This window comes from Bacillus sp. ISL-47 (assembly GCF_018613175.1).
In the GTDB taxonomy this organism is placed as follows: Bacteria; Bacillota; Bacilli; order Bacillales; family Cytobacillaceae; genus Cytobacillus.
The window spans coordinates 1-57,671 of the sequence record NZ_JAGGQS010000023.1; the positions used below are offsets into that span (position 1 = coordinate 1).

Below are 57,671 nucleotides of genomic sequence, written 5' to 3' on the forward strand. Positions count from 1 at the left end.
TATCCATTTTGTAAAATATATAGTTAAGCTGCTTGTCAGGAATGGAATTCTGACATAACCATTATTAAGACTTAGATATTCAAGAATAAGTTCTTCAAAGAAATAACATAGAGTTACTTTCATTACTGCCTAAGAATAAATTTCATATATATTTAACAAGAAGATCTGAAAAAAATACAAATTTTTCAAATAGTACTTTATAACATTTTGTTTTTAGTGTAAAATTACACTTGTGTACTATAGTGAATTTGTTTATTGATTTAGGATATCTAAATATAAAAAAACGATGGTGGCATGATGAATGGAACTAATGTTAATGATCAACTAAATAATTTAATAAATACATACAGTGATGATCTAAAAAGGGTGGCTTGGAGATATGTTAGGGATCAGCATTTGGCAGAGGATATAGTGCAAGAAGTTTTTCTTAAATGCGTTATGCATAAGGAGCAGCTTAAAGATATGCGCTCTATAAAGTCTTGGTTGATTACAGTCACGAAAAACCAATGTAAAGATTATATTAGTTCAAAGTACCATCAAAACGTGATTCCCTCGTCTGAACTCTTTTCTTCATATCAAATTACACCCGAATTAGAATTAATGACTAAACATACACGAGAAGAAATTTATCATAATATTACTAAACTTCCAGGTATTTATCAGGAGGTCCTGTATCTTTTTTATGTTAAAGATCTAAAGCTGCTAGAAATCCAGCAGCATTTAAATATTAATATCTCCACCGTGAAAACCAGGCTTCTTCGAGCAAGACGGTTATTAAAGTCTTCAATATTAGTGGATCATATCTATTCTTAACTATCTTTGAAAATCAATGAATTTGAAAACAGTAAACTGGCAATACTAGTTTGTATCCCCCCTTATACAAGCATCTGCACTCTGGCAGATGTTCTTTGTTATGTCATTTTCATCCGGCGTAACTCCTGCTCGCAATATGATTCGGCTGAAGATGTACTCCAGTATTTTACACCGGCAACGATTAAATCGGGAACGGGAATTTTTCCGCGATCATAGTAGTTCTTCACTTTGGCCCGATCGTATTTCAATCCTCTTTCAGTTAAAAACGCCGCAAACTGGCTTTGGCTCAGATAATTGTCACTTTCTTTCACAATAGCAAGAGTAGGATGCTGAATCAGGAATGTATCTTCTTTAAAGAACTGGGCTGTATATTCGAGAGCTAATTCAAGCCAGCCATCTTTTAAATGCCGATAAAGAAGCATTAAATCAAAACTCTCTCTAGTCGGATTCTCAAAAAAACGAGCTAATTGTAAAAAGGTACTTTCAATGTCATTAAATTGATCTGCAGAAGCTGCACTATCCTGGTCTTGTTCCAATATGGGATTTTTCAAATGGGGAAACAGCATAACAATTTGGCTCGTAGCTTTTTTCATTTAAATCCCCTCATGTAAACATTGTTTACTTTAGTTTATCACTAATTCTCGCTCTGTAAACCTGTTAAACAGTGAATATATATTTAATTCAATAGACGTTTCCACATCTTGGTTTTAAATGGTTAGCCTTAACCCCTTAAGAGCCCGTTTCATTACTTAATTTTTACACTTACTAATTTTACACCGGCTTTCTCGGCCTTTTTCGAAGCCTTCTGAATCTTCTTAAGCATTCCCTTATCATTGCGTTTTTTATTTAACATGATCTACACCCTCTCCTAAAGTCTCTCTAGTCGCAGTATTGACGGGTTAATCTAAAAATATACAAAATATAGGTTCTAAACCTCGTCCTCCCTTGCTATATATCTATAAAAAAGCGGAAAAGTGGAAAAATGACCTTATGGTAAATACTAAATTTGGTGAAAGTGGGGGAGAGGATGGATTACATCAATCCGTTATTTGACAAACCAGCAATAACAAATTCTAAGAAGCCGATAGCGAAAAGGCCTCAGAAATCACATAAGCAAAGATCTGTTCGAAAAGATAAGACACATAATATTAAGTTCCCCGTTTCACCCTTAATCCAGATGAAACTAAAGAGCTTTTGCAAACAAGCAGCAAGGATTGAAAGACAGCGGGGGAGGGAATCCATAAGTCAAACAAAATTTAACACCATACTGCTTCGCTTTGCTCTGCAGCATGAAGAAATAATCAATTGGACACATGAATACTCCGATACTAAGGTGTATATGCACACCAATATATTGGAAACCGAATATACAGAGGTTGGCGGCCCTCATGGGTTGGCTATAAGAAAGAACCTCTCAGAACGAAAAGTCGTTTACCACATGATACATTCTGTTTTGACATGGATGGAAGGAGAGGGGTCACTTGAAAAAATCTTATAGCAGTTTAAACATCCTTCAAAAGCGCTTATCAGGCGCTATGGATTCTAATGGATTACTTGGTACATTACTGTATGGGCGGAAATATATAACCATAACCATGCCTTATTATGATTACATAAGGGGAAAGGTGTTTATCCAAGATCTTCGCGATAATTATGAAGACGAAGTGCCTTATCATTTTGATATTGCTGTACTTCTCTATATGCTATATGACGATTTCCTTACTCAAGTAAAAAAGGGAGCAAAAAACGAGCAAATTGCCAATTACCTATTTGCCGGCAAGAAAAGATATTTTCAGAAGAAGACCAAAGCAAGACGGATTATGAAGCCACTTACACAACATATATTTCAATTTGAAACAATCGAAGAGGAAGAGGGGGATGTTAAGGTCCCAGAAGAAAAAACAGCTTATATTGAGCTTAGAATGCGTGAATCAGAAGTCTTGCGTGGGGAAGTTTTAATTCATGATGTTTTACCTTATACAAAGGATATTGAGATTTCGGTAGAAGAAATGATTACAATTGTTTATTTAGATTTTATTCAAAATGTAAAGAGTGATGGGAATTCTCTGAAAGTGCAGAAATCAATTTTGGCTCATTTAAAGAAAATTTAATCTTGAAAATGCTGTGTTATGGCTAGAAAATCATATAGAGTATAATAATAGATATTTCGTTTTTTTGGATAAGCTGAGGCAGAGTTAATCTCTTGGTGACTTACAGGTTTTTACCTGGAGATTGAAAAAGTAACCTGGAATGAGAAAAATGACATTACTGAGGACGTTAAAGAGATACAACCTGCTATAGCTATAAAGGATGATTTACCTTTTTAAAGTTCACAGAAAATACACAGACCAGCTAAGAAAAATAAGGTAGAATTTGGGTAGTGATACCGCCAGACACACATGGGTGAATGATAGTTATGTGGTATAGCTTTCATGTTGCTTCTCCTTATTAGAAACCAACCAGTTTCCCGATGGTTGGTTTTTTAATTGTAAAAAATTTTCCCCTCTCGAATGAGAAGGCTTTTCATTTTTTATTGAACGAAGGGGGCAGGTTTCTTTAATAAGAATCTATGCTGTTATGTCACATTAGACACAAATAGCGACATAAAAAAGAGAGATTTCTTCCTCTCTAAGATAAAATCAATTATCAAAGATAAAACGATCTTGAAATTTCCGTTCATTTTGCCCTTTGTTGTCTATGGTCCAAGTAACTATTACTTTCAACTTGGCTCCATTTAATAAGGGGAAGTTATGGTGATGAAAAGAGGGAGTTATGGATTCAATGTTCTCAATTGTGAATAGCTCTATATCTGATTCTACATCCGGGTCATCCCGATAGGCTTCTATCCTAACTAATTTGATGTTTTTATCTCCGATATTCTTTAAGTCCATACTGAAAAAATTAAAAATATTAGGATTTTTTGATCTGTTAAGTTCAGGATTCATATTATCTGGTCTTCCTATCTGCAAACTCCATTGTTTAGATGACATTTTTACAGGCAACTTCTCTGGTGATACAGCAAAGGAGTTCACGGGTACCAAAGTTAGGGATAAAACAATAATTAGTATTGATGTTTTCAATTTTTTCATGGTTCAACATCCTTTTTTTCTTAGGATGAATCTCATTTAAAATAATATACAATTTATTTAAGTAATGCTTTAATGCACATTTCGAAGAAAATATGCACTAAAGGAGAAGGTGGTTTTTCAACTAAAGGATGCTTTAAAACAATAAACGTTATAACAAAATAAGGACGATACAGTCACAACTACATTTTTTAAATGCCAAATACAAAGCAAATTTGACTGTTTTTTGTTTAAATGACTGCTGTAGATCTCTTTAACCAAACTTTACTTAAAACTGAACAGGTAAATTATTTTTAATTGGAGTGCTAGGTTGCTAATTGCTTGAAAATTAATGAATATATATTAATGAAAATGCACAAGTTAATAACATTATTAACATATACATGTATGATAGTTCTAAAAAAGTCCTCTAAACCGTTCGGTTTGTTAGAGGACTTTTTTACTTTCTTTAAGCCAATTAAGCATTTTTTCGTCATTATTTTTATTTTGCCGTTTATTCTCTTTCCGAATATACCGAGAGAGAGTAGTATGAGCAATCCCGATTTCAGCAGCAGCCTGACGAATGCTCATATTTAGTGAATCAATCATTTCTTTCATTGCTTCTGGAGATAAAGTGACTTTCTGTTCTTCTTCATAATGGAAAGATTGCTGCTCAAAGTTTGCCTTTATATTTGTATCCTTCATAGTATTTGCAGCTTCCATTGAGGCAGCAACTTCTTTTTGTGACGGTTCAAAGGTTCTAGGTAAGAGAGACTGTTCAAATCCAGCAGATGCATTTTCCTGTGTTATTTGATTCATCTGATCAATTATCCTCTTGTCAATCTGATGATTCGTCTGTATTAAAAAGTTCTTTTTATTTTCCTCTACCACCATTTCGGTTGGCAATATAATTACACTGAGCTTTGACCAATAGTCTTTAAACCATCCCTTTTTTCCAACCTTGTCCTCGTTTATTTCTTCGGTATACGCCCAGCTTCTGATTACATCATCCTTTTGAAGTTCATCTAATATGTTTTCAAATTTATCCCTTACCTGTACGCCATTATATCGAGCTGAGATATCTATGACCTTAAGCAGAGTCGAAACCTTAAACGGCTGCTGGAGTGTGCGTTTAATGGTTCTGATTTTCCACTGGAGATTTAAATACCTCGTTAATCGTTTTTGCTCCCTCTGGGTGTAATGGCTGTACTGGAATACCTTAAGGTCCAACATGCCAATGGATCGATTGGGACCAACCAGATAAGGGGTAAGAATATTAGTGGGCTTAACCTGAACGGCATATATTCCTTTGGCTTCACCTGTTTTCTTATCGTATGCCACCCTGACTTTCCCAATTTCAAACATTTTTTGAAAGTCTTTGAACTTATAAAGTTCGTTATCGTGCATTTCTTGCGTATTTATGACTTTAACTTTATGTTCGCCCAAAGAAATCCAAATGCTTGAGAGAGCAGCCACGCGCTTCATGATATTAAACCGGTCTTCTTCACGGAAATCTAGTTCTCGTCCATTCGCAGACCGTTTTTTTAAATTCCTAAGACGCAGGGCATCATTGCTGTGAAATTCAATAAAACCATCACTGCTTTTGGGTGTAACCATCCAAAGGTATGTAATTAAATCAAATAGGTCGGCAGTCATTTCATCCAAGGAGTTTAATGTGGATTCAATTAACTCCAGCCACATGGCCTGCTGGTCAGAGGCTAGCTCAGTCAATTGCGATTCATAAGGCCTCAATTCCGCCAAACCTCTGACTTTTCCCCGGTTATCGATGATTTCACTGGCCAAGTAACCAGGTTCCACTTCTTTAAAGTCCTTTTTCTTTGTAACGATGTCTCTCATAAGGTGGTAGTCGATATCCATACTGCCATAGATGTAATCACGCTCCAAAGCCTCGTCAATCTTTTCCTCATTTATACTCCGTTTTATTTCGTAATGAGGAAACTCATTCAGCAAATGGCCAGCTAATAATATTTTTATGGTGTCTTTGTATCTGTTTACTGCATCCCTTATCATATGCTTGGTTATCTGCTTTTCAGAGTAAAGTGTTTGTGTGAAGAGGAAAAATAACGCACGGAAACTAGGTTTCATGGATTCGTCAGGTGCCTGTCTTTTCAGTTCTTCTTCCGTCAGCACATAAGCGATTTTTTCCCACTCATCTAAGATGTAAGAACGATCTTGGAATAAGGATTTTACTTCTTCAAAGATTGAGATTTTCAAAAATTCATAGTTAAGAATCAGATGGTCTGGTAAATCATTGTATTTCATTGCAGAGCATCCTTTCTGATCATAAATATTAAAAGAGTGTAGCAAAGAAATAGGAAAATGCACCACTTGATAGTATTATACCAATAACTTATTGATTATTGGGAAGGAAATGCACCAAATACTACACAGGTTCCGCTATAGTTTCTTAAAAATGCACCACCAGGTAGTAAGCTTTTAGAAATAAAAAACAGTTATGCTGGTGATGATGTAGCTCTTCATTTTATAAATGAAACAATGTCTCTAGTTCCGGTAGCTCAATACCCTATGCCATGGCGTGCTTCGTTAAAAATAGTAATGGGGGAATTGTTAAACCAAGATTAAAACATTTTAACTAGTAATGAGGTGGCCTTATTAAGCTAACTTGTAGCTTATGTTGTTAATTTGGGGAGAGTTTTCTATAGAGGCTTCACTGATGATTGAAATTTCTCACCTCAAAACATCAGACCTGGTATTATAGCATCAATATCGTTTTTTATTATCCCTTTTTAAAATACGTATTTTAAACATAAGAATTTTATATTCATTAAAAAAGGATAAGTAAGGGGGTTCATATATTGAATAAGGTTTTAATTTTGACTCTTATATTGGTGTAATACTTATTGTCTTTACCTTATTTCGAGACACAAACAACAGGCTAGGGTATTTACACTAAAGAGTTTTATGAATGCTCATCATTTGGATGAAAATGAGAGTCAGAAAAAAAGCTTATTAGATATCAAAAATGATTGTTTTAAGGATATTGATAATGGTGATGGTACAACCAACGATTGTTTTGATATCGGAGACAGCGATGAAGATGGTGAAGATTAAAATCAATACCCTAATATTTACAAATGAAGATCCGGTTGTTGTACTCATGGGAGCTTGTGTCTTATAAAGGGCTGCTTGGCTTCAAACGCAATAATGTAAGGTGTTAGGATAATTTGTAGTGTAACTACGCTAACTGAACGAGGGCTCGAAGGGTACTGACTAGTAAGGAATCATTGGCTTCAGCAATCGGGCGCTTTGATGGAATAGAAAAAAACTAAGATATAAAGCTGATAGAGGATGATTAACATTACAGAAATTAATTTCCACAAACGACAAATGTTGGAATATTAAGTGTGTACAGTCTGCACCAAATCTGCACCAATTTTCTTGAACGAGCGGAACCTGTATAGAAAAAAGAATGAAAATGCACCAAAAATCTTCTTTGTGTACCAAGGTTAAGCGGAACCTGTGTACTAAAAAAACCCTTTCAAATCAGCAATTTTACGGACTACCTGCAAAATTTTGAGCTAAAACATCAAATAATCTGGAACAAATCTTGGAAACAGAGCGAAACCTGTATGCCAAAAATGCACCAACAACCTTAAAAGTGAGCGAAATCTGTGTGGTATATCTGGAGCCAATTTTCATTAAAAACGTTGATAATACAGCATTCTTTAACTTGTTATCCAAACATGCACCATTTACTAGTGGTACATTTCCGGATAATTTGGTGCAAATAGCGAGCGAAACTTGCATAATAAAAAATTTTTAACTTTTTTTTCATCCCTTGAGACTCTAGGTCTCAGGGGATGTTTTTTTTTGGTGCATTTCTCTTAGAGAACGCATATTTCCAAAAAACGATTTCGTTATACTTGTTTCAACAAAATATTCCAATGATTTTAGATCGTTTACAAGGCAGGTGTTGGGGATGGGATTACAGGCAGAAGAGAATAAAAGATACATAGTTTCACCAGTTGAAATTATGCAATTCATGACCCATAATAGCCTTCATCTTTATAAAAAAAAGGGATCCCGCGCACCTATCCATAAAGTTGCAGAATACGAGAAACATGATAGGCACAACCCGTACCAGAAAGGTGCGGTTTTTGTCTCACCTTCAAAAGCTGACCTTCTGGAAGGCAGAGGCTATGTGGTCACTTCTTATGAAACATTGCAGGACAAGCATCAGCAGCTGACCCACTGGACCCCGAATACATACCGGGGAGGAACCTACTATGACTTTAAAAACCGAGTCATTAAAGGGCATACCCGTGAAAATCTGAAACAGATTAATGTGATTGGTTTTGACATCGATACGAAAAATATCGACCTATATGCCATTTATTTGGGATGCGAGGAATTAGGGCTGCCGCGTCCAAATTTACTTTTGGAAACACCTAGGGGATTTCAGGTGTTTTTTGTCTTAAGCACTCCTTTTTACATACATAAAAAACAAGATTATAAGTCTTTAAGAATTGCAGAGCGATTATCTGAAAATATTCGGAAAGCCTTAACCTCATACATGCCAATTGATATGGGCTGTGTTCCATTTGGTTTTTACCGCATTCCCAAAAAAGATAATATCCTTGATTTTTACGATGAACCAGCTCAAACAAAACAGCTACTGTCCTGGTCAATGGAATTTGAAGAACAGGAACAAAAAAAGTTCCTCCATGTTGTCTATGATCATAATGCTTCACCATTCGATCAAACGTCTTCAGACTGGTACCGAGCTCTCATCTGTGCAACCGGCATAGAGGCTGGCCACCAATGCTCAAGCCGCAATAATGCCCTTTTGACGCTGGCACTTGCCAATTACTCCAGCGGGAAATCAATGGAAGAAGCATACGATGTACTTGATCAATTTAACAGTAATTTAAAGCAGCCTTTATCCAAAAGTGAGTTTGAGCGCATCCTCAAAAGTGCTTATTCCGGAAAATATAAGGGCGCAAAGCGTTCATATGTTGAACCGATGCTAGAGCTTTGGACGGATGGGACCGCTCAATTTCAGGGAAGGGAAGGGTGGTATAAATTTAAAAAGCCACGAGAAGAGCGTGTACGGTCCCATTATGACGAAAGAGAAGAAGATATCATTGCTTATTTGGATGCTCACACAAGCCCTGAAACACCGTTTCTGGAGGGTTCTTTAAACATGCTTGCTGAAACCTTTGGAATGGCTGTCTCTTCACTAAAAGAAGTCTTAAAACGTACCGGAAGGCTCATGAAAAAAACAATTGGGCGCGGACGTGGGGCTGTGACGAAAATAATGAGCAGAAATATGCTATTCAAAAGTTTATTGCATATGAGAAGAAAACAAATTCAGCATGCCCAATTAGCATTTGCAGAACTGCTGCCAGCTCTGCATTCTAACCGACTTGGAAAACCTCTTGAGATACCAGAGTTAGAATCCCAATTATTAATCCATGAAATAGACATCCTTTACCGATTCGGATCACCTCCGCCGGCTAAAATAACTAGCTGAAAATAAATGAGCCAGTCTGCCATTACATATCTATAGTATCCTATCCCTTTGGATTTACAGGAAGTTTTATATACTGGCTTTTGATTGCATTTTTTAAGTTCTGATTAACTATTTGCAGTTCTCATCTAGCATATGCTTATTTGGGACACGCATATCTGCAAATTTTATTATGAGTATGTTTATTGTTTTTCTATGTATTTAAAGGGGAAGCCTTAAATTTTATTAGACTTTAAATATACAAATTACATGCATTTCAATGCTGCTTGGAGGAGGCTTATAGGAAGTTATCAAATTGAAGTGAAGTTTATTTTTTAAAGACAAGGAGATAATTAATTTAATCCTGAAAAGTTAGAATGCGTTTCAAGGGGAAGAGTGTGGTCACTTTATTATTTAGTGTTCCAGGTTATTTTTATACTTTTTATAGGTGTTTTTACTTATTTGAATAATCAGATAATAGATATTTGGAATCATTTCCCTTTACAATCATTGCCAAACATGTGTACGTGTAGTACAGTGTAAGCAAGTTGAATAGACTGTAAATCTTATAGATTTATATGAGTAAATAACAAAATACTCAATGTCTTTTTGATTTATGGTTTTTTAATACTGAAACTCTTTATCACACAAGGGCGGATGGCCTCCTGTTTAGCCTCGTTGCCAGCAGAAGACCTCGCCTATACTACGTAAACATAGACGAGGTCTTCTGCTACTCGTCTAAAGGCGGAGGCCATCCAATATGTGATAGGGGAGATTAAGTAATTTTTGGTGTTGCCTGGAAGGAGGAGTGCTCATAAACTTAAGTGATAAATTCAGGAATAGTCAGTTCAAGTATAAGGTCAGGATCTAAAAATGTGAGTTCAATTTCTGTAAAAGTTTCAAGATAAAAGATAAAAGTTATGCTTAGCCGTAGATGAATATAAAAAGTTAATTAAAAGGAATAAAAACTAAATGAGATTTTGTCTTTGAGTGGTTCCTTGGTTTGCTATTCAGATTTACGTATAAAAATACGTTGATTCAAGATCTTTTAAAGGTTAATTTTGTGCATTAAAATTTTTAAACACAATCTGTCTTTCTACAGGCCAGCGTAAATATTTTTAATAGTTAGACATGATGTTTACGATAATGTTTACAATTTTGTAAACTGTTATAAGGGAGAGTGATTCCTAGATTTGTAGAAGAGGATGATTTTAATGATTCTGAAGTATACTTCGCTTAAAAAGAAAGATTTAGATTACCTTTCATTTATTCTGAGGAATGGAATGGTAACTGCGAAACAGATAATGCTGAAATTCAGGGAGCCAAATATACATCGGGTTTATCGCAGACTGCGAAAGTTAGAGAATCAAAAATATTTGAAACATGAACGGATTGCCCATAAAGTCGGGGTATATATTGGGACAATTGAGGCGAGGAAAATCACTGATATGCACGTAACAGTTCCTAATAAAGCAACGATCTATACGATGCAGCACAATCTTTTAATAACGGATTTAATTCTTTTTTATGAGATACAGTCTGAAAAGCAGGGCGTTGAATTTCAATATAGGACTGAACGGGAAATTCGCTTCTCTATGATTGGAGGGGGGGATAACCAGAGCAAATTGAAAGCTTATAATGATAAGCGGGACCGGATACCTGATGCTGTTTTCTTTTTTAAATCAGGTGACGGCAAGGTAACGACTACCTGGGTTGAACTGGAACTCAATAAGAAGGATCGAAAGCGGTATGATGATAAATTTAAACTGTTCGACGGAATGCTTTCAGGTGGTCAGCAGAATGATTATCTATACGCGTACGATCAAGTGATTTACTTTTCGAATGACCTTAAAATTCATAATGCCATTAATGAGGCAAAACAAAGATTGATTAATTCCAGTAAGATTACCGTGAGAAATGTCCCTTCTGTTATTCTGGAAGAACGCTGGGAAGAGGTGCTGCCTATTGGAACCCTTAATGGGGAATAAAGAGGAACCGAGACAGACGGAAACTGATCGGCTGATTGGAGATGCAGTGCTGTATGGCCTAATCGGGATACTAGGAATCCTATTTTTTCTTCCTGCTCTCTTTGGGATGCTGATCTTTGGTCTTATACACATTTTTAAGCGGGATTGGCTTCCATATGTGTCGCTTGGAATCGGGATTATCCTCTTGGTTTGGGAAGTTCAAACAGGACAGATTTTGAGCTATTTTGGGTTAATATCGGAAATGAATGTTCCATACATGTCCGCCGGTGTTGAAAAATTAATAAACCAAGGTAATATGATTGCCGTTACCGGTCATTCCTATGTTGTTTTACTGGGTTTGTCGCTTCTATTCTCGTTTGGCTATTTCATTTTTGCCAAGTATTTTTGGAAAAGGCGTGTGACGACAAAATCCGGGATGGTGAAGCATCGAAAAGAAGAACAGAAATACAAGGCTTTTCGAAGAAAACGGGTAATGTTTCTTGGGAAAAAACAGCTGCAGTACCGAAGAAAACGCTCTAACGAGGTTTTTGTGGGCTACACTGACTTTAAAGAACGAGTGCAGCTCGATTCAAAAGAGCTTAATTATCATATGCTGGCAACTGGAGGAACGGGTACGGGAAAGACCACTTTAATTGCTTCGTTAATGGAAGCAGCCCTCAAGCAGGGGAAACCGGTTATTTTTATGGACGGAAAAGGCGAAAGAAAGTCTATGCTTGAATTTAAAGCCCTATGTGAAGCATATGGCCGGAAAGTGTACTTGTTCTCTGAAATGGACGATCTCACATATAACCCGATCAAGAATGGAACACCAACTGAAACACGGGATAAACTCATGTCACTTTTCAGTTTTTCCAATGAGGGGGATGGAGCTTATTATACGGATATTGCCTCCCGTTATCTGCAGCTGGTCGTCAAGTTAATTGATGAAGCGGGTGTTCCCAGAGAGATTCGGACTATCGCAAAGCTAACTGATTTTAAATACATGAGTGAGTTTTTCAAAGATCACAGCATCCAGGAAGAAATTGAAGAGGAATTTCAGATTGAAACAGAAGAAGAAGTATTGATCGAACAGACAGGGAAAGCATCTGATGACGATTTAAGCGATTTTTTTGTTCCCTCAGAACCTAAAACAGAAACGGTCAAAAAAACGGTTACTCAAAAGCGAAAACGTTATGTTACGAAACTTCAGGAAGGTTTGCAGCAAATAAAGGAGACTCTGGATCATGAATTTCCAGAGGATATAGTCGAAGGCTGCCTTACCCGTTTGAAAATGCAGCTGGGTGAGCTGCTAGAGTCCGATTTAGGGCATTTATTTACGGAAAGCGAGAATGGGATTAACCTTCAAACTATTACGGATCAGAATGATGTGGTGATTTTCAGCATTTCTGGAAGCCGTTATGCTGATTACATTAAAAAGATCGGGAAAATGATCATCCTTGATGTGAATAGTCTCGTTGCCTATAGACAAGCCCAGGGACGGAAATCGATTTTTGGAGTCTATGATGAGTTTTCTGCTTATGGGGATCGGCGGATCGTTGATATCGTCAATAAGTCACGTTCAGCAGGCTTTGAATGTATTATTTCCACTCAAACGCTATCTGACATTGATGCCATAGATCCTATTATGACAGAACAAATCATCTCTAACTGTAATATTATTGCCACTGGCCGGGTTAACTCGTCAAAAGATGCGGAGCGGATTGCACAAGTATTCGGCACTTTTTCTGACCAGGAGATCACTCAGCAGATCGAAAAGAAGTATCCTCATATCCGTTATGAAGCAGCCATGGGAACCGTTCGCAATGTTGAACGATTTAAGGCAAATCCAAGTGAGATTAAAAATTTGCAGATTGGTGAAATATTCATCAATCGCAAAATGGTTGAGGAAGATACAGGTGATACTTATTTCCGACGGGTATATGTGCGAAATGCTCTAGAATTAGGAGGGATTCCATCCAATGAAGCCTCTTGAAAACCTAAAGCAGGGGTTTAAGCATCATACAGATCAAGGGCGCAAAAAGATATGGAAAGATGATAGACGGTTAAAATCATCTCGTTTGAATGGAAGACTTTTGTTTAGTATTGCCTTTTGGGCCGTGTTCGCCGGGGCGATTTTCTTTACTTTCCAGTCATGGGCCCGGACAGGTTTTTTAAATGAAAAGGTAAATGGCTATCAGGACAAAGCATCAGCCCAGATTGCGAGGCTCAATGAAGCGGGATTTGCCAATTCACCTGCTGGAGAAGATTATGCCGCCCAATTTATTGCCGCGTATATTAATGTGCCCTATAACGAGAAAGAGAGAGAAGAACGATCCAATACGCTTCAAAGCTATTTAGCAGAAGGGTTAACTGCTGGACAATTAGAAGACCTTTCAGCATTTGGGGGAAAACGAGTTTTGAAGAGTGCTAGCTTATATGATGTGAAGAATGTTTCCAATACAGCCGCGAGCTATGTGTATCGTATAGAATATGAACTTTTCAAGATTGTGGAGAAAGAACAGGAAGCAGAAAAAAAGGAAGGCAGTGAAGAAATAGCGGGTGAGGAGAAAATCACGGCTTATGAAGAAGCCCTCGGCAAAAAGGAGCAAATGATTGTCGTCCGTCTAGGTACTGACGGAAATTCCTTCAATGTCATTGAACAGCCTTACTATGAAGCTCTTCCGGCTGTAACCCGGCTAGTATCGGTTCAGGATAGTACGGATCAGGCGAATAGGAATACAAAGGCTGAAAGTGCTCTTAAGCAGTTTGCCTCCCAGTTTTTTACCTCCTATACGACTAATTCTATCGAGGAAATGTCCTATCTCATGGAGGAACCGGAAACGCTTCAAGGCCTTTATGAGTATAGAGGATTAGAAGACTTTGTGGTTTATGATGGAGAGCAAAAGGGGCAATACATTGTGAAAACACTGGTGCTTTTACAAGAGGGGGATGCCGATTTGCAGACGAAACACCCATTCACCCTTATCGTGACGAAAGAGAACAATAAATTTTATGTTCAGGACTTCAAACACACTATAGGAGGATGATTCCAAATGCCAGATATAACTGGTCTAACGGATTACGTGTCAGGACAGGTTGCAGCTGTTTTATTTATTGTTATGGTTGTCATGATCGTACGAGCTTTTATTTCGCAAAGATGGGGCATGTTCTTTTCCAGTTTTATTTTTGCGGTTGTCTGCTATGTAATTGTGTCTAATCCAGGAGAATTCGAAAGCTTGGCCAATGCCCTTTGGAGTCAAGTAAAAAGCGGTGGGCTCAATTGAGATCAGCCGCGTACAGTTACCGAAAGTTCTTTAAGCACCCTTTAAAAATTTGGAAAATTGGGAAAGGTGAAAAATCACTTGTTTTTTCCAAGGGGATTGAAATTAGGCAAATCATAGTGGCCCTGCTACTTTTCGGCTTTCTCTTTCTTTTTAGAGGGAGCATTAATCAGGTATTGCCTGCAACCTTGCAGCTAGCTTTTTATGCAATGCTTCCGTGGATCATCGCCGGAGCGGTCTGCCGAAGCAAATTGGACGGAAAACGTCTTGACCGTTTTTTTATCGGGTATTTCCGATACTTATATAACAGGCGTTTTAGCTACAGCAGCCATAAGCCTGTTTACCAGCCACAGATGAAGAAGGCACAGTCATATGAGCGATTCCAATAAGGTGGTGGTATCTTGCTGCAATTTCCGATTCACTCCTATAAAGACAATGTAGTTTATACACATGATTCAGAGGCCTGGTCTTACTACCGTCTGCATGAAAACACGGTAGGAATCAATGAACAGGAAGCTGAAGACAATTTGGTTAACCGGCTTCAAAGGCTTGCTTGGCAATTAGCATCCTTTGAAGAAATCGACTATAAAATACTACCTATTCCAGTGGATATCGATAAACGAATGGACAGCCTGAAGGAACAATATGAAGGCAAATATGCTGACATTGGGCACTATTATGCCGAGCGGGCAGCAGAGATCCTGCGTGAAGAGGCAAAACATGTCGTCGAATACAAATTTTTTGTAGGCATTAAGCTGAAAAAAAGAGAGACTGAGGAAAATCTCATCGATGCTTTCTCCTCTTCTTTTAAGAGCATGAACCGATATCTGCAAAAACTTGCGGGTTTTAGAGAAAGTGAAGTAGACGATTTAACATCCAGACTGTTTGAAGAATCTGAAGAGGATGCTTATACAACCCTTAATAATTATCTTGGGGCTTACCGGCTGAAAGAAAAAGAATTGCGCTATCTGATACGTCATCAATTTGTCAGGGGACAGGAACAGACTGGCAATGAAGAAAGCCTGTATAGCCTTACAGAAGGCATTCTTGACCCAGGGAAAGCCGGATATCTTCATATCAAGCAGCTGGAGAACGAATCGTGGTGCGCGTTTCTTCCAGTATCGGATTTTCCGATTGATCTTCGATATAAAGAGTGGGCATATTTTTTTCAGTCTTATCACTTTCCAGTAGAAGTCAATATGCGTACGGTCTACAAGAAGAGAAAAGAGGATGAAAATCAAACCAATACCATTAAAAAGCGCTTCCGTGATCAGGATGCCCAGCTGATCGAAGCAAATGAAGATGATGACAGCCTGATTAATACAGGGCGGGAACTGCTTCATCAGCTTGAAAATGAAATCAGAAACCAAGGAAAACCACTTCTAAGAACTCACATTCATTTTGTTGTTTACGGCCAGACAAAAGAAGAAGTCCGAAAAAGAGCCAGAAGGCTTAAATCGGATTTTAAAGATCAGCAAATTGAAATTGAACAGCCACTGGCCGACCAACTTCTTCTATTCCATCAATCTTTACCTGCAGCTAAAATCACTGCTGAGGATTGGGAGCAGATCCTGACTCCTGAATCATTTGCCGAATCTCTTTTCTCTCTTACTCGAAAAATCGGAAATACTGTTGGTTTCTATCTCGGGAAAAATATATCGCATACCGGCGAAAGCATTGAAAGCTCACAATCTCTTGTTTTTTATCATCCCTTTTTAGCTCATCTGGGTCTAAAAGGCTCCAAGTATTCTTCGCCGCATGTCACAATCTCAGGACCTACAGGGATGGGGAAATCGTATCTTCTAAAAGACATTTTACTGAATGCTGTCTTTTTTGGAGCGAAGGTTCTTATGACTGACCCGAAAAACGAAGTAGAAAAGAAATTCAAGCAGGCCCTTACACCTGAAATGGAGCAATCAGCTCCATTCTTTAAAGAGCTGATTGAAAGCTTTAACTATATCACACTATCTAGCGAGAAAAAGGATGCTGGAAAGCTTGATCCCCTCACTTTCCTTGAAGGGGAAGAGGCACAGGATGCAGCTGTGGGTGTTCTGGAATATTTATCTGAACTCCAATCGAATGAGCGGAATGTGAAAACAGCCATTTACAAAGGTGTTCGTCACGTTCTTCAGCAGGATGAGAAACCAGGGCTGTTAAAAGTGGTTCGCTATTTGCAGGATTCGGATGATCCGGAAGTACAGAATGTGGGGGATTTGCTTTATGAAATCGGAACAAACGGAGTTGCCAAACTAATGTTTTCAGAAGGCGATGCGGCAGGGATCAGCCTTCATGAACAAGTAAACATCCTGCAGATTCAAAACTTGAACCTTCCGGCAGAGGGGGAAAAAGCAGCAACAAGGGATGAGCATATAGCCGTTGCCCTGATGCAGCCTTTGGCCAAATTCGCCACCAAATTCGCACGGGATGATTCCGTTATTAAGATGACCATTTTTGAAGAAGCATGGATGCTTATGAATACGGGGGCCGGCGACCGGCTGATCAATGAGCTGCTGCGCACTGGCCGTTCCTTAAGATCAGCTGTTTATATCATTACGCAGTCCACTTATGAATATAACAAGCCGCAGATCAAAGAAAACATTGGCACCAAGTTTGCTTTTAAAGCTAAAACAACTGAAGAAGCAGCCAGCATCATAGAGTTCCTGGGCATGGAAGATAACAAAGCAAACAGGGATATGCTTAAGAACCTTTCAGAAGGCCAATGTATTGTAGAGGATATGTATGGGCGTACTGCCAAGATACAGATCGATGTGCTGTTTGATGAGTGGATCAGCGCCTTCAACACTAAAGAAAACGATCGTGGAAGAGCAGAAACAGAGGAGGCGTTTATGTAATGAGAAAACTAGTATTCTCTTTATTTGCCCTGATTCTACTAGTAGCTGGGTGTAATCAAGGCCCAGCTTCAGAAGATATTGCGAAACTGGCTTATGAATGGGAGAAGGCAAATTTTGATCGTGATTATGAAAGAGAGCAAGAGCTTATTTATGGAAAAGGTTCATATGAAATTCACAAAACTACAATAAAAAAAGAGTCAGGATTAAAATATGAGGATATTCGTTATGAAATTTTTTTTGATGAAGAACTTGAACGCTATTATGTTTTTGCAGATTTCAAAAACCCTAATGGTGAAAATTCAGTAGAAGATAATATTGTCTTTCGAAAAAAAGATGATGAATGGAAAGTAGATGTGAAAGAAAGTGTGGATGTAGTACGGGAAGATATAACAGACCAGCTTGACCGAGAAGCTTGCATTAACTGCGAATAAGGAGGGGTTGGATGAACACCCTTAAACAAGGCTTGGGCTTTTGTTTATTGATGTTATTTCTTCTAATGCCAACGGGTTCACTAGCCGAAGATCCCGCTCCCACTGTTCAGAAAAGAGAAGAAATGGTTGGCCGGGTAACACTGGAAAGCAAAGAGTATCCTCTCGATCACTACAGAATGGAAGCAGATATCGGGGATGGCATCAAGGAAGCTGGCGATCATGCCTTGCATTCTATAAATCAAGGGATGTGGGGGTTTAACAAGACAATTGCAAGTTTTACCCTTTATTCCGTTAACCAGCTGATGAGTTTTGATTTAATTAGCACCATTGTGAATGAAGCAGGCATCATGAGCGATCGCATCTATGAGATTATGTCGGGAACATTCTTATCCTTGTTTGTCGTTATTGCTGGTGGAATAGCTGCCTGGAGGTATTTTGTAAACCAGCAAATGGGGTATGCGGTTAAAGCGATTATTGGCGCTTTGGCCATCATGACTCTTATGTTTTGGTTTTACTCTAATGCGACGGGAAACATTAAATGGCTCAATGATCGGGGAGCGGAACTGGAAGGGATTGCGAGCTCTGCCAATGTGCTGGTCAGTTCTGACGGGTTTGACAGTAACGCAGCCTATGATTCGAAGGAAGGAATTGCCGTACTGGAAAATCAACTCTTTAACCTTATGGTCAAACGGCCATATCTACTCTTAAACTACGGATCTACAAAGGAAACGGAAGTTGTAAGCGAGGATCCAAATCGAGTAGATAAACTTTTAGAAATCAGACCTTACAATGAAGAAGGTAAAGAAAATAGGAAAATTATTGTTGATGATGAGGCTTCGAACTTTGGCAACAAACAAATGACACCTGATTTTAGCGGTGAACGCTTTGGTTATCTTATTGTAACAATCATCTCTACCATTGCACTTTCCATTCCAATCTTGATATTAGGGATCTTTAAGTTTTTGCTTCAAGTCTGGTTCCTGGCTCTGGTTATTTTCACTGCGATTCCCTTAGTACTTTCCCTAATTCCGTCCTACAGTGAAACAGCATTAAATCATGGGAAAAAGCTTGTTGGCGTGCTCTTGATGAAAGCTGGATTAGTTCTCTTGATTGCTGTTATTACAGGCCTTGTGACCTTGCTCTATGAATCAATTAAAATAACCAGCGGGGTAGAAGGATATGCTTTTGTTGTCTTCTTAATCTGCATTACCATTTGGGGACTGTTTAAATACCGTTCTGAAATCTTCGAGGTTGCATCAGCCGGCATGATTCAAGGCCAGCAAGTGGCTGAGCGAATGGCGTATGCAACAACCAGTTCAATTGGCGAGGCAGGAGAAAAAGGGTATCAAGGTGTAAAACGGATGACAAAAGGTTCCTATTTAGCTGGCGGGATTACAAGAGGAATTCTTAATCGACAAAGTGCTGAAAATGATACCTCTTTTGCAGCTCCTTCTAAAGACGTAATAGGGCAGTCGCAGGTTTCAGGATCCAAATCAGCTAAACGAGGTCCCAGCCGACAAGAGGAACTAAGTAAAAGCACGGCTGAAATAGCTAAAGGAGGATCAGCTGCAGGGTTTGCGGCAGCCACAAATGCATCCAGACGATCGGCATCACGAAATGCTGGGTCGGCCATTGTAAATTTAGCTGATTACAAAAAGGAAAAAGATGAGGGTCCTGCTAATAATGCTTTCTCTGGACCCAAAACCGGTAATACAAACCGCAAGATTTCGGAAGCTCGGAACCACAGTTCGGAAGGTCATAAGGAGACTGCTAAGTCTAACGGCCATCAAACAGCAAGATCAACTTCCGGCGACCGGAAAACTTCCTCTCATCGGAAGCCTTCATCCAGAATGGAAGGTCCAAAAGGAGCAGCTGCAACAAGGGAATCTGGTAAACATCTAACACAGTGGGAAGCCCAGCAGCAGATCAATGCCCGAAAAGCTGACTCATCTTCCGAAACGACGAAAAGATCAGTAAGCATGAAACCAAAAGCCGAGGAGTCAGATCAGGAACGCTGAAGAAGCGGAGAATATTGCTGATCATTCGGAACCGGCTATGAAAGGAGTCCATATGCAAGGAGTCTTGAAGAAAGGTGCAAAAGCTGCTGGAACCCTAGCTGTTCTTAAAAACCCTCTTACTTGGATACTTGCAGGCATCCTTCTTCTTACAACTATTTTCGGAATCACCTTATTTCTTTCTATTAGCCTGGGCGGTGAAAAGCAATTTGAATTGGGCTTGTCTGGAGAAGGAGCAGAAGGTACGGCCCAAGTATCGGCTGAAGTTTTGCGATATGAACCTCTTATTCGAAAATATGCAGAAAAATATGGGATTGGTGAATATGTGGGCCTTATTATGGCGGTCATCCAGCAAGAATCAGGAGGAAGACATTTAGATGTCATGCAATCTTCGGAGTCCATTGGACTTTCTCCTGGAGCTATAACCGACCCTGAATATTCTATACAAATTGGTGTCAGATATTTTGCAGAAGTGATGAAGCAAGCCAAAGGCGATATTCATCTGGCTTTGCAGGCCTATAATTTTGGAAATGGATTCATTGAATATGCATTAGAGCGCGGAGGCTATTCCAAGGAAGCAGCCATTGAGTTCAGCAATTTGATGGCTGCTAAAACAGGATGGCCCCGATATGGTGATGTAAATTATGTTAACAATGTGCTTCGCTATTACTATTCTGAAGACGGAAGCGCTGCAGTTATCAGCGACGGTGCCCAGCGTTTTGATGTGGAGGAAGTCCATGCACTCATGAAAGAGTTCCTTGGCTTGCCTTATGTATGGGGCGGCAGAACACCAGCAGCTGGGGGATTTGACTGTTCGGGACTGCTGGAATATGCATTCGCACAAGTGGGAATTGATTTATATGGAACAGCACAATCACAATATAACAAAACAGTACCTGTTCCTGAAAATCAAATTAAGCCTGGCGATTTAGTCTTTTTCTCCACCTACAAGCCTGGAGCATCGCATGTTGGTATGTATGTCGGCGATGGGAAATTCATAAATGCCAATGGCAGCAGCGGCACTTCATATTCTTCAGTTGAAGAATGGAAAAAGTTATATCCCTTCTTAGGCTTCAGGCGGATTCAGTAAAGAGGTGAAGGTTTGTGGAACCAAATCAAAAGAAAAACTACATCTTACTCATGATTGGGTTTATCGTTGCGGTTATCGTCATTCTATATGTCTTCAGTTTACGTACGCAGCTGCAGGAAGTCAGGGCAAACCAAAGCAACTATGAAGAGAAAATCGATTCTTTATCATCCATTCAGAACACGGACGCATTAAAGGCAAACCAGGAGTTTCTAAAAAAATTCTTCAACTATCAAACGACTGCAGAACGATATCAAAACATTAAGTCTTTCATGACTGATCACGGATATAAATCCACACATCCCTCAGGCACCGAGCTGCCAGATTCAGAACAATCGGTGAAATCCTCTATAACTGGGTTAAAGCCATTTGAATATCAGTCGTCGAAGACAGAGGCTGAATTCTTTAATGAATTTAAGCTAAGCACAGAATATAATGATATTGCTAATACGGAAACGGTCATTGTCAAAACCTCTTTGATCTATGTTATAGATCAAGGATGGAAGGTTGATGATGTTGAGTTTATTGGACAGTTTACGGGCAGAGATTAATAAACTTTAATAAACGATTATATATTATTTTATGGAAAACATAGGAACTTATTGAGTTAATATTGGGAGTTTAGGGTATCTTGCCCTGAACCGTATCATAAATAACGGTAAACCTTAAGTGAGTGGACAAAATGAGTTTGTCCACTCGAGTAATTAACCAACATTATGTACACCTTGTAATACATTTAAAGTGCGTTTTACATACGTAAGTAATTCTGTATGATCTAGTTGTTCGGAATCGGCATACGGATTTTTGTCGTGGTGGAATTTTTTACTGTAATCATTAATATCCTCAAGTTCCGTAAGTTGATTTTTCATTCTCTTTAAGGGCTCAGTCTCTTCCTGCCTAACTTTATCAATAAAATTACCTAGCCACTCATTACTTTTAAAGTCAGCTGGAAAACGAATCCGTAAGTTTCCCTCAAGTAGCGGGCGAATACATCTTGCAACTGATCTAGGATCGACTTCAGTTTTTCCTTCCAGAAAATCAGCTAAAGTAAAATAACTTTGGTAATAATCGGATTTAGTTTCAGATTCAATGTCCCAGTTTCCTATTGTACTATCTGTGGTACCATCTCTTTTGACACACAATTGAGTTAATAAAGTTTTTTTATCAGCATACTTACTCCAGAGCGCTCTCGCGAAGTAAGTGTCATGTGTTAATACTAATACTTGTCTTGCAAGATTAGAGTATCTAACCACTTGATCTGCTGTATAACCTTTCCTATGGTTATCCATACTTGAAATCGGATCATCAAAGATGAGTATTTTTCGTTCAATGTCAGGATCAGTTTCTAATTTTGCCAAGAAGAATGCAAAAGCCAAACTACTTTTGTCTCCTTCACTCAATGTATTTTTAAAAGAAGCAGTGGTTAATGGTGATTTTTCATTTCCAAGTTGGACAGGTATATTATTAATTGATAATGAGAAATTACTACTAGGTTTTCCTCCTAAGAAACTTGATTTATAATCAGAAATTTTAAAGCTAGCTCCACATCTTTCTAAATGCCAATTAATTCGTGTTTCGTATTTTTGAAATATCTCTTCAGTATATTGATTTAATTCGTTTTTGACTTGTGTTTTTAATTTACTTAACTTTTTTATTTTGCCTAATAATTCTTTATAGCTATTAATCAATTCAGATTTTTCACTTGAATAACGTAGTTGAATGTTTTTTAATCGTTCTAAAGAGACTTTTTGATTTTGTAAAGATAATTTGTCTAAAGATAATTTTCTTTCCTCAATTTTTTGATTAATAGATTCAACTTGTTCATTGTATCTAGATAGATTATCTAAAATGGCTTGGTATTGCTTATGCAATTTAACTATCTCTTTTGAGATTGTTACCTCTTCTAATGGAGAACGCTTTTTAATATCTAATACTTCTGTAATAGCAGAAGTGAATAACTCCCAAGTGTTGTTTATACTTTCAATAGTTAAGTTTAGGTTATTGTCTAAAACAATATGGTTTTGCCAGAATGATAATAAATTCAGGTTTTTGTTTAAACTTGTATTCAAGGAAGAAAGTGTATTAAACCCAAATTTTTCTTTGAAAGAAGTACTGAGAGTATTTATAAATTTAAGGGATTCTTGATATTCTGAACTAAAATATGTTTTAAATGCAGCAACGATTTCGATTCCACTAATATCCTGTTTACAGAATGGACATTGGTCACTTTCCAATTTAGTGACACCATATTCAAGCCAATTTTCTCCTTTCTCATCGAGCAATTCCTTTATATGTTGTTTTGTTAATACCTCTGCTTTATTACTTATTAAATTGAGTGAAACTCCCGACAAACTAGCTTCAAATTTATTAAGATCAAAAGATGGTAGGCTGAGTTTAGTAAGCTTCTGTTTAGTTTTTATTTCTGATTCTTGTCCAAGTGAATACAAAGATTTCTCAATCTTTTCGATTTCCTCTTCAAGGTTTTCTTTTTCTGGTAGTTTAATAAAATCTTTTACTGATAGCAGACCTTGGATACCAAGATTAATAGATTTTTCTAAATCCTTTTTATTTACATTTTCTATTTTAAGTTGAGATTCAAGGTCATCAAGCTTTTTTGCTTTCTCAACGCCAATTTTCCCAATCGTTAATAGGTATAACTGTTTCTTTTGATCATGTTCTATAATATTTTTTGAATAGATGTTATCTGTGATATAAGTAGAATCGAATATTTCAAATTCATATTTGGGTTTATTATCCCAATTACCTCCTTTAAATTTATAGCTCTTTGTATCGCATAATATATTTATTGACTGTTCTCCAGAACTGCCAAGAGTTTTTCTACCAATGATAAGTTCAGGATTTTGGTCATTTAATGAACGTAAGATATGTGATAGTGTAGTTTTTCCACGTCCATTTTCGGAATATATAATATTCATCCGATTAAAGTTGTTAGTACCTTGTGCAGATAATGCACGGAATTTCCCAGTGTTTTTTATACTAATAATTTTTTGGATCAACTCATAATCTCTCCTTTCTAAAATCTTGCTAATACTTTTATACATAATTGTAAAATTCTACATAATTTGATATAATACCTTCTTTTTCTACATAAAGTTAGATTGTTAAGTTATTAATGATTATGTTGGCTTGTTTAAATATAGGATATTTATAAAACACATTAATTAATTGACCTTACACTATTGTAAGGTTTTCTCTATTTTTCGTTTGTTAATGTGCTATAATAAAATTGTCTTTTTTTTACATAGCTAAGGAGGACTTTGTATGATTATAAGCTATGATAAATTGTGGAAACTCTTGATTGATAATAAGATGAATAAAACGGAATTGAAGGAGCAGGCTGGAATTACATACAATATATTAGCTCGCCTTGGAAAATGCCAACCTGTAAATCTAGAAAGCTTATATAAAATTTGCAAGTGCCTCGACTGCAACATTGGAGACATTATGGAATTTGAAAAAGAATAAGCAATTTTGTGGAAATAAGGTGAAGGGGTTGAGCTAATGGGAAAGAGAAATTTATCTGAAGAAGATATCAAAGCTAGATATATCACACCGTCAATCATTGATGCGGGCTGGGACATAAATAAGCAGGTTCGACTTGAATACGCCTTTACGGCTGGTAGAATCATACTTCGTGGTAATGTAACTGCCAGAGGAAAAAAGAAAAGAGCGGACTATGTCCTTTTTTACAAAAATAACTTTCCTTTAGCAGTCATAGAAGCGAAAGATAATAATCATCCAGTTGGAGCGGGTTTGCAGCAAGCAATTGACTATGCTAAAGCACTAGACATATCCTATGTTTATGCTTCTAATGGGGATGCCTTCGTCGAGCAGAACTTGATTACTGGTGAGGTAAGGGAACTAAGACTTGAAGAGTTTCCATCGCCAGAAGAATTATATCAAAAATATTTAATTGATAAAAATATAAATGAGGCTGAAGAAAAGGTTATCTTAGAGCCTTACTATTATGTGCCTAATTATAAAACTCCTAGATATTATCAAAGGGTCGCAATCAATAGAACAGTCGATGCCGTTGCAAAAGGACAAGACCGTGTGCTTTTAGTTAGTGCTACAGGTACCGGTAAAACTTTTATGACCTTCCAAATTATTTATAGGTTGTGGAAATCCGGTTTAAAGAAAAGGATCCTTTTCTTAGCAGACCGGAATGTACTAGTTGACCAGACTATTTCAGGAGACTTCAAGCCCTTTAGTGGGAAGATGACGAAGGTGAAGAATAAAGATCTTGATAGTTCCTACGAGATTTATTTAGCTCTTTATCAGCAGCTTACTGGTGACGATGGAGAAGAGACGTTTCGTCAGTTCCAACCGAACTTTTTTGATTTGGTTGTGATAGATGAGTGTCACAGAGGTAGTGCAAAAGAAGAATCAGCATGGAGAAAGGTTCTTGATTATTTTTCATCGGCTACTCACGTTGGTTGTACAGCAACACCAATAGAAACAAAAGAAGCGTCAAGCCAGACTTACTTTGGTGAGCCCATTTATGAGTATTCTTTAAAACAAGGAATTAATGATGGCTTCTTGGCGCCATATAAAGTCATCAGAATTGGATTGGATCGAGATCTTGAAGGCTATCGACCGGAAGCAGGGAAGGTTGATAAATACGGCTATGAAATTGAGGATCGAGAGTACAATGTAAAAGATTTTGAACGTTCTCTTGTGATTGATGATCGCACACGAGTCATAGCTTCTAAAATCACAGAGTTCTTAAAGAAAACGGATCGCTTTAGTAAAACGATTGTTTTCTGTGTAGACATTGAACACGCCGAACGAATGAGGCAAGCTCTTATTAATGAAAATAAAGACTTGTATGCGCAAAATGATAAATACATCATGCGTATTACGGGGGATAATGATGAAGGAAAAGCGCAACTAGAATACTTTATTGATGAAGAAAGTGATTACCCAGTTATCGCAGTAACCAGTAAGCTTATGACTACCGGTGTAGATGCAAAGATGTGTAAGTTGATAGTTTTAGAAAATAACATCAATAGTATGACCGAATTCAAGCAGATTATTGGTCGTGGAACAAGACTTCTTGAAGAATACGGAAAGACCTACTTTACCATAATGGACTTCCGTAATTCTAGCCGACTTTTCGCTGATCCTGCATTTGACGGTAAACCTGAAGTGGTAATTGAACTTGGAGGAAACGACCCGGTCGATGAGCCAGAACCACCGATAGATGGTGATGGAGAAGGCACGGGAGAAGATACTGGTAATGATGGTGTCAGAGAAGATGAAGGTGAGTATGGAAATGGAGACACACCACCTTTTAATGACGAGGGTGAAGATAAGCCCCGTAAATATTATATAGGGGATGTTACTGTTAAGGTTCTTTCAGAGAGAGTCCAATATGTCGATAAGGATGGAAGGCTAATCACAGAAAGTCTGACTGACTATACAAAGAAAAATATCTTGAAGCAATATGCAATATTAGATGATTTCTTGAAATCGTGGACAAAAGCCGAGAAAAAACAAGCAATAATTGATGAATTACAAGACAGTGGTATTTTGCTAGATGCGATCAGAGAAGAACTAGGCCAATCTGAACTAGATGATTTTGATCTTATCTGTCACTTGGCATACGATAAACCACCCCTAACAAAAAAAGAGAGAGCAGAGAATGTGAAAAAACGTCACTATCTCTACAAGTATTCTGATATTGCACAGCAGGTAATTGAAGCATTGCTTGATAAGTATGCTAATGACGGGATTAAGGAGATTGAAGATACCAAGGTACTTCAACTAAAGGAATTTGCTAAGATTGGTAGTCCAATGAAAATAGTCAAAGCCTTTGGTGGAAAAGATGCATATTTAAAGGCAGTAAAGGAATTAGAGAATGAGATTTATTACGCATAATTAAAATAACAACAGTAGACAAGGCAGGTATAAGTTATGGCGATAAATAATTTAGTTAAGAGAATTCAAGATGTTATGCGAAATGATTCGGGTGTTAATGGAGATGCTCAGAGAATTGAGCAAATCGTGTGGATTCTTTTCTTAAAGATATATGATGCAAAGGAAGAAGCATGGGAGCTTTATGATGACAACTATAAGTCCATCATTCCCAAAGGATTAAAATGGAGAGATTGGGCAGTTGATTTAAAAGACGGTGAGTCACTTACAGGAGATGCTTTACTTGATTTTGTAAACAACACGCTATTTCCTACTCTGAAAAATCTAGAAATTGATGAAGAAACACCGATGAGTCAAATTATTGTTAAATCCGCTTTTGAAGATGCCAACAACTATCAAAAAGATGGAGTACTGCTTCGTCAAGTAGTTAATATCATTGATGAAATCGATTTTACAGAATATAAAGAGCGCCATGAATTTGGAGCAATCTATGAATCGTTCCTTAAGGACTTACAAAGTGCAGGGAATGCTGGTGAGTTTTATACGCCAAGAGCTGTCACAGACTTTATGGTAGAAGTGGTGAAACCGGAATTAGGGGAAAAGATTGGAGACTTTGCATGTGGTACTGGGGGCTTTTTGACCTCTGCTTTATCTGCACTTGATAAACAAGTTGGTAACTCTCTTGAAAATAGAGAATTCTATAACAAGTCTGTATTTGGAATTGAAAAGAAAGCACTACCGCATATGCTATGTGTGACCAATATGCTGATTCATGATATAGATGATCCAAACATTCTTCATGGGAATGCATTAGAAACAGATTATAAAGAGCTTCGGAAAATGGAGCCTTTTGATGTGATTTTGATGAATCCACCATATGGAGGAAGTGAGAAAGAAAGCGTAAAAGTCAATTTTCCAATGGAGCTAAGAAGTTCTGAAACAGCAGATTTATTTATGAATGTAATCATGTATCGATTAAAGAAAAATGGCCGAGCAGCAGTTATTATTCCTGATGGATTTCTGTTTGGAACTGATAATGCCAAATTCAATATTAAGAAGAAATTATTCAATGAATTCAATGTCCACACAGTAATAAGGATGCCTCATAGCGTTTTTGCGCCTTATACATCTATTCGAACTAATATCTTGTTCTTTGATAACACCAAATCTACGGAGGAAACTTGGTTCTATCGTGTTGATATGCCAGAGGGGTATAAGAACTTCTCTAAGACTAGACCGATGAAGCTGGAACACTTCAATGAAGCTTTAGCATGGTGGGATTATAGAAAAGAAATCGAAGTTGATGGTTTCCCTAAATCGAAGAAATATACAGTCAGTGAGATTGTAGAAAAAAGCTACAACATTGACTTATGTGGCTTTCCTCACGAAGAAGAAGTTATTTTGGAACCGATGGATTTGATTCATCAGTATCAAGAAAAGCGAGCTTCTCTTAATGCTGAAATTGACCATATTTTAGAGCAGATTACTTCTATGCTTGGAGGTAATTAAAATGGATGCACAAGACTTAAAAAATAGTGTCCTTCAACTTGCTGTCTCAGGGAAGTTGGTGGAACAGCGAGAAGAAGAAGGTTCTGCTAAAGAACTGCTAGAGCAGATAAAAGTAGAGAAAGAAAAGCTGATTAAACAAGGAAAAATAAAAAAGCAAAAAAAACTGCCAGATATCAAAGAAGATGAAATTCCTTTTGACATTCCAGAAAGTTGGGTATGGGTTAGATTTGGTGAAATTGTAAATGTTGTATCAGCTAGGCGTGTCCATCAATCTGATTGGAGAAAGGAAGGTATTCCTTTTTACAGAGCTAGGGAAATTGGTAAATTAGCTGAGTTTGGAAAAGTAGATAATGAGTTATTTATAGACGAAGAATTATTTAATAAGTTTGCAGAATCTGGAGTACCAAAGGCAGGAGATTTAATGGTTACTGCTGTAGGAACTCTTGGTAAAACTTACATCGTTAAAGATAATGATATATTCTATTATAAAGATGCAAGTGTAATTTGTTTAGAAAATTTTTGCGATGTGTCCTCAGAATATATTAAATTAATTATGGAATCAAAACTCATGGAGACACAAATAAAAAATAATTCAGGAGGTACAACAGTATCGACCTTAACAATGGTAAGGATGAATATGTACTGTCTGCCACTCCCTCCACTTGAGGAACAAAAGCGTGTTGTAGCAAAGGTAGAAGAACTCATGTCTTATGTGGAGAAATACGATAAAGCATATACAGAAGTAGAGGAGCTGAACCAAAAATTTCCGGGGGATATGCAAAAATCTATTTTGCAATATGCGATCGAAGGTAAGTTGGTTGAACAGAGAGAAGAAGAGGGTGCTGCTGAAGAACTGTATCAGTTGATTCAAGAAGAAAAAGAAAAGCTGGTTAAAGAAGGCAAGATAAGGAAAGAAAAGTCGCTTCCAGAAATTAGAGAAGATGATATCTCATTTGAGATTCCAGAGAGTTGGAAATGGGTTTCGATAGGGCAAGTATGTTCCAATATTATGTATGGCACTTCAAAAAAATCTTCTAAAGAAGGAAAGATAGCTGTACTTAGAATGGGAAATCTTCAAGGTGGTAAAATTGATTATAGTGACTTGGTTTATAGTCTCGATGATGGCGATATTGAAAAATATAAATTGGAGAAAAATGATTTACTATTTAATCGTACTAATAGTCGTGATCTTGTTGGGAAAACAGCGATTTATAAGGAAGAACTTCCAGCAATATATGCAGGATATTTAGTTAGACTTACTCCTGTGATAGTGATTAGTGATTATATTAATTTTGTTATGCAATCAGATTACTACTGGAGATATTGTCAAACTGTAAAATCAGATGCGATTGGACAATCGAATATAAATGCCGAGAAGCTTAAAAGATTTGTTTTTCCACTTCCTCCACTGGAGGAACAAAAGCGTATTGTTGCAAAAATTGAAGAACTATTACCATATAACAAACAATTAATAAACATTATATAGAATACTCAATATCCTGGGGGTGGTCATATCTCTACACCTTTCAATATGAAGACCACGTCAGGACCACACGCGAAAAAGCGCATAATTCTGGGGTACCCCAAAATCGCCAAAAAAAGCCACATAGCCTTGTAAACCTTGATATTAAAGAGTTTACGGGTCATGTGGCTTTTTTTTCGTGTAATAATATGGTTTTTCTGACCATTTTAACACTGATTTAGGATATAGTGGAGTTTAAAACTAAGTATGAAATTCAAAATTATTAATACGGAAAAAAGTTAATTATCTTAAATGATTAGTTATAAGAGGATTTAAGACACCCGAATGGCATGATTTATTATAAATGCTGTTAAAGAAATCCTAATGAATCCAATATACATTGGCAAAATCAGATTTAATCGCAGAGAAAACTGGAGTGAGAAAAGAAGAAAGGGGGTGAATAAAAATCCTATTATTGTTGACGGTGAGCATAAGCCTATAATACCTATTGAATTATGGGAAAGGGTCCAAAAACTGTATAGTGAAAGGTCCAATAAACCTAATAGAATATATAGCGGTTCTTATCCTTTAACCGGCCTTATAAAGTGCCCTATGTGTGGAGGGTCTATGGTTGCTGGTAGGGTAAAGAAAAAGCATAAAGATGGAAGCTATGTTATCCACAGATATTATCAGTGTGGAGCATGGAGGAACAAAGGAATAGCAGCTTGTAGGTCAAATAGTGTAAAAGCAGACGCAGTGGAACAATTCGTGTTTGATAAGATCCACCTCAGCTTATTTAACGAAAATATATTAAAAGACCTTGTAAATAATATTAACGAGAAAAGAAATAGCACGATTAAGCCTTTAGAGGATCAGATGCAACAGATTGAAAAGGAGATCTGTGCATATGATATGAAAAAGAGTAAGTGGTTTGAACTATACGAAGACAGCATGATTTCAAAGCCGACCGATCCATAGCTTCGCATGACTCGGCAAGCTCCATCTCGTTAAGCTGCAGAGCAGCTGGAACGGATGGAGCTTTTCCTTTGGCAGCTTCCGGCATCGAGCCGGCGGCTGCCAGCCGGTGCTGATCCCTTCGAGATCCCCCGCCCCGGAGGCACCTGGACTAAGTGCTTCATGGCCATCGGGCATCGAACCCTTGGCCAAGAGGCCGGTCTCAAGCCTTACGGCCTAAAACGACCGCCCGCTCGGACGGAAAGACTCCTTCTTTGTTCTTCCTATTATAATGAGTGGGCTTATGACCGAATGAAGGGCTGGCGCCAGGCAAACAAAATCGGCCAAGCCAAGTTAGGCTAAGGGGCAGATAAAAAAGCCCAATACGCTTTTTAACTTCCCCTAAGTCATTGGGCTTCACTCGATTTTGAACGACAGCAGGCAAAGATCAGGCCTGCTGTCTATGCCTGGCTGGCGAGTTCGCTTCTTCGTAAGCGAACCCTTCACACGGTTTGCGCCCATCATTGCTTCCTTATCAAACAAAGAAAGGAAGTGCTAAAAATAGAAAAAGTATATGAAATCCAACGTATTAAGCAAATCATTCAAGAGGTAGAAGGCGGCGAACAATATATCGTACGCAGCCCGGAAGATGGTGCGAAAGCCGCAGCGAAGTTTATTGGGGATGAGGATCGGGAAGTATTCTTTGTCATGTGCCTGAACACAAAAAATCGCATTATAGCTGTTCATCGCTGTCATGTTGGCAGCCTGAATGCCAGTATCGTGTCACCGAGAGAAGTATTCAAATCTGCCATTCTGAATAACAGTTCTTCCATTATTGTTAGTCACCAGCATCCTTCAGGAGACGTTCAACCATCGAGAGAAGATATAGAGGTTACGAAGCGGCTGGCAGAGTCCGGCAGCATCTTAGGAATCGAGGTACTGGATCATCTTATCGTGAACGATAAAGATGACTATTACAGCATGAAAGAAAAAGGATACATGTAAGGAGGGAGGAAGGGGGCAACCTCTTCTTCTTTTTTTATCATGAAGTTTCGGCTAGCGGGGGCATTGAACCCCAGCAAGCCGAGCTTCATCAGTGTTTCACCCTGATGAAGCAAGAAAAAACTAAAGAGTTACCTATACTCTTTTATTTCTGCAAGTTAGAGGTAAAACACTTGTGGACGATACGAGAAAACCCGTGAGTAATGTAGATTTACGTAAAAATGGTCGAAAAAGACGATTTTAAATTAAACTTTCTTATAAAGGGACTTTTAATTGCGGTATATCTTTGTACTGTGTATTAATATTGGTAGAAATTTGCAACATTTTAACCTCTTTTGTCGAATCCGTTTATCCCCTTTGCTTTTTGTCGAAAAGATAAAAGTAAATTCTATACTACTGCAATTCGACAAAGGAGAAATTAAGTTAATGAACATAACGGCTACTTCGGGTAACATTTTAGATGAAATTTTAAAGCTTAGAAAAAAAATGATTACCTCAGGAATTCAAAATGGATTAACTCACCCTGAAACAATTAAATACAGCAGAGAATTGGATGAGTTAATTTATAAATTTCTAAGTGAGAAATAATAATTTTAAATTTTTATATTTTCACCTTCCTATAAATTCCAAATGGTAGAATTGAAGGTACCTTTCTTCTTTCAGGAGGTAGAGAGATTCTGATTTAAATATAAACTAATTATAGCAATAGTCTTTGGTAAGTACTTGCGGAGAAAAGGAGTATAGAAGTAGATAGCCTGATATTTATCTATTTTAGTATTTTTTTACATTAACTTAACATTAGCTATACATTCATTCAGTATTATTCGACATAAATAGCGAGACAAGGGAGAGAAACTATGAAGAAGAATTTATTTTTAAATAGGCTAGCCATTTCGACACTTGCTTCCTTAATAGTTGTTGCAAGTCCACTAGTGCCAGAAAGCGAAGCTGCAAAAAAGAAGGAGGTTCAAGAGCATTCAGAATCAAAATTACGTGTACCAGAAACAGGATTCCGTGTATTACCCTATTTGCAATCTCCAACGAGTACTTCTATGACAGTTAACTGGGTATCTGAGTTAAATGAACCTGGTAGAGTCATTGTAACTGGTCCTGGAATGATGGCAAAAAAAGTGGCTTCTACTCCACAATACATGGGGTTAATGGAGTATACAGAAAAGGAATTAGAACAAGAATTAACTTATAACAGTGGCAATGGCGTAATAGAAACGATTCCACAGGGATCATGGCTAGAATCAAATTCTAACTATAAACATTCAGTAACAATTGATGGGTTAGAACCAAATTCAACATATACTATTATCATAAAACAAGGAAAAGAAACCCATACTTCTAAATTTGAAACTTTTCCTGAACGTGAAAATTGGGATGAATTGTCATTAATTGCCTTTTCCGATACAGAAACAGAACCATATGGGGCATTAGAGCATCGTGAGTGGGAATTGCATACTGTAAATTCCTATGCTCCAGGTTCAGAGGAACGTCCTGGTGAAGGATCTGATTTTGATAAGAAATATGGAAATAAAGCACGCAATAATACATTTTTAGTGCGTTATCCACTAGATCAACAAACGGCTTTAAATGAAAACCTAGCTCATATTGAAGCTGCTGACCCGGATGCATTAATTATTGCTGGTGATTTAGCACAAGGTGCAGGATACCAACCTGCTTGGGATGAGTTTTGGAGGCACTTTGCAGGTGAGTTTACAAATATATCCTCAAATACGCCGTTATTACCAGCACTAGGAAACTGGGAAACTTATGCATCCATTAATGGTGGATATGGTAGTGATAATGATCGTACACCAGCAGTAATTTCTCGCAATAAGTACCATGAATACTTCGACACTCCTGGTGATGCGGAAAATCCTCAGTATAAAGATTCATATTACCGAACAGATATTGGTCCGGTTACATTATTAACCTTGGATTCAACAAATGGAATCCCTGATGAATCAACCAAAACAAATACTTTTACAGGTACAGTATATAGTAAAAATGACTCTGTATTAAACGAAGCAGTCTGGGCAGGACAAGGTGTAGAAGGTGATCCGTACATTACTACAGATACCCAAGGTGAATTTACATTTAAAGCTTATAATAGTGCATATACAAAGCTTTTCAAGGGTATAACATCCATGGGTTCAGACTTACCAAACTTTAATCCAGGTACTGAGCAATACAAGTGGGTAGAAGAACAATTAAAAGATGCCCGTGAAAAAGGACAAATCATTCTCGTACAATTTCACCATTCTGCTTATTCAAGCGGTGTTCATGGTGCGCCGCCAAATCATGAAAAAGCAGACAACCAATCTGGTGTGGCAATGCGTGTATATTCGCCATTATTTGAAAAGTATGGTGTAGCTACCGTTATTTCTGGACATGATGAAATGTTTGAACGCAGCTGGGTGGATTTAGATGGAGATGGCACTGGTTTTCATTCTTACGACGTGGGTGTAGCCTCTGATGGTTTACGTGGAGAAAAGATGATTAAAGATGAAAACGGAAATTTTGTGCCACAAGACTATAATACCTACACTCAATGGAGTGCAACTCAAGATGAGCCGGAATTATGGAAAACGAATGAAAATGGAGTAAAACACTTAATTGATGGTGGATTACATTACGGACATTTACAAATGGACTTCAAAAAAACTTCATATGGCGCAGAACTAACATTAACACCAGTCTACATCTTCCCAATCCTAGATGATAACTATGATTTAGTCCGGACAGAACGTCGTGTATATGATGATGTTCAAAAGATTTATTTTGATGAGATGGGAAGTATTATTCAAGACTTTGAGCCAGAAGGTTGAACCGAGATAGTTTTAGATAAGAAATAATATAGTAATAGAATTAACTATACTTCCAAGTTCTAAAGGATTACCACATACGGACGGTAAAAAACAGCATGGGAATAAACCTAATGCTGTTTTTTAGTTGGAGAAAAAGGAACCGTCAAGGAAAGCGATTGTCAGCTTCCTTCCCATTGATTGGCTTGTTAAGAAGATGAAGGAAGGGTGAGGTTTGATTGTTTGATTGATTGATTGAGTCCTAAGCTAGCATGCTTATTGTCAATAATCAGTGTAAATCCATGGTATAGGTGTATTTGACAAGCAAAAAATGCATGAAACGGCAGCTAACTAAACGGGCAAATAGTTTTTTCGTTTTTCAGTTAAAATAAACATGATACTAAAAAGTCCTTGCAAAATAACCTTCTGTTTTCATGACTTTGGATGGTTTTCTGTTATTTAGTTGGATTTTATAATGATAAGATAAAAGGCTTATTCTTCCCATTTTGTTTTATGCTTCAATACGGTGGGGAAATACACTATGATTGGGGGTGGGAAAATGGAGTTAATGTTCCGGAGTAGGGAATTTCCTAAATCGGGTATGATCATTCTCCCGACACGTTGGAGAGAAGCTTTTGGATTTTCTTGTGGTGAGCATGTAGATGTAATTAGCTCAAATGGAAGGATCATTATCAAAAGGCCAGATTACCGTACTTACGAACATAAGCGGTATGTTTCCCCAAAGGGTGGAGTTACAATACCTACAGAAATTAGAAAACAGTTGGGTGTAAGTCAGGAGAACGATTATTGTTTATATGTAGATCCTGAAGAGGAACAATTTGTAGTCGTAACACATGATAAAAGAGAACATTAGGAGTACAGTTTCCTAAAGGGTCTAGAAGGGCTTTTTTTATAACTCAAAAAGTCAAAGTGAGATTGGCTTGATCTTCCTCAAGATGTTTTTGAAAACCCGACCAGTTAACCGGCCTCGGCAATTTCGTTTACAAGGTTTTTACCAGATCACCTAGAAATATCTAAGCAAAAACATAAGTGTTTGGTAGTGTCGAATATTATGAATTATGTTGCTGTTGATGTGCAACTTCCTTAAAGAAGGAATACAAAACCTGGGGAGTAAATTATCTCACCAGGTTTTTTCAGTTCACGACTAAGTTAGCTATTGTTCAAAAAGGAAAAAAATTATTTTTTCATAATTTTATTTATTTATAAAGTATCGAACATAAAGAGTGTGTAACCTATCATGCTCACATTAGAAATAAAGGCTGGCACATACATTCCCGAAGGGTAATTCAATAAAGAGAATTAAAAAAAGATACAATATCCCTTATCCAAATGCAGGTTATTCAGGCGGTTATGAAGGAAGTGGAAAAAATCTAAATTATGTTACAATTGTTGTTCGGGAAGGGACAAGCAATATAATTACAGGTTATCCTTCACAGGGTAGATAAAGGAGAATGAATTTTTATGTATCAAGAAAATATTTTTAAAGTAAAATGGTGTCCTATTTGTGATCAAGGTTGGGTTGAGATTGTAAAAGATAGCAAAACTGGGTTACTATATCTTTTATGTAGTGAATGTGAAAATGAATGGGAACACCCCAAAAATATTGCTGTTGATACAGCCCGAACAGAAATTAATTATGAAAATCCAGTGGCATCTCCTACTGTAGAAGATGTAAAGAGAATAGAATGGGATAATTATATACTTTAAATAAAGTAAACATTTTTATATCAAACCCCTGTTACATCCTCAATTAACAGGGGTTTGGTATTCTCTACTTAAAAGATTTAGAGCTGGTTATATGGTGCAGGTTGTTTCTATGATTCTGAGGAAATATCTCTTTCAAACGGGAACGCAGGCGAAAATCCATACAGTTATACAGTTTAATGAAATCAACAATATTAATTGCTAGCGCGATACTATAATCCTGATGATGCTGTATTTTTATCTCTAGACCCTTTAAGAGGAAATTTGGAGGAGCCAATTACTCAAAACGGCTATATTTACGCCAATAATAATCCAGTTATGATGGTAGATCCGGATGGAAATCAGGCAAGAGCACGAAGAGAACAGACTGCAGGGGGATTAGTGGGAATCCTTCTTTTGGCAGTGGAACTGGAAAGCGTGCCTTCAATGTGAAAAAACAAGAAAGCCCTATTTGGAAAGGGTTTAAAAATGTGAAAGGAAGATCGTTAAAGACGAATGGAAGTAGTAGAAGTCAACGTTTTTATTCGTGGGATCATACACATAATGATATTGTAGTATTTGATAGTAAAGGAAGGTACTTACGCTCAATGGATCCTATAACAGGTAAGATGTATAAGGGTCCTGTAAAAGGAAGGAGTATAAAATTTGACTAATATTTTGTCTGGGTTAATAGATGGTACACTGACTGAAGATGAAGCATACGATTTAATGGAAGATATTATTGATAAATTTCATTCTGGTGAAATAGAAGGAGAAGTCAAAGATTTACTGGGTTTAAATAACTTTGAATGGACAGCTATATGTCATGCTTTAGATTTAAAGACACTCGCAGGTTGGCGAAGGCAAGGTTGGCCAAATAAATGTAATATTTGCGGCTCTAAAATAGAATACAAAGAATATAATTGGACAATAAAAGAAAATAAATCAAAATGTTTGAAATGCTAATTTAGAGATTCACTTTCACTTAATGACAAAATAAAGTTAATAGCTGGATGCCCGTACAAATCAGATTGACCTGACCTCTACTTCTTTTTTAAAACTTCGGAGAGAATTACTAGTCAACACATGTCTGGTTGCCTCAGAGGGTGAGCTAGCGGTGAATAACAAAGGAAGTAGCAAGATACTTTGGGATTACTCCACAATCGGGCGCTTTTCTGTAATAAGAATAGCGCTCTTTCTTTATGATTTAGCCATATTTTTGAATAACTTAGTTCGCGTTATATGCAAAAATTAGCAATAAATTGTCAAGTAATGTACTAAAGTAACGGGGCGGGCGTGCTGCCGAGCCTAGGTCGTATTATACAGCGGGTAGGATTCTCGCCGAGTAAGAACTAGCCATTCGCTCGTAGCGAGTCTTGGAGGGCTAAAGGTGACTTTGGCCTTTAAGCGTAGACAGTTAGAAAGCGGGCCGAAAGCCATGAGGTAGAAGGGATGATCTCCATAAATGTTAGTAAATTGAGAAGGCTAATGCCTTACCTGCGTACAGAATGCTAGATTTTACCCTTCGTCAAAGGCAAGAAGGGTAAAATCTTTCTGGAGTCAGAGACCTTGGGACGTTAGGTAGTTTTTATTTTTTAAAATTAGAACCCGGCCAAAAGGACACTATAAAAAATACCGCACCTGGGTACGGCATTCACTGATTATTGAGGTCATTAACAATTGAAGGTTCAATTTCAACTTCTTCATGAAAAGCTTCAGGGGAGGTAGATTCACTGCAATTCCAACAATAGCTTCTAATGCTTTCCCATTTGGTCAGCGGTTCACCACAATAAACGCATTCATTTGGATTCGATGGATACATAAACCGTTCCTCCTTCCGCATTCTTCACAAGGCAAGAGAAATGGAGAATGTTTACTGCAGTTAAGATAGAGGGATTGTCCTTGTTTATTTGTAGTTTCCCCGGGTCATTAAACTCTAAACTTCATTTTTAAAATAATTATTCATCTAATTGTTTGATGACAAGGGTAGATTTTTAGATGACTAACAGTGGTTGACTAAAAAGACGTACCGAAAAGGTAATAGTAAGAGGTTTTTAACAAGCATATGTCTATTTATAATTTGGATATCTTACCTTTTATGACCAGTATAGATATTGAGCTTAAAAAATATAAAAATATAAAAATATAAAATAAATACATAATCGTTAATGAGTGCAAAATATAGATATAACTTATGATTAATATATATGTATATATTATATTAAAAGAGTCATTCCCTGGTAGAAACTTTTACCCAGACGGTATGGATGTCTAGTTTTCAAGAGTTCGGTTTTTAGGAGAATCGAACCCTTAAAAGTCGCCCGAACCCTTGCTTTGTATGAATCGGTAAGCTCCATCTCGTTAAGCTGCAGAGCATCTGGAACGGGTGGAGCTTTTCTCTTGGCAGCTGCTAGCCGGTGCTGTTCCCTTCGGGATCTGTTCACCCCGGGTCATCCCGCCCGGACGGAAAAGGCAAGAGCAAGGGCTGAACTTTTTCAAATTGGATGGAGATATAATACCCTTACCCTGCTCCTTTAGTATGAACAAAGTAAATACAAATATACATTTGACACAATATGTTCAATTAAACACAAAAAAGAACACATTAGGTGTTCTTTTACCGTCAGTGGGTCTTTTTAGGAGGCTTGCTGTGTTCGTATTTAACTAACTCAGCAGCAGGAGATTCGTTAGGTAGATTTTTCATTGTCTGACGGTAAGGTGCTACAGCAAAATAAAGAGTGTCTAACCCTAAAATTTTACCATTATTGTAACTAGGCAATAATTTGATTTTCAAAAGATAAGTATATTTTTTTTCGAAACCTTTGTATTGAACGCCTTTTTCAAATGGTTTTATGGAAACCATATCATAGTGAGGAGGATTAGGCGTTCTATACCCAGAAATTTTGTCATCTTTGTAGTAATCTTTCATTGCGTGCATAATTTCGGAATGGTATAGATCGAGCATAAAATAACCAAAAGCTTGATTTTTCTCTTTGCTTGAATACGTGAATTCAGGCATTGCATCAGCGGAGCTATTTAAAGCATTTGTACTAAGGTGAGATACTGCTAAGAAACCGATTACACAGATAAGAAATACAACAATCCACTTTCTTTTCAATGTATCACCTGCTTTTTGTTTTATATAGCATATGGAAGGTTCGTGCATATAATACTATGCATTTTTAAAGGAATTACGTTACCTATACTAGATAAACCCTTAATATTATAAATGATCTCATTGGATAATAGCTAAGTCTATCTAAGGAATCTTCCTAAATAGAATCAATCCTGGATCCTGTTTGCTTATTAAATAAATTGAGGTGAATAAGCAGTTGGAAGAATTATCATATCTTTATCATTATACGAGTATTGAAACTCTCGCTTTAATCTTGAAAAATAAAACGATTCGTTTCAGTAGTCTATCAAGAGTGGACGATATTGAGGAACGGAGAACGGAGGATTATGGAGATCTTGGAAGGTTCTGTTTTGTCAGTTGTTGGACAAATGAAACAGAGGAATCAATTCCATTGTGGAATCTATATACACCAAATATGACTGGCGTAAGGATTAGAGTACCAACCGGTCCATTTAAAACTGTAAAAATTGATCCAGATAGAAGTATATTAAAGAAAGTTATATAACACATCCATCACTAACCAATGAAAAACTTTCGGTTCACGGTTGTTCGCTAAATCTACCTTATTTGGCGGGTCTTTATCAAGTACAATACACCGGATAAGTTAAACCGAAAAGTATTAACGGTGATAAAACCAGAAGCCAAACTAGAAAATGGCGTAAAAAAAACAAGTTGGGGAAAAAGCATAAACCTTGAAGGCATTGGTATATATAATAATATACAATGGGAGTTTCAAAAAGAGTACCGATATAGGTTTTTTATAGTACCTTGGACAATGAACGACTTAGAATCAGCAAAATCATACGAAGATCAGGTCAGATTGATTGATCGTTTAGAAACAGAAAAGCTAAAGAAGGATTTTTTTGATCTTGATTTTGATGAACAGGCCTTGAATGATATGGAAATCTTAATTGGTCCAAGGGCTAACGATGCCCAAAAACAAATCGTTAAAAGCCTGGTTAATGATTTGAATCCAACTGCAGTAATCAAAGAAAGTAACCTGAAAATACGTTAAGATAAAATTTTATGGAAGAGGTAGAGAAGTGAACCCTCATCCTATTTTTTGCTTCTTGACTTATTATGATGAACGGTATTATAAGTTAATAAAAAGAGCTCTCTAATTCTTAAGAATTCGGCTTTGGGGGGCATCGAACCCCCAAAAAGCCGACCGATCCCTAGCCTCACATGACTCGGCAAGCTCCATCTCGTTAAGCTGCAGGCAGCTGGAACGGATGGAGCTTTTCCTTTGGCTGCTTCCGGCATCGAGCCGGCAGCTGCCAGCCGTTGCTAACCCCTTCGGGCTTTTCTCGCCCCGGGGGCGCCCGGACCAAGTGTTTCATGGCCGGCGGGCATCGAACCCTTGGCCAAGAGACGGTCTCAAGCCTAACGGCCTGAACGACCGCCTCGCCCGGACGGAAAGACTCTTTCTTTGTTCTCCCCATTATAATGAGTGGGCTTATGACCGAGTGAAGGGCTAGCGCCAGGCAAACAAAATCGGCCAAGCCAAGTTAGGCTAAGGGGCAGATAAAAAAGCCCAATACGCTTTTTAACTTCCCCTAAGTCATTGGGCTTCACTCGATTTTGAACGGCAGCAGGCAAAGGTCCGGCCTGCTGTCTATGCCTGGCTGGCGAGTTCGCTTCTGCGTAAGCGAACCCTTCACACGGTTTGCGCCCATCATTGCTTCCTTGTCAAACAAAGAAAGGAAGTGTTAAATATGGAAAAAGTATACGAAATCCAGCGGATTAAGCAAATCATTCAAGAGGTGGAAGGCGGCGAACAGTACATCGTACGCAGCCCGGAAGATGGAGCGAAAGCTGCAGCGAAGTTTATTGGGGATGAAGATCGTGAGGTATTCTTCGTCATGTGCCTCAACACGAAAAATCGCATTGTAGCTGTTCATCGCTGTCATGTTGGGAGCCTGAGCGCCAGTATCGTGTCACCGAGAGAAGTATTCAAGTCTGCCATCCTGAATAACTGTGCATCCATTATTGTCAGCCACCAGCATCCATCAGGAGACGTTCACCCATCCAGAGAAGATATAGCGGTTACGAAGCGGCTGGCAGAGTGCGGCAGCATCTTAGGAATCGAGGTACTGGATCATGTTATCGTTAACGACAAAGAGGACTATTACAGCATGAAAGAAAAAGGAAACATTTAAGGCCAGAAAGAAGGGGGCAACCTCTTCTTCTTTTTTTTATCATGAAGATTCGGCTAGCTAAGGCATTGAACCCCAGCTAGCCAAGCTTCATCAGTGTTCTACCCTGATAAAGCAAAAAAAAAATAAAGAGTTACCTATACTCTTTTATTTCAGCAAAGTTAGAGGTAAGGCTCTTGTGAACGAAACGAGAAAATACGTGCGCAATGTAAATATATGCGAGTTAAACGCTTTCTTAGAAAGGATTTTTAATTGCCGTATATCTTTGAACTGTTAAATTTAAGTACATGTTAGCTAAGAAATTGAAAAGATGTGCATATTAAGTTGAAGAATTCGGTTTGTGTGAGGGTGAACATCTTGCAAACATCATTTGTTATATTTTTTATCATTATCAGTTTAATTTATGGCGAGTGGGAGCGGTGGAATGAATATTAACCCACATTATTATTTTGGATAATAGGAGACCTTCTTTATGCTTCCTTGCTTCAGAATATTAGGGTTTGGGAATTTCGCCCAATTTGGATTGACCACTATATTCTTCCTACCCATCCGATCATTGCTACCGCAACAGCATTTTTAATTTACCCTTCTGTCATTGTTGTTTTCTTAGGAAGATTTCCTAAATCAAAATTAAATAAACTAGGTTGGATTATTGTGGGCCCTCATTTTCCAAGCCATCGAATTAATTGCTTATTTAAACAATAGTATTATCCATAATCATGGATGGAATCTTTCCTGGTCATTTATTTTTAACTTGGTGACATTTTCTTTACTGGCTATTCATAAATGGAAGCCGTGGGTTACTTGGGTATTTGCTGCATTAAATGTCACTATACTGTTTATTATATTTGATCCACCAATGCCAAAATAAAACTCTTAGTTGTTGTGCATAATGTGTCTGTTTGACCTTCGAATTGTTCCTTAGCTTAATTGCGGGTTTCGCATTAATAACTTCTCGATTTCACCTCTGCTGTTTTAAATCACGCACGAGTATGTGAAGTTTGTTCTTTTTCAAGGTGAAGAATGTCAAATTTCTCTACTCTCCCATACTCATCGGAGTATAGGACTTTTTTATATTCCCATTTCCCACTCCCTTAAAGTCTCTCGGGTTTTTTATTAATTATCGAATTGTGAATTAGTATATATTTATTAAGTTAAAGGTACACCTTGTGTCATAAATGAATGTTTTTGTAAATATTGGAAATTGTAACTAACAGAGTAAGGGCGGCGTCAGTTCCTTCCTTCAGGCCTTAAAAGTTTTTAGCCCTTGCTCGCACTCTTATTTGTTTGAGGGCATATACTGCAAGGCATGAACCGCTCACAATTACCGCAGACATGCGGTTTTTTTATGGATAAAACCTGCTTAGAAAGTCCCTTAGCTGTTTATTTATTATGTAAAAGCTCATTTTCATAAACAATAGGGACAAGATCTATTCCCAGCTTAAGAGCTGAAATATAGCGTGTGTAGCCGTCGGTAAGGATCATTGTATTCCTGTTAATCGTAATGGGTTCATCTAAGACACCTGTGCGTTTAACATAATTGATAACTTTCTGTATTTTATCAACACTTGGAGTTGTATTTAAAAACTCTTCTGAAACAATAATCTTATCTAGTAGAATAAATTCTTCTGTTCCATCTGATTTCATATTTTTTCACCCCTTATTAGTTTCATTATATGTTCTATTAAGCTGTTATAAGAAGTCGAAATTTTAAAAATAGAAAGCTTTGTTAGAGAGTTTAATAATAACTAATAAAAATGATAGAAACACACCTAAACCGTTTATTATTTAGGGAAAATAAACAAATGAAAAAGATAATATATATTTGACATATTTATTATAATTTAAATCGTTAGTAAAATTAAAGAACACATATATATCATAATGCATATTAACATATATATTAATGTTATGCTTTGGTGTGGGGCTATTAGGGTATAAGACAAGAATGTTGATGTTCAAAGGAAAAGATAGGGTTTTTTCACAGGGCTTTTATAAAAAAACAAATAAGAAAGAGAGAGTTTCATTTACTAAAGTGCCCAGCTGATAAGTGTATAATCTCTTTAGGTGATAGGGAAGTATAAAAGCTGCCATTCTTCTGGTTCGGAAATATCAATAAGCGAAAAACATGGTCAAAAAAAATAAAGGGTTGCTTTGGATTTTAACTAAAGTTTGATCAAAAGTCCTGTAGATATTCAGGATTTTTTATTCCGAAATGGTGCCAGATTGTGGAAAAGTTCATTGAAGAAAATAAAACTCTATAATTCATTAATTAAATCAATCTTCTTCTATTTACCAGTGTACATAAAGCTGGGTTATAATAATGCTAAAGTCTTAGTAATAGGGGAAATAAATGAGTCCAAATATTACTATTGATACACTAAAAGAACTAGCAATATCAAGGGGCGGAAAGTGCCTATCTACTGAATACATAAATAGCCAGACACCTGTTGAGTGGGAGTGTGGAAACGGACATAAATGGTTTGCTATACCGGCCAAAGTAAAGTATGGAACATGGTGTAAAGTTTGTGCAGGAAGTAAAAAGAAAACCATAAAAGAAATGAACCAACTTGCCGAAAAATATAACGCTATTTGTCTTTCAGAAACCTATTTGAATAATCATTCACCTTTGAAATGGAAATGTGATAAAGGACATGAATTTAACGCTTCTTACTCAGGAATAATGAGTGCGATTAAAAACAATGGATTCTGTACTGTATGTTCCGTAAAAAAGAGGGGAGAAAACAAAAGGAATACAATCGAGGAAATGCAAGAGTTGGCAAAATCAAGGGGTGGGATATGTCTTTCAGCCGTATATACAGATGCTCATACAGCCCTAATCTGGCAATGTGCAAATGGACATATATTTGAGAGCAAACCTAACTCCGTTAAGAACGGACATTGGTGTCGCTCTTGCCGTTTTAATTTAACAGAAAATAAATGCCGCTATATAATCGAAAATCTAACTGGTCTTTTTTTCAAGCCGAACAAGCGGGAATTAGATGGACTTGAATTAGATGGATATAACAGTAATATTAACACGGCGTTTGAGTATAATGGTATCCAACATTATGAGTTTGTAGAGTTTTTTCACCGTTCCCAGGAAGAATTTATGCGTCGTAAGGAGACTGATGTTCATAAACAAAACCTTTGTAATGAAAAGGGAATCAACCTTATCATCATACCATATACCATTACCACTGATAGCGAACTGATACATTTTATACATGCAAAATTAATTAGCTATAAAGTAAAAGTTATTACACAACCTGAAAATATTAATATGGATCCACACTACAGAAGTTCTGCTAAACTTGATGCGTTAAGAGAACTTGCTATCAACAAGGACGGTAAACTGTTGTCTAACCATTATCATAATAATAAAACAAAACTTACTTGGCTGTGCCAGCATGGTCACGAGTGGGATGCAAGACCAAACGATATAAAGAGCGGTCAATGGTGTTCCGTTTGTAACGGTAGCCATCCATTATCATTAGAAGAAATGTATCAAATAGCTAAAGAACATGGCGGTAAGTGTTTATCAACAACTTATATAAACAGTAAAGAGCATTTGGAATGGGAATGTAGTAAAGGGCATAGATGGTTTGCGTCTCCAAGTGGAATAAAAGGTGGTAACTGGTGTGAAAAGTGCCGAAAAAAACAAGCAGCTGCAAAAAGGAAACTAACAATTGAGGAAATGTACAAAATCGCCCTTTCAAGGGGAGGGCAATGTCTTTCAAATGAATACATAGATAGCCAAACCCATTTATTATGGCAATGTAGCGAAGGACATAAATGGAAAGCAAAACCTAACAACATTAAACTAGGAACTTGGTGTCCTCGTTGTAAAAACAAAAAGAACAACTCGTAAGAGCAAGCGTATCTAAATACATTACAAAAGATGAATTATTTATTTTTTTTCAATTATTAAAGATTACGGTTATTTTGGATTATTAATTAATGGAGATACAGAAGTCTTTACTGCCTTAAAAGCTATTTGCAGTTCAATAATTTTCACGGGGCGCATTTATAGAGTTAAAGAAAGGTGAGGTGAAATTGCGTAAATTTCCAGAAGAAAACGACTTTCTTTCGTTATTCGAATCGGAACCAATGTTATTAGATTCTACTTCAAAAGACTTACCATTTTATTACAATGAAGCAACATACAGATTTTCCAATGAAGAGGAAGACTTTATTGTTAAGCTCTCTCCTTCCTATGGTGAAGTTAAAGTAAAGGTAACTCAGCGTAGTTCAAATAGATTGTTATCACTTTTAGATCTAAAACGAGTTGAAAAATTAGAAATTACAGCAGATAAGAAAGAACGTGCCAGTATGCTATTAACAGTAGTTAATGAGGACTCTCAACAAACTATCGAAATTGATTTTAAGCCGCATTTTAAACAGATTTTTAAAGAACATTTAACTCGGTAAACGAATTCCTAATTAAGCTAAACCAGCTATTAGAAGATCCTTATTGTTCCATTGAAAAGGCACATATCTGTAATAAGGTAAGTGCCTTTTTTTACGGAAAAAAAGATTGAGTTGAATGACAGGTTTTGAAATAATTGGTATTAGCAATAGGGTAGGGTTGTTAAAGAAGGAACGTAAAATTAATATTCTAATTTTTAAATTAGGGGTGTTCAAATGAGTGAGAATAAAGAAACTCCTGAAAGAAGAAGAGAGAGATTGAGACAAGAAGAATTGAAAAGAAATCCAACTGGAAATATGAACGATGCTTTTAATAAAGATAACAGCGGATTTCTTGTAGATTTAGTAGGCAGTTTAGGTTGGAAAGGGACAGGGATACTTATCCTTGTAATCATAATAGGGCTTATAATTACATCATTCTTTTTCAAGTAAGCCAGCTAATATAATCTCCTCAGTTTCAATTAAAGGGCGCAATTGTGGAGTATTACAGTTAGAAAATGATCAAATTTTTATAAAGCAGAAAAATAAGTCTGCTGGAGAAGACCCTATTTTGACCAACCTTTTTTCAAAATGGATTCTATTTATCCAAAGTGCCAGCTTATAGACATTACCTGGCAATATCTTGATATACAGGAAACGAAAATGCAACTTATAAGTCTCTAGTCATGCTGATTTTTCTATACAGGGCTATAACCGCCTTATTTTGGCTTTCCCAAGCTACATTAATGGCTCTTTTGCTGCTCCGTGAATGATTTCCTCATATGCTTGGTTTATCTCTGCCAATGATCTCGTTTGTGTTCCTTCCAATGGTTCTCAATCTCTAATTCTTCATCAATCATCTTCTTTAACTGTGTTTCATCAATAGATTGAGGACCTTTTATCAGAACGTTTAAAGCCTCCCTATATGTATAGGTTACTTTAAAAGATGGGCAATCAGGAAGGTTTTCATACTGTCCGCTTTTCCATTCCTGCTTCAGTCTCTCATATTCAATATCAAACCATGTTTTTAAGCTGTTTATGGCGTGGTCATCTACTAGCATTATTGATTTCCCCTTTCTTTTTCTTTAGCGATTTTCAGTGTTTCATCAGAATGCCTCTGCTTTCACACGTTTTTTCTTTGCTCTTATTAGGGTGCTTTTACTAATGCCCGTGATCTCCTCTGCTTGTTTATATGAATTTCCTAAACAGCTGCAGGGCATGTTGTATTTGCTTCCTTCTGGATTACTGGTCTGCCTTCTCGGAAATCGTCATGCTGCTTGGCAATGGATTTTCCCTCCTGGGTGCCGTTCGACAATCATATTTCTTTCCAGCTCGGCAATGGCAAGCAATGTATGCAGGGAAAAGCGTCCTATTGATACATCCTTAAGCAATCCCGCATTTAATATATGTACTCTTATTCCCCGATTAAACAGTTCTTTAATGATAATAATGTCCTTGCTCTATCTTTCTGGCTAAGCGGTCTCATTCACTATATCATTTATTATGTAATCTGAACTATACTCCTGCATTACTGATAGAGAAATTATGGGTCAAGGATTCATAAAGATAAATTGAATGGACCATGTAGTCAATATTGGAGCGTATGTAATCAAATACATGATTAAAGAAGATGCGGACCCTCAATTGATTGGGAAAAAGATGTATCAAGAAACTTGGAGAACCAAGGAATTGGTTTGGGAACAAGCTGGTTTCATCTTTAAGAATCAGGCGTATTTTTAGACCAATACGGAAGAAAATGATCATACTTTTTTTAAATACGAGTTCGTTAGGTGATTTAAGCCAACTATTTTCCAAACCTGCACTTGTTTAGGGCCTAAAGGTCTGCTCATAGACTGTAAGATTGCCAAAACCTGCAATCCAACAGTCTATGGCATCTCGCTTCCCTCTAAAATCCAAGCGATCATCAGGCTGTATGGCAGCAAAAAAACTCTGCCTGACATCCTGATGTTCCATTGAATTTCTTCACGAGTGAACGACCCTGAAGACCGAAAGAAAAAGATTAAAAATAAATAATAAGAACAAAATGGAAGCAGCCGGCCGGCTGCTTTTTATTTTGGTTTTTCCACCCTTTTGCGCTGCGAATCGTACAAGCACGCAATCCGGTCTAACCTTCCAGCAGGCTGAGCCTCCCAGGCTCACGCCCTCCACCTGCTGAAAGCTAAGCCGGATAGTCAGCCAGTCAAGGGGCAAAAAACTTTTTTGATTAACAGCACTTCGCAACATCAAAAAACTTTTTATGCTCATCCCTTGACCATCTGCCTATGCTCCTTGTTCGTTCTCCACGTCAAAAGGGCGAAAAAAATCCCTCATGGGGAAGAATCGCTCACAGCCCAAAAAACAAGGGAGGAAAAACAAATGGCCAAAAACAAAGCATTGGAAGAAATCAAAGAACAATTAGACCAGGGCATTCAGGAGGTGATGACAAGTGAAAAATTTCAGGAGTGGCTGCGGTTTCTTTCCAGCTTCCACAGCTACAGCTTTAATAATACCATCCTCATCTATATGCAAAATCCCAGTGCGACGTTTGTAAAAGGGTACCACGATTGGAAAAGATACGGCCGATACGTCCAAAAAGGAGCCAAAGCGATTAAAGTGCTTGCTCCCTTAATAGGGAAGAAAAAAAGGAAAGAAGAAAAGGATGAAAAAGAAGAAAAAAGCGGCAAAGAGGGAAAAGAAAAAAAGGTTCTTTATGGCTTCCGGTATGTAAATGTGTTTGATGTTTCTCATACAGACGGAAAAGAGCTTCCAGCTCCAGCAGTAAAAACACTTGAAGGCGGCGGGGGACAAGAAGAAGCCCTGCTGAAGGAATGGATTCAAAAAATTGAAATACCTGTCAAATTTAAAGACACAGGAGAGGCAAACGGCTATTATCATCTCTCCCAGCAATACATTGCACTTCATAAAGAAAGAAGCAAAACCCAGCAGCTGAAAACATTGATACACGAATACGCTCACCATTTATTGCACAGCAAAGGCGCTAAATTTGAGGAAGAAGAGAGCCGGATTCGTGAAGCTCAGGCTGAAGCCGTTGCATATGTGGTTATGAACCATTTCGGATATGAGACAGGAGAGTACAGTTTTGGGTACATTGCCGGATGGAGCCAGGATATCAGTATTATGAAACAGATTGGGTGTGACATTGTCACATGCAGCCATGAGGTCATTGAAAAGCTTACTCCAAAACCCATTTAATGAAGCTGCAGCTGCCAAAAGCGGCTGCTCCCCTTGGCGGGGGCCAAAGTGCATGGAAATAATCGGCCCGATTATTCTGATTGCAGCAAAGAAATAAGAGGAAAGGATGATTCTGGATGAAAACCTGTGCCTATTGCGGAAGCACTGTTAAGAAGATGGATCTGTGCGATTACTATTGCTCGTTTTGTACAATGAAGCTGAAGCTGGCCGATGTTCTGGAGTATGGGAAACGGAAAAACCTTATGCCGGCTTCACAGCCCTCGCTTTCTGATCTGGATAAAAGCACGTCAGAACTTATGTGCTTTTCAACGATAGAGCTGCTGTTCCTATTGAAATTTGCCCGAAAGGACCGAGCGGACATATATAAACAGCGGTTTATCATTATTCAAGCGATGAAGGAGGGAGAAGGCTCCTTTACAGAAGCAGAGCAATACACTTTCCGTGAATATGAAAAAGCCACCAGGAAATGCTTTGTTCTTGAAAATCTACTACGGGAGCGGATTGGATACTATCCTGCTAAACTGACAGATTCTTATATTCAATCCCTTGCCTCAAGAATGAAAGATTCCACTAAAAAGGACATGGTCATCCGAAATCCTAAGACTGTATTGTAATGTCTTCTTTTAAAACTTGACCAGTCGGAGTTAAGTTTATCAATATGTATTTTCTCTTCTTATTTTTAGTTCTCACGCATACTTATTGTAAAAAAAAGCGGGGGGATTACATGAATAAAACGCGCCAAGACTCATGGACAATGGATGAAGATCAGCTTTTAGCAGAGGTAGTACTTGGGTATATCCGGAAGGGTGGAACCCAGCTTCAAGCCTTTAAGAAAGTAGGTAAACAATTGTCTAGAACATCTGCAGCTTGCGGTTTTCGATGGAATGCAAAAGTAAGAAAGAACTATTGTATGGAAATAGAATCAGCAAAGCAGTATAAAAAAGAAAAGGAGAGCCGCTTTTCTATTAAAAAGAATCAAAAAACCAGCATAAAGGTACAAGTTCCTTCATATCCAAAGGGAATAGAGGAATCTGCTCTAGAACTTGAACAGGTATTGAGCTCGATAAAAAATTTATATGAGGTGGCACAATCCAGTCAAAAAGCGAATAACCATTCCGAGGAGAGCATACAGAAACTCAGTAGGAAAATTCTTCTTCTGGAGAAGGAGAATAAAGAAATAGCTGCCAAGAAAGAAAAAATTGAAGAAGAGTATCTTGCTCTAAAAAAACTTATAGTATGTTACTGGGGATGAGAGTAGAGAAAAGAAAAGCTAAATCTTCGGTACTGATTATTAATGTGAAGCATAGAAAGGGTATGGTTAAAAGTTAGCCTTCATTTTATGTCATATCTCTTAAACAATGAACCCCCTTGGAAATGATCAAGTGTCTCATTATGGATAACTTGCGGTAAGTAGTGTTGTTAGTTTTGGTTAAAACCTTCACCCTTTTATTTTTTGTAACATTGTTGTTTAACAATTAGGGAGGAAGCCGACTAAAATTAAAGAGTCTAACAGAAAAAATTTAAGGAAGGGTTTTTCTTAAGAATAAAAATAAAACAACCTCTTACAAAAAAGATGGTGTTATTGACATGTTAAATGCTCTGTGCCTGATACAATCCTAAATATACGCTTAAGTGTTTCTAACTCAGAAGCACGATCGTTTAATGCTCTTGGTATTATAGGTTTGCGATTTGCAAACTTGGGAAATAGTAATCAATACAGCTAGAATGACCACCATAGAATAGTTTCATTTCAAGGACTCTACTCATGCTAGGGTCCTTTTTGCGTTTTGTTATCTAACCATTTTCTGACCACTTAATATCCGACAGAGTTAACTTTAGCATTTGGTTCTTAAATTGTATTTACATGATAGTGCGTGACTATACATTTGGTGTTTACTATTTCGCGAAAAATTAGCCTTCTAGGAATAGTCCCTAAAAGGCTGAATAAAATTTTAGTAGGGTAATATCATAGTTAACCAAAAGGGTTACTGTGTTATTCAACCTAACTCTGTTTTTTTTCTGGCAAAAAATTAAATGTTATTCCTACGTGTTTCTTCTATAAATCATCCCTTTAAAGGCCTATCACTGTCGTTTTCGAATAATTCCATTTCTTCTTTTTTACAGATGAATCTCATTTTTTTAATATAAAGAATGGGGTAGAATATGAAGAAATTCCACCACATAACAATTTTCCTTTTATTTCAATACCATGAGAGTAAGACGAACTCTAAGGGTGATAATAGATATTTATCCCATTTATTTGCACGCTTTTACATAAAAGTCATTAGGCTAGCCTTTTTAAGGCATGTCGTTCCTCTATACGCTTATCAATCCTTTCCAAAGCCTTTTTGTCATTTAAAAGATCCTGTTTATTCTCTTCAATAAGCTCTTTCAATGATTTAATATCTTTTCGCACCTAAACCAACTCACTTTTAATATATTTTTATCGGAATATTCTATATATAATCATATACCAAATGGAATGTCGCTTAACCAAATACATATGAACAATGTGTGAACGTTTTAACATATGAGGGAGCTTAAAAAAGGAGAATATAAGGGGCTTATTGAGTGTTGAACTGGATTTTCAATATACACATCCTCTCAGGGAAACCAAAGCCCGTTGTCAGTGCCGCATTTATAAGGTTCCTAATCTTTATTAAAAAACAATTCTATTGAAAACTTAGTACAGCATCCTTTACAACGCCAAATCACCATAAGAATCCTTCAAATTTCTACTCGTAGTTGCGATATTGCTGTGACTGGTCAATTTTTTCACTTTTTTTAATATCATTACTTATAGCCTTCTGCATCCATTTACGAAACGTATGCCTGAGCAAATGAGGGGTCAATTTCTTTTTCGGCAAACTGCATCCTTCAAATATTGTCTGTACTCCACGTACATTAAACCTCGGTGAATGCTAGGATGTTTAAAAAAGGCTATAAAAGAGTGTGTAAAGAACCGTTATTAGAGTCTTAGGTTTAAATTTCACAAAGCTATCCGGATTTTGGGAAGAATTGATAATTGAATAGTATATCCTGAGCAATTTTTTATCATCTATTAGTCAGATATACTCTTCTTTATTTTCGCTATAAATATGGATTTTCAATTTATCATTACCATAAAAAAGGATTATAAAATATACTAAAACAAAATATATAATATCAATTGTAAAAATAATTTTGTTTACACATTATTGTATATGTATATTATATATTTCATTAATGAATTTTCTAATTAAATCATAATAGGACTTCTGATTGTTAGGCTGATTCAATTTTTCATCTGGATTTTTTCTTAATCCTAATTGTAAATTCATCTTTTTTTATTTTTTGTAATGCCCTGTGTAGTGATTGCAAACAGCATTATACCTTGCTAAATTAACCTTTCATAATTGAAAAAACATTGTAGAGTAGTCCTTTAAAATGATGAAAATAAGCCAATCAAAGGAGTTACAGATGAGCTTTTTTGAATGGTTATAAAGCAAAGCTATTTGATTTAGATGACACCTTACTTAATAAAGATCAGGCAGTAGATAAAATGTTTTTAATTATTTTTGAAAAGTGTAAGGGTGTAGCGTTAATTTATAATGTCGAAAGAAAATTTTATTGATAAAAGAACAAGCCTTAGTATTCATGCTTTGCATATACCAACGCCTTCGAGGTTTGGAAAGTATGATAGCTATGAGATATTAGCATTTAATCTGAATGAAATAAGTTGGACATTTCCACTAACTCGATATGCCGAGAACAATTGGGCGGGAATATGGGAAGAGATTTCCCCAACGATGATACCTACCCGTATCAAGGTTCGAACAATAAATTCAAATACGAATGTGTTTGGTCCTATTGTACTAGAAGGGAATATTTCATGTTCAAAATAAAAGTCGTTTATTAAACAAACAGGTAGCAAAAAAGTATCGCCTTATCAGTAAAAAGGAGTTTTTCACATAGCAGAACATGATAAATTTTTTCGGTCGGGTTAAGAAGAAAGTAGAAGAACTTTGTGATAGGCATGGACCGAAGATAAAGAAAACAACACGTTATGGCAGCTAGTTAGTGAAATATGCAAGGATGATGTAACGGATTAACCCCTACCAATTCCTTTTTATGACCTATGTATAAGGTCATAAATAATAATACCAGTCATTAGCTGCGCAGTAAAACGATACTGGCAATAGAATAACCAACAAAGATGGACGGTTGCATTCAAAGTGGTTGTCTTTCTTAGTTGACCAAAACCATGACTGTCATATTCTAATACCATTAGTGAATATATTATAAAAAATATGAAAGCTGGTGGATAATGTTTAATAGAAGAAAGAAAATGGATGAGTATTATATTAACAGTATTGATAATCTTAGGGAGATAGTTGATAACTTAGAGGAACGCTTTTTGGTATTACAAGAATTTATTGAGTATTTCAAAGGAAAGAATTGCGAGGTAATTGGTTTAGAGAAGATTAATGATGAATGGTCTGTGCTATATAAGCTAGATACTGGAACATCTTTGTACATTATGCTTAACAAATTAGAAAAGTTTAGACCAGACTGGAATTTTGGGATATTATCAAGTGTTTATTCAGATTTTCATTATAAGTCTGAAAAACAATTTAAATATGTTCATATCGGGGATATCCAAGGCAATGAGAAGAATAATGGATACGGTTCATTGTTAATGAAATACCTCCAGAAAGAAGTTGTAAAACAAAATTTTACACATATCCAAGGTGAAATTGTACATAGGGATTGGGATCACATTGATAGACTAGAACATTTCTATAAGAAACATGGATTTACCGTAAAATTAAATTATGATATTGAAAATGGTGAAATTAAATGGGTGAATAAGGCATATGAGAAATAAAAGTGAAGATATGAAAGTTTTTTGATTTAACAGGGATATAGTTTTGAAGTCATTTGGATATAGTGATGGAAAAGCTTTAATTGTAGGCTATTTTTCCCGAAAAAATTCAAGAAAGAGTTGTACATAAACTTGAAGTGAATGTTTTGGCTAGGAAATTAGGGAATATCTTGGAAAGTGGTTCTGTTTTTTAATAGGGCAATAATCCAATGTAAGAAGAGTTCCTGGATTTGGCTTAATCCACAGGAAAAAGCAGCTTATGAAAAAACCTTCCAACGATATTTGGAGGGTTATTTGGCGTGTCTTCAAAAAGTATAACACGGTAGAAAAAATAATTTAATAAGAAGTTCTTGACTCCTATTAGCTGGTTTAGTGAAACAAGAAAAAGTAGTGAAGATCTTCAATAATCGGACGCTTTCCTGTAACATGGATTAGCGCTTATTTTCATTTTAGGGCAATCAAAAAACCCCACTTTTATAGGCCGCTACCAGGGAACATAAAACGCAACACGATATTTTTTAAAGATAGTTAGTAGAAATCACGAAAAAATGAAGCAGTTTTTTTATTATTTTGTTCTGTTTTCATGTTAAATATTCATAACTTATGATAAAATGTTATTAATGGATAACAAAAAATGTTATCCTTGAATAAAATATCGTATAACTGAGAACACTAGTCTTAATTATGGATGTGGTTTTATTGGCAGCATTCAACGGAGCTACACAGGCCCAAGTTGAAGACATTTTAAAGAAGATTGTTGATTGTATTCATCGGGGAAATGACCATTTTATCCTTTTAGCACAAAGAGGTAAGAACGAAGCTACTTTGTTGGAATTAGGATTTAGAGCCGCAGATGTAAGGCGAATTGTTGAAGAAGAACTGACTTATGAAGATTATTACAGAGGACCCAATCCAAATGGGAGCAGTAATGTTCCTCCACGATTGCGAAATAGTGATATGTGGGAATTTGGAAAGGTGGTTACTGGAAATGAAACGATGGAAGTTTATATTAAGTTCAGTTTTATTGAAGACCATGATGGCCCTTTTACCTGTTGTGTTTCTTTTCATAAACCAGATCGTACAATCACATACCCCCTCAAGGCATCATGAGTGGGGTATGAAAAACAGGAGGAAAAAGTTATGACGTTACAATTAAAATTCTGTGTTCATTGTTTTGAACGAACTCCGGTTGAACATAAATTTGTTACAGATAAAGTTGAATTGCATGGCGAAACTATCACATATGAAGCTGAACGTTATGAGTGTACAAAATGTGGTAAGTACACAGATAACGACGAATTAACAGATCGAAACTATACTACGATTTATCGTAAATATCAGGAAAAGAAAGATATGTTAAAAGCAGAAGATTTTCGATACGTTCGCAATGAACTTTATCAGGTTAGTACGCGCGTAATGGCTAAATTAATTGGATGGAGCCCTGCTACTATCTCTCGATATGAAAATGGAAGTTTACAGACGAAAAAACATGATACTCATTTTAGAACATATTTAGATCCACGCGCGATGAAACGAGCATTTGATAATTATCGTGATGAACTTGAAGAGAAACCTAGAAGAGCACTTGAAGAAAGGTTATCTTTTTTATTAGATACAGTAAAATCGAGTGAGTTATTAAAGGGATTAGATGACAGGCTTACTTTGTTAAACATAGAAGATATAGATGATGGATGGCACATGACTTCTACAGAATCAGTAGAGAAGTTTTTTATTATAAAAGGGCAAGAATTTAATGAGGAAGATGAAGACGATTTAAGAGTTTCTCCTTTAAAACTTCAGAAATTAATGTATTTCGCTCAGGGATGGAGCCACGCTTTCACTGGACACGATTTATTTGAAGATAATTTCCAAGCATGGCAACATGGTCCCGTAATTCCTGATTTGTACCATCGCTATAAGTCGTATGGTTCGAAGAGCATTGATAAAGATTTTGGTGTATCGATTCATGATTTAGGTTTAACATCTGATCAGTTGAGTATATTGCATTGGGTATGGGATAAATATAGTAAATTTGAAGCGAAATTTTTAGAGGACTTAACACATATGGAGTATCCTTGGCGAAAAACGCGCGCAGATTTGCCTGATGATGCGAGTTGCGATTGGGTAATTAAAAAAGACGATATTCATCATTTCTTTGATTCAATGTATCGAACATTAAAATTGCTACAGAGAAATTAATCTAAAGTTTATGTAGTCTGTGATAAATATAAGCCTTTGGAGAGGTCAATAGTTCCAAAGGCTTTTTATTTCCGATCACAAAGATTTATTTTATGTTGACTACGTTTGTACATATACCTTTGCGGCTTCTTCAACTAAAGGGCAGTTTAGTGAAAAAAGGATTGGTTTATTAAAATGATTATTTTAAAGAAATCTGCTGGAATATTTCTTTATGTTCTGTCTGGTTAGGATGATCACCCCCAGAACAGGAAATCAAGTAATACTGAAGGAAATCCCTACATAAAAATATAAAACATTATAATGTTTTTTTATCTAAAAGTAATTTTTTTGCCGTAAGCATTGATTTTCAGTTTATCAGAAAGGAATTATGCTCATGAAGAAAATTATTAACAGTAAAGCCGTCATCTCGCTTTCAGCTTTTAGCTATCAGACATATCCACTTTATTTAAATGGAAATCTGATCTTGCCCAAAGGATATGAACTGCGATATGTCATTCGTGCCTTTGCTGATGTAGAGAATCCTACCGAACACATCTATGGATTTTTAGCGGAGTCAAAGGATAAAATTATTATTGCTTTCAGAGGATACGCTGCCTATCCTTCCGATCTATTAGCCTCCTATGATATCTTCCAAATACCATATCCTTACGTCCAAAATGGAGGAAAAACCTCCCGTGGTTTTACATGCTTATACCAATCTGCAAGAAATCAATTAATTGAAGAATTAAACAAGTTATCCTCCTCTAAAAAGCTGTTTATTACCGGCCATAACTACGGTGGGGCATTATCTATTTTAGCTGCTTTGGATATTGCAGTGAACTCAAAATTTAAAATGCCATTCGTCTATACCTACGGAAGCCCTCGAATTGGAGATCCCGAATTTGCCATGAAATTTGATCAAAAGGTGAAAAACAGCATACGAGTGGTCAACATACATGACTCTTTCCCAACATTCCCCGAAGAAAGCTATCCGCCTCCGTTTACAAAGGAAGGAATATATTATCAGCATGTCAAAACAGAATATAAACTCTCTTTCCAGTTAAACAATACACCCCGAAATGACAGCATTAACTGTTATTTTAAATCATTAAGCAACCTGAATCCCGACTTTGTAAATTCATTATGTTCGGAGAACCCTGGTTTTTGCCCGGATACAGAAGTGTGTGTTCCTTTTCAGAGAACATGTTAACCATGGGAAATTGAATAGAAAAAATGAAAAAGGAGTCCATCCATGAATAATTTAGACTTTAAGGAAAAGTTGAGCACAGAAGAGGCCATTTTGCTTGCAGGCATGATTCATCAGGCGTATCAGCTTTTTGAAAGGGGAACTCTTACCCTGCCAAGGGGCTTTA

Annotated in this window: 54 protein-coding genes and 2 pseudogenes (1 of these 56 running past the window's edge); 45 read left to right on the forward strand and 11 right to left on the reverse strand. The window is 36.9% G+C overall.

Features of this window, described 5'->3' with window-relative positions; translation table 11 throughout:
• Nucleotides 1–294: 294 nt before the first annotated feature.
• Nucleotides 295–813, forward strand: a complete 519-nt coding sequence (locus J7I93_RS09140; protein WP_214725468.1) for an RNA polymerase sigma factor — start codon at nucleotides 295–297, stop codon at nucleotides 811–813.
• Nucleotides 814–911: 98 nt separating this feature from the next.
• Here the strand turns inward: J7I93_RS09140 and J7I93_RS09145 are convergent, their stop codons facing one another.
• Nucleotides 912–1,406 (reverse strand): hypothetical protein, encoded by a 495-nt coding sequence (locus tag J7I93_RS09145; RefSeq protein ID WP_214725470.1) that lies wholly within the window; start codon nucleotides 1,404–1,406, stop codon nucleotides 912–914.
• Between the two features lie 434 nt (nucleotides 1,407–1,840).
• Here J7I93_RS09145 and J7I93_RS09150 point away from each other — a divergent pair, with 434 nt between their 5' ends.
• Entirely contained in the window at nucleotides 1,841–2,311 is a 471-nt protein-coding gene (locus J7I93_RS09150) for a hypothetical protein (RefSeq protein WP_214725472.1), read from the forward strand.
• Nucleotides 2,295–2,924: a hypothetical protein gene (locus J7I93_RS09155; protein ID WP_214725474.1), complete on the forward strand. Its 630-nt coding sequence runs from the start codon at nucleotides 2,295–2,297 to the stop codon at nucleotides 2,922–2,924. The genes J7I93_RS09150 and J7I93_RS09155 overlap by 17 nt, the downstream gene beginning before the upstream one ends.
• A gap of 528 nt (nucleotides 2,925–3,452) precedes the next feature.
• On the opposite strand, the gene J7I93_RS09160 is transcribed toward J7I93_RS09155, so the two are convergent.
• Nucleotides 3,453–3,902, reverse strand: coding sequence for a hypothetical protein (locus J7I93_RS09160; protein ID WP_214725477.1), 450 nt, complete (start codon nucleotides 3,900–3,902; stop codon nucleotides 3,453–3,455).
• 423 nt (nucleotides 3,903–4,325) lie between these two features.
• Nucleotides 4,326–6,161, reverse strand: coding sequence for a helix-turn-helix domain-containing protein (locus J7I93_RS09165; RefSeq protein WP_214725480.1), 1,836 nt, complete (start codon nucleotides 6,159–6,161; stop codon nucleotides 4,326–4,328).
• A gap of 660 nt (nucleotides 6,162–6,821) precedes the next feature.
• Between J7I93_RS09165 and J7I93_RS09170 the strand changes: the two genes are divergently transcribed.
• The 12 genes from J7I93_RS09170 (at nucleotide 6,822) to J7I93_RS09225 (ending at nucleotide 21,553) form a co-directional block, all read left to right on the forward strand.
• Nucleotides 6,822–6,971, forward strand: a complete 150-nt coding sequence (locus tag J7I93_RS09170; RefSeq protein WP_214725482.1) for a hypothetical protein — start codon at nucleotides 6,822–6,824, stop codon at nucleotides 6,969–6,971.
• A gap of 868 nt (nucleotides 6,972–7,839) precedes the next feature.
• Nucleotides 7,840–9,393, forward strand: a complete 1,554-nt coding sequence (locus tag J7I93_RS09175) for a primase C-terminal domain-containing protein (RefSeq protein ID WP_214725484.1) — start codon at nucleotides 7,840–7,842, stop codon at nucleotides 9,391–9,393.
• A gap of 1,190 nt (nucleotides 9,394–10,583) precedes the next feature.
• Complete coding sequence (locus J7I93_RS09180) at nucleotides 10,584–11,357, forward strand: hypothetical protein (protein WP_214725486.1); 774 nt, start codon at nucleotides 10,584–10,586, stop codon at nucleotides 11,355–11,357.
• Nucleotides 11,335–13,329, forward strand: a complete 1,995-nt coding sequence (locus J7I93_RS09185) for a type IV secretion system DNA-binding domain-containing protein (RefSeq protein WP_214725488.1) — start codon at nucleotides 11,335–11,337, stop codon at nucleotides 13,327–13,329. Before J7I93_RS09180 ends, J7I93_RS09185 begins: the two co-directional genes overlap by 23 nt.
• Nucleotides 13,316–14,383 carry a conjugal transfer protein gene (locus J7I93_RS09190; RefSeq protein ID WP_214725490.1) on the forward strand — a complete coding sequence of 356 codons (1,068 nt, stop codon included), beginning with the start codon at nucleotides 13,316–13,318 and terminating at the stop codon, nucleotides 14,381–14,383. Before J7I93_RS09185 ends, J7I93_RS09190 begins: the two co-directional genes overlap by 14 nt.
• 6 nt (nucleotides 14,384–14,389) lie before the next feature.
• Entirely contained in the window at nucleotides 14,390–14,620 is a 231-nt protein-coding gene (locus tag J7I93_RS09195) for a hypothetical protein (protein ID WP_214725492.1), read from the forward strand.
• A complete protein-coding gene (locus J7I93_RS09200; protein WP_214725493.1) occupies nucleotides 14,617–15,006 on the forward strand; it encodes a TcpE family conjugal transfer membrane protein in 390 nt (129 codons plus the stop codon). The genes J7I93_RS09195 and J7I93_RS09200 overlap by 4 nt, the downstream gene beginning before the upstream one ends.
• 12 nt (nucleotides 15,007–15,018) lie before the next feature.
• Nucleotides 15,019–17,469: an ATP-binding protein gene (locus J7I93_RS09205; RefSeq protein WP_214725495.1), complete on the forward strand. Its 2,451-nt coding sequence runs from the start codon at nucleotides 15,019–15,021 to the stop codon at nucleotides 17,467–17,469.
• A complete protein-coding gene (locus tag J7I93_RS09210; RefSeq protein WP_214725497.1) occupies nucleotides 17,469–17,900 on the forward strand; it encodes a hypothetical protein in 432 nt (143 codons plus the stop codon). Before J7I93_RS09205 ends, J7I93_RS09210 begins: the two co-directional genes overlap by 1 nt.
• Before the next feature lie 11 nt (nucleotides 17,901–17,911).
• Nucleotides 17,912–19,918 (forward strand): CD3337/EF1877 family mobilome membrane protein, encoded by a 2,007-nt coding sequence (locus J7I93_RS09215; RefSeq protein ID WP_214725499.1) that lies wholly within the window; start codon nucleotides 17,912–17,914, stop codon nucleotides 19,916–19,918.
• Between the two features lie 52 nt (nucleotides 19,919–19,970).
• Entirely contained in the window at nucleotides 19,971–21,005 is a 1,035-nt protein-coding gene (locus J7I93_RS09220; RefSeq protein WP_214988655.1) for a bifunctional lytic transglycosylase/C40 family peptidase, read from the forward strand.
• 14 nt (nucleotides 21,006–21,019) lie between these two features.
• Nucleotides 21,020–21,553, forward strand: coding sequence for a hypothetical protein (locus J7I93_RS09225; RefSeq protein WP_214725504.1), 534 nt, complete (start codon nucleotides 21,020–21,022; stop codon nucleotides 21,551–21,553).
• A 153-nt stretch (nucleotides 21,554–21,706) separates the two neighbouring features.
• Here the strand turns inward: J7I93_RS09225 and J7I93_RS09230 are convergent, their stop codons facing one another.
• Nucleotides 21,707–24,019, reverse strand: a complete 2,313-nt coding sequence (locus J7I93_RS09230; RefSeq protein WP_214725506.1) for an AAA family ATPase — start codon at nucleotides 24,017–24,019, stop codon at nucleotides 21,707–21,709.
• A 265-nt stretch (nucleotides 24,020–24,284) separates the two neighbouring features.
• Between J7I93_RS09230 and J7I93_RS09235 the strand changes: the two genes are divergently transcribed.
• The 13 genes from J7I93_RS09235 (at nucleotide 24,285) to J7I93_RS09295 (ending at nucleotide 37,310) form a co-directional block, all read left to right on the forward strand.
• Entirely contained in the window at nucleotides 24,285–24,488 is a 204-nt protein-coding gene (locus J7I93_RS09235) for a helix-turn-helix domain-containing protein (RefSeq protein WP_214725508.1), read from the forward strand.
• A 36-nt stretch (nucleotides 24,489–24,524) separates the two neighbouring features.
• Nucleotides 24,525–26,903: an EcoAI/FtnUII family type I restriction enzme subunit R gene (hsdR, locus tag J7I93_RS09240; RefSeq protein ID WP_214725510.1), complete on the forward strand. Its 2,379-nt coding sequence runs from the start codon at nucleotides 24,525–24,527 to the stop codon at nucleotides 26,901–26,903.
• 36 nt (nucleotides 26,904–26,939) lie between these two features.
• On the forward strand, nucleotides 26,940–28,409 hold the full coding sequence (locus J7I93_RS09245; RefSeq protein WP_214725512.1) for a class I SAM-dependent DNA methyltransferase: 1,470 nt from the start codon (nucleotides 26,940–26,942) through the stop codon (nucleotides 28,407–28,409).
• A 1-nt stretch (nucleotide 28,410) separates the two neighbouring features.
• A complete protein-coding gene (locus J7I93_RS09250) occupies nucleotides 28,411–29,895 on the forward strand; it encodes a restriction endonuclease subunit S (RefSeq protein ID WP_214725515.1) in 1,485 nt (494 codons plus the stop codon).
• A gap of 336 nt (nucleotides 29,896–30,231) precedes the next feature.
• Entirely contained in the window at nucleotides 30,232–30,849 is a 618-nt protein-coding gene (locus J7I93_RS09255; protein WP_353050264.1) for a recombinase zinc beta ribbon domain-containing protein, read from the forward strand.
• Nucleotides 30,850–31,386: 537 nt separating this feature from the next.
• A complete protein-coding gene (gene radC / locus J7I93_RS09260) occupies nucleotides 31,387–31,830 on the forward strand; it encodes a RadC family protein (RefSeq protein ID WP_214725574.1) in 444 nt (147 codons plus the stop codon).
• Between the two features lie 423 nt (nucleotides 31,831–32,253).
• Complete coding sequence (locus J7I93_RS09265; protein ID WP_214725519.1) at nucleotides 32,254–32,415, forward strand: aspartyl-phosphate phosphatase Spo0E family protein; 162 nt, start codon at nucleotides 32,254–32,256, stop codon at nucleotides 32,413–32,415.
• A 269-nt stretch (nucleotides 32,416–32,684) separates the two neighbouring features.
• Complete coding sequence (locus tag J7I93_RS09270) at nucleotides 32,685–34,664, forward strand: metallophosphoesterase family protein (protein WP_214725521.1); 1,980 nt, start codon at nucleotides 32,685–32,687, stop codon at nucleotides 34,662–34,664.
• Between the two features lie 535 nt (nucleotides 34,665–35,199).
• A complete protein-coding gene (locus J7I93_RS09275) occupies nucleotides 35,200–35,514 on the forward strand; it encodes an AbrB/MazE/SpoVT family DNA-binding domain-containing protein (protein WP_214725523.1) in 315 nt (104 codons plus the stop codon).
• Between the two features lie 608 nt (nucleotides 35,515–36,122).
• Nucleotides 36,123–36,368 carry a hypothetical protein gene (locus J7I93_RS09280; RefSeq protein ID WP_214725524.1) on the forward strand — a complete coding sequence of 82 codons (246 nt, stop codon included), beginning with the start codon at nucleotides 36,123–36,125 and terminating at the stop codon, nucleotides 36,366–36,368.
• Nucleotides 36,369–36,563: 195 nt separating this feature from the next.
• On the forward strand, nucleotides 36,564–36,797 hold the full coding sequence (locus tag J7I93_RS09285; RefSeq protein WP_214725526.1) for an RHS repeat-associated core domain-containing protein: 234 nt from the start codon (nucleotides 36,564–36,566) through the stop codon (nucleotides 36,795–36,797).
• A 38-nt stretch (nucleotides 36,798–36,835) separates the two neighbouring features.
• Nucleotides 36,836–37,018, forward strand: a complete 183-nt coding sequence (locus J7I93_RS25145) for a colicin E3/pyocin S6 family cytotoxin (RefSeq protein WP_353050265.1) — start codon at nucleotides 36,836–36,838, stop codon at nucleotides 37,016–37,018.
• Nucleotides 37,011–37,310: a hypothetical protein gene (locus tag J7I93_RS09295; RefSeq protein ID WP_214725528.1), complete on the forward strand. Its 300-nt coding sequence runs from the start codon at nucleotides 37,011–37,013 to the stop codon at nucleotides 37,308–37,310. Before J7I93_RS25145 ends, J7I93_RS09295 begins: the two co-directional genes overlap by 8 nt.
• Nucleotides 37,311–37,998: 688 nt before the next feature.
• On the opposite strand, the gene J7I93_RS09300 is transcribed toward J7I93_RS09295, so the two are convergent.
• From J7I93_RS09300 to J7I93_RS09310, 3 genes are all read right to left on the reverse strand, one after another.
• A complete protein-coding gene (locus J7I93_RS09300; protein ID WP_214725530.1) occupies nucleotides 37,999–38,166 on the reverse strand; it encodes a hypothetical protein in 168 nt (55 codons plus the stop codon).
• Nucleotides 38,167–38,560: 394 nt separating this feature from the next.
• Nucleotides 38,561–38,788 carry a hypothetical protein gene (locus tag J7I93_RS09305; RefSeq protein WP_214725532.1) on the reverse strand — a complete coding sequence of 76 codons (228 nt, stop codon included), beginning with the start codon at nucleotides 38,786–38,788 and terminating at the stop codon, nucleotides 38,561–38,563.
• Nucleotides 38,789–38,967: 179 nt separating this feature from the next.
• Nucleotides 38,968–39,462 carry a hypothetical protein gene (locus J7I93_RS09310; protein ID WP_214725534.1) on the reverse strand — a complete coding sequence of 165 codons (495 nt, stop codon included), beginning with the start codon at nucleotides 39,460–39,462 and terminating at the stop codon, nucleotides 38,968–38,970.
• 214 nt (nucleotides 39,463–39,676) lie between these two features.
• Here J7I93_RS09310 and J7I93_RS09315 point away from each other — a divergent pair, with 214 nt between their 5' ends.
• The 3 genes from J7I93_RS09315 to J7I93_RS09325 all read left to right on the forward strand — a co-directional run bounded on the left by J7I93_RS09315 (nucleotide 39,677) and on the right by J7I93_RS09325 (nucleotide 41,639).
• A complete protein-coding gene (locus J7I93_RS09315; RefSeq protein ID WP_214725536.1) occupies nucleotides 39,677–39,985 on the forward strand; it encodes a hypothetical protein in 309 nt (102 codons plus the stop codon).
• Between the two features lie 120 nt (nucleotides 39,986–40,105).
• The gene (locus J7I93_RS09320) at nucleotides 40,106–40,495 is read left to right on the forward strand and encodes a hypothetical protein (RefSeq protein ID WP_214725538.1); all 390 of its coding nucleotides are present in this window, start codon (nucleotides 40,106–40,108) and stop codon (nucleotides 40,493–40,495) included.
• A 700-nt stretch (nucleotides 40,496–41,195) separates the two neighbouring features.
• Nucleotides 41,196–41,639: a JAB domain-containing protein gene (locus J7I93_RS09325; RefSeq protein WP_214725540.1), complete on the forward strand. Its 444-nt coding sequence runs from the start codon at nucleotides 41,196–41,198 to the stop codon at nucleotides 41,637–41,639.
• Between the two features lie 1,380 nt (nucleotides 41,640–43,019).
• Here J7I93_RS09325 and J7I93_RS09330 read toward each other — a convergent pair.
• Nucleotides 43,020–43,283 carry a ParB N-terminal domain-containing protein gene (locus J7I93_RS09330; protein ID WP_214725542.1) on the reverse strand — a complete coding sequence of 88 codons (264 nt, stop codon included), beginning with the start codon at nucleotides 43,281–43,283 and terminating at the stop codon, nucleotides 43,020–43,022.
• A 706-nt stretch (nucleotides 43,284–43,989) separates the two neighbouring features.
• On the opposite strand from J7I93_RS09330, the gene J7I93_RS09335 reads away from it, so the two are divergent.
• The 3 genes from J7I93_RS09335 (at nucleotide 43,990) to J7I93_RS09345 (ending at nucleotide 46,496) form a co-directional block, all read left to right on the forward strand.
• Nucleotides 43,990–45,507: a zinc-ribbon domain-containing protein gene (locus J7I93_RS09335; RefSeq protein ID WP_214725544.1), complete on the forward strand. Its 1,518-nt coding sequence runs from the start codon at nucleotides 43,990–43,992 to the stop codon at nucleotides 45,505–45,507.
• Nucleotides 45,508–45,692: 185 nt separating this feature from the next.
• Entirely contained in the window at nucleotides 45,693–46,067 is a 375-nt protein-coding gene (locus J7I93_RS09340) for a hypothetical protein (RefSeq protein ID WP_214725546.1), read from the forward strand.
• A gap of 213 nt (nucleotides 46,068–46,280) precedes the next feature.
• Complete coding sequence (locus J7I93_RS09345; RefSeq protein ID WP_214725548.1) at nucleotides 46,281–46,496, forward strand: DUF6366 family protein; 216 nt, start codon at nucleotides 46,281–46,283, stop codon at nucleotides 46,494–46,496.
• A gap of 338 nt (nucleotides 46,497–46,834) precedes the next feature.
• On the opposite strand, the gene J7I93_RS09350 is transcribed toward J7I93_RS09345, so the two are convergent.
• Nucleotides 46,835–47,104 (reverse strand): hypothetical protein, encoded by a 270-nt coding sequence (locus J7I93_RS09350; protein ID WP_214725550.1) that lies wholly within the window; start codon nucleotides 47,102–47,104, stop codon nucleotides 46,835–46,837.
• 45 nt (nucleotides 47,105–47,149) lie between these two features.
• Nucleotides 47,150–47,485: pseudogene (locus J7I93_RS09355) on the reverse strand (recombinase family protein); the annotation flags it as partial.
• Between the two features lie 133 nt (nucleotides 47,486–47,618).
• On the opposite strand from J7I93_RS09355, the gene J7I93_RS09360 reads away from it, so the two are divergent.
• The 4 genes from J7I93_RS09360 (at nucleotide 47,619) to J7I93_RS09375 (ending at nucleotide 50,508) form a co-directional block, all read left to right on the forward strand.
• Nucleotides 47,619–47,783 carry a hypothetical protein gene (locus J7I93_RS09360; protein WP_214725552.1) on the forward strand — a complete coding sequence of 55 codons (165 nt, stop codon included), beginning with the start codon at nucleotides 47,619–47,621 and terminating at the stop codon, nucleotides 47,781–47,783.
• A gap of 636 nt (nucleotides 47,784–48,419) precedes the next feature.
• On the forward strand, nucleotides 48,420–49,256 hold the full coding sequence (locus J7I93_RS09365; RefSeq protein WP_214725554.1) for an ArdC-like ssDNA-binding domain-containing protein: 837 nt from the start codon (nucleotides 48,420–48,422) through the stop codon (nucleotides 49,254–49,256).
• Between the two features lie 116 nt (nucleotides 49,257–49,372).
• The gene (locus J7I93_RS09370; protein ID WP_214725556.1) at nucleotides 49,373–49,870 is read left to right on the forward strand and encodes a hypothetical protein; all 498 of its coding nucleotides are present in this window, start codon (nucleotides 49,373–49,375) and stop codon (nucleotides 49,868–49,870) included.
• A gap of 110 nt (nucleotides 49,871–49,980) precedes the next feature.
• Complete coding sequence (locus J7I93_RS09375; RefSeq protein WP_214725558.1) at nucleotides 49,981–50,508, forward strand: RsfA family transcriptional regulator; 528 nt, start codon at nucleotides 49,981–49,983, stop codon at nucleotides 50,506–50,508.
• Between the two features lie 1,032 nt (nucleotides 50,509–51,540).
• Here the strand turns inward: J7I93_RS09375 and J7I93_RS09380 are convergent.
• Entirely contained in the window at nucleotides 51,541–51,672 is a 132-nt protein-coding gene (locus J7I93_RS09380) for an FbpB family small basic protein (RefSeq protein ID WP_214725560.1), read from the reverse strand.
• Nucleotides 51,673–52,725: 1,053 nt separating this feature from the next.
• Here J7I93_RS09380 and J7I93_RS25150 point away from each other — a divergent pair.
• From J7I93_RS25150 to J7I93_RS09405, 7 genes and pseudogenes are all read left to right on the forward strand, one after another.
• A pseudogene (locus J7I93_RS25150) lies at nucleotides 52,726–52,824 on the forward strand (HAD family hydrolase); the annotation flags it as partial.
• Nucleotides 52,825–52,846: 22 nt separating this feature from the next.
• Nucleotides 52,847–53,140, forward strand: coding sequence for a YoqH family protein (locus J7I93_RS25620; protein ID WP_483297130.1), 294 nt, complete (start codon nucleotides 52,847–52,849; stop codon nucleotides 53,138–53,140).
• A gap of 422 nt (nucleotides 53,141–53,562) precedes the next feature.
• On the forward strand, nucleotides 53,563–54,123 hold the full coding sequence (locus J7I93_RS09385; RefSeq protein ID WP_214725562.1) for a GNAT family N-acetyltransferase: 561 nt from the start codon (nucleotides 53,563–53,565) through the stop codon (nucleotides 54,121–54,123).
• Between the two features lie 687 nt (nucleotides 54,124–54,810).
• The gene (locus J7I93_RS09390) at nucleotides 54,811–55,230 is read left to right on the forward strand and encodes a hypothetical protein (RefSeq protein WP_353050266.1); all 420 of its coding nucleotides are present in this window, start codon (nucleotides 54,811–54,813) and stop codon (nucleotides 55,228–55,230) included.
• A gap of 30 nt (nucleotides 55,231–55,260) precedes the next feature.
• The gene (locus J7I93_RS09395; RefSeq protein WP_214725566.1) at nucleotides 55,261–56,319 is read left to right on the forward strand and encodes a type II toxin-antitoxin system antitoxin SocA domain-containing protein; all 1,059 of its coding nucleotides are present in this window, start codon (nucleotides 55,261–55,263) and stop codon (nucleotides 56,317–56,319) included.
• A gap of 373 nt (nucleotides 56,320–56,692) precedes the next feature.
• Complete coding sequence (locus tag J7I93_RS09400) at nucleotides 56,693–57,508, forward strand: lipase family protein (RefSeq protein ID WP_214988645.1); 816 nt, start codon at nucleotides 56,693–56,695, stop codon at nucleotides 57,506–57,508.
• Between the two features lie 42 nt (nucleotides 57,509–57,550).
• Nucleotides 57,551–57,671, forward strand: the start of a protein-coding gene (locus tag J7I93_RS09405; protein ID WP_214725571.1) for a lipase family protein. The gene runs 722 nt beyond the window's last position; 121 of the gene's 843 nt are visible here — the first part of the coding sequence; its start codon is at nucleotides 57,551–57,553; its stop codon lies off the right edge, out of view.

What these genes read in the sequence shown, in the direction of transcription:
- J7I93_RS09160 (WP_214725477.1), bottom strand. Translation starts at nt 3,902, where the DNA reads ATGAAAAAATTGAAAACATCAATACTAATTATTGTTTTATCCCTAACT.
- J7I93_RS09265 (WP_214725519.1), top strand. Translation starts at nt 32,254, where the DNA reads ATGAACATAACGGCTACTTCGGGTAACATTTTAGATGAAATTTTAAAG.
- J7I93_RS09335 (WP_214725544.1), top strand. Translation starts at nt 43,990, where the DNA reads ATGAGTCCAAATATTACTATTGATACACTAAAAGAACTAGCAATATCA.
- J7I93_RS09170 (WP_214725482.1), top strand. Translation starts at nt 6,822, where the DNA reads ATGAATGCTCATCATTTGGATGAAAATGAGAGTCAGAAAAAAAGCTTA.
- hsdR (WP_214725510.1), top strand. Translation starts at nt 24,525, where the DNA reads ATGGGAAAGAGAAATTTATCTGAAGAAGATATCAAAGCTAGATATATC.
- J7I93_RS09365 (WP_214725554.1), top strand. Translation starts at nt 48,420, where the DNA reads ATGGCCAAAAACAAAGCATTGGAAGAAATCAAAGAACAATTAGACCAG.
- J7I93_RS09280 (WP_214725524.1), top strand. Translation starts at nt 36,123, where the DNA reads ATGTATCAAGAAAATATTTTTAAAGTAAAATGGTGTCCTATTTGTGAT.
- J7I93_RS09330 (WP_214725542.1), bottom strand. Translation starts at nt 43,283, where the DNA reads ATGAAATCAGATGGAACAGAAGAATTTATTCTACTAGATAAGATTATT.
- J7I93_RS09370 (WP_214725556.1), top strand. Translation starts at nt 49,373, where the DNA reads ATGAAAACCTGTGCCTATTGCGGAAGCACTGTTAAGAAGATGGATCTG.
- J7I93_RS09180 (WP_214725486.1), top strand. Translation starts at nt 10,584, where the DNA reads ATGATTCTGAAGTATACTTCGCTTAAAAAGAAAGATTTAGATTACCTT.
- J7I93_RS09150 (WP_214725472.1), top strand. Translation starts at nt 1,841, where the DNA reads ATGGATTACATCAATCCGTTATTTGACAAACCAGCAATAACAAATTCT.
- J7I93_RS09190 (WP_214725490.1), top strand. Translation starts at nt 13,316, where the DNA reads ATGAAGCCTCTTGAAAACCTAAAGCAGGGGTTTAAGCATCATACAGAT.
- J7I93_RS09220 (WP_214988655.1), top strand. Translation starts at nt 19,971, where the DNA reads ATGCAAGGAGTCTTGAAGAAAGGTGCAAAAGCTGCTGGAACCCTAGCT.
- J7I93_RS09270 (WP_214725521.1), top strand. Translation starts at nt 32,685, where the DNA reads ATGAAGAAGAATTTATTTTTAAATAGGCTAGCCATTTCGACACTTGCT.
- J7I93_RS09165 (WP_214725480.1), bottom strand. Translation starts at nt 6,161, where the DNA reads ATGAAATACAATGATTTACCAGACCATCTGATTCTTAACTATGAATTT.
- J7I93_RS09140 (WP_214725468.1), top strand. Translation starts at nt 295, where the DNA reads ATGATGAATGGAACTAATGTTAATGATCAACTAAATAATTTAATAAAT.
- J7I93_RS09195 (WP_214725492.1), top strand. Translation starts at nt 14,390, where the DNA reads ATGCCAGATATAACTGGTCTAACGGATTACGTGTCAGGACAGGTTGCA.
- J7I93_RS09300 (WP_214725530.1), bottom strand. Translation starts at nt 38,166, where the DNA reads ATGTATCCATCGAATCCAAATGAATGCGTTTATTGTGGTGAACCGCTG.
- J7I93_RS09250 (WP_214725515.1), top strand. Translation starts at nt 28,411, where the DNA reads ATGGATGCACAAGACTTAAAAAATAGTGTCCTTCAACTTGCTGTCTCA.
- J7I93_RS09385 (WP_214725562.1), top strand. Translation starts at nt 53,563, where the DNA reads ATGTTTAATAGAAGAAAGAAAATGGATGAGTATTATATTAACAGTATT.
- J7I93_RS09325 (WP_214725540.1), top strand. Translation starts at nt 41,196, where the DNA reads ATGGAAAAAGTATACGAAATCCAGCGGATTAAGCAAATCATTCAAGAG.
- J7I93_RS09235 (WP_214725508.1), top strand. Translation starts at nt 24,285, where the DNA reads ATGATTATAAGCTATGATAAATTGTGGAAACTCTTGATTGATAATAAG.
- J7I93_RS25620 (WP_483297130.1), top strand. Translation starts at nt 52,847, where the DNA reads ATGTCGAAAGAAAATTTTATTGATAAAAGAACAAGCCTTAGTATTCAT.
- J7I93_RS09375 (WP_214725558.1), top strand. Translation starts at nt 49,981, where the DNA reads ATGAATAAAACGCGCCAAGACTCATGGACAATGGATGAAGATCAGCTT.
- J7I93_RS09275 (WP_214725523.1), top strand. Translation starts at nt 35,200, where the DNA reads ATGGAGTTAATGTTCCGGAGTAGGGAATTTCCTAAATCGGGTATGATC.
- J7I93_RS09350 (WP_214725550.1), bottom strand. Translation starts at nt 47,104, where the DNA reads ATGCTAGTAGATGACCACGCCATAAACAGCTTAAAAACATGGTTTGAT.
- J7I93_RS09400 (WP_214988645.1), top strand. Translation starts at nt 56,693, where the DNA reads ATGAAGAAAATTATTAACAGTAAAGCCGTCATCTCGCTTTCAGCTTTT.
- J7I93_RS09345 (WP_214725548.1), top strand. Translation starts at nt 46,281, where the DNA reads ATGAGTGAGAATAAAGAAACTCCTGAAAGAAGAAGAGAGAGATTGAGA.
- J7I93_RS09145 (WP_214725470.1), bottom strand. Translation starts at nt 1,406, where the DNA reads ATGAAAAAAGCTACGAGCCAAATTGTTATGCTGTTTCCCCATTTGAAA.
- J7I93_RS09210 (WP_214725497.1), top strand. Translation starts at nt 17,469, where the DNA reads ATGAGAAAACTAGTATTCTCTTTATTTGCCCTGATTCTACTAGTAGCT.
- J7I93_RS09215 (WP_214725499.1), top strand. Translation starts at nt 17,912, where the DNA reads ATGAACACCCTTAAACAAGGCTTGGGCTTTTGTTTATTGATGTTATTT.
- J7I93_RS09395 (WP_214725566.1), top strand. Translation starts at nt 55,261, where the DNA reads ATGACGTTACAATTAAAATTCTGTGTTCATTGTTTTGAACGAACTCCG.
- J7I93_RS09245 (WP_214725512.1), top strand. Translation starts at nt 26,940, where the DNA reads ATGGCGATAAATAATTTAGTTAAGAGAATTCAAGATGTTATGCGAAAT.
- J7I93_RS09360 (WP_214725552.1), top strand. Translation starts at nt 47,619, where the DNA reads ATGGACCATGTAGTCAATATTGGAGCGTATGTAATCAAATACATGATT.
- J7I93_RS09175 (WP_214725484.1), top strand. Translation starts at nt 7,840, where the DNA reads ATGGGATTACAGGCAGAAGAGAATAAAAGATACATAGTTTCACCAGTT.